Origin of the sequence: Vibrio kagoshimensis (assembly GCF_050337535.1) — a bacterium.
Classification (GTDB): domain Bacteria; phylum Pseudomonadota; class Gammaproteobacteria; order Enterobacterales; family Vibrionaceae; genus Vibrio; species Vibrio gallaecicus.
The window spans coordinates 57,672-115,342 of record NZ_JAKJSZ010000004.1; the positions used below are offsets into that span (position 1 = coordinate 57,672).

48 protein-coding genes (2 of these 48 cut by a window edge) are annotated in these 57,671 nt (G+C 41.4%); 26 read left to right on the forward strand and 22 right to left on the reverse strand.

All coding sequences use genetic code 11. The features are described from left to right. The 4 genes from L4C37_RS03830 to L4C37_RS03845 form a co-directional block, all read left to right on the forward strand. Positions 1–751, forward strand: partial view of a carboxyl transferase domain-containing protein gene (locus tag L4C37_RS03830; RefSeq protein WP_429767919.1) — the final stretch only. 893 nt of this gene lie to the left of the window's left edge; only the last 751 of its 1,644 coding nucleotides appear in the window; the start codon falls outside the window, past its left edge; it ends in the stop codon at positions 749–751. Positions 752–841: 90 nt separating this feature from the next. Further along, positions 842–1,756 (forward strand): enoyl-CoA hydratase-related protein, encoded by a 915-nt coding sequence (locus tag L4C37_RS03835; protein ID WP_429767920.1) that lies wholly within the window; start codon positions 842–844, stop codon positions 1,754–1,756. Beyond that, positions 1,753–2,700 (forward strand): hydroxymethylglutaryl-CoA lyase, encoded by a 948-nt coding sequence (locus L4C37_RS03840; protein WP_429767921.1) that lies wholly within the window; start codon positions 1,753–1,755, stop codon positions 2,698–2,700. The genes L4C37_RS03835 and L4C37_RS03840 overlap by 4 nt, the downstream gene beginning before the upstream one ends. A gap of 231 nt (positions 2,701–2,931) precedes the next feature. Next, positions 2,932–3,390 (forward strand): plastocyanin/azurin family copper-binding protein, encoded by a 459-nt coding sequence (locus L4C37_RS03845; protein ID WP_137373810.1) that lies wholly within the window; start codon positions 2,932–2,934, stop codon positions 3,388–3,390. Between the two features lie 147 nt (positions 3,391–3,537). Here L4C37_RS03845 and L4C37_RS03850 read toward each other — a convergent pair whose 3' ends face one another. From L4C37_RS03850 to L4C37_RS03865, 4 genes are all read right to left on the reverse strand, one after another. After that, complete coding sequence (locus L4C37_RS03850; protein ID WP_429767922.1) at positions 3,538–6,228, reverse strand: arsenate reductase (azurin) large subunit; 2,691 nt, start codon at positions 6,226–6,228, stop codon at positions 3,538–3,540. Between the two features lies 1 nt (position 6,229). Beyond that, a complete protein-coding gene (locus L4C37_RS03855; protein WP_137373874.1) occupies positions 6,230–6,853 on the reverse strand; it encodes an arsenate reductase (azurin) small subunit in 624 nt (207 codons plus the stop codon). Positions 6,854–6,969: 116 nt separating this feature from the next. Continuing rightward, positions 6,970–8,133 carry a cytochrome-c peroxidase gene (locus L4C37_RS03860; RefSeq protein ID WP_429767923.1) on the reverse strand — a complete coding sequence of 388 codons (1,164 nt, stop codon included), beginning with the start codon at positions 8,131–8,133 and terminating at the stop codon, positions 6,970–6,972. After that, positions 8,120–9,205 carry a cytochrome-c peroxidase gene (locus L4C37_RS03865; RefSeq protein ID WP_429767924.1) on the reverse strand — a complete coding sequence of 362 codons (1,086 nt, stop codon included), beginning with the start codon at positions 9,203–9,205 and terminating at the stop codon, positions 8,120–8,122. Before L4C37_RS03865 ends, L4C37_RS03860 begins: the two co-directional genes overlap by 14 nt. A gap of 140 nt (positions 9,206–9,345) precedes the next feature. Between L4C37_RS03865 and L4C37_RS03870 the strand changes: the two genes are divergently transcribed. Then, the gene (locus L4C37_RS03870) at positions 9,346–11,472 is read left to right on the forward strand and encodes a HEAT repeat domain-containing protein (RefSeq protein ID WP_429767925.1); all 2,127 of its coding nucleotides are present in this window, start codon (positions 9,346–9,348) and stop codon (positions 11,470–11,472) included. A 28-nt stretch (positions 11,473–11,500) separates the two neighbouring features. Next, the gene (locus L4C37_RS03875) at positions 11,501–11,887 is read left to right on the forward strand and encodes a thiol-disulfide oxidoreductase DCC family protein (protein WP_429767926.1); all 387 of its coding nucleotides are present in this window, start codon (positions 11,501–11,503) and stop codon (positions 11,885–11,887) included. A gap of 75 nt (positions 11,888–11,962) precedes the next feature. On the opposite strand, the gene L4C37_RS03880 is transcribed toward L4C37_RS03875, so the two are convergent. The 5 genes from L4C37_RS03880 to L4C37_RS03900 all read right to left on the reverse strand — a co-directional run bounded on the left by L4C37_RS03880 (position 11,963) and on the right by L4C37_RS03900 (position 17,185). Beyond that, complete coding sequence (locus tag L4C37_RS03880) at positions 11,963–12,835, reverse strand: EamA family transporter (RefSeq protein WP_429767927.1); 873 nt, start codon at positions 12,833–12,835, stop codon at positions 11,963–11,965. Between the two features lie 55 nt (positions 12,836–12,890). After that, a complete protein-coding gene (locus L4C37_RS03885; protein ID WP_429767928.1) occupies positions 12,891–14,549 on the reverse strand; it encodes a GTPase family protein in 1,659 nt (552 codons plus the stop codon). Further along, positions 14,536–15,633: a YcjF family protein gene (locus L4C37_RS03890; RefSeq protein WP_429767929.1), complete on the reverse strand. Its 1,098-nt coding sequence runs from the start codon at positions 15,631–15,633 to the stop codon at positions 14,536–14,538. The genes L4C37_RS03885 and L4C37_RS03890 overlap by 14 nt, the downstream gene beginning before the upstream one ends. A 312-nt stretch (positions 15,634–15,945) precedes the next feature. Further along, a complete protein-coding gene (locus tag L4C37_RS03895; RefSeq protein ID WP_137373801.1) occupies positions 15,946–16,365 on the reverse strand; it encodes a VOC family protein in 420 nt (139 codons plus the stop codon). Positions 16,366–16,561: 196 nt separating this feature from the next. Next, entirely contained in the window at positions 16,562–17,185 is a 624-nt protein-coding gene (locus L4C37_RS03900) for a cytochrome b/b6 domain-containing protein (protein WP_429767930.1), read from the reverse strand. A gap of 146 nt (positions 17,186–17,331) precedes the next feature. Here L4C37_RS03900 and L4C37_RS03905 point away from each other — a divergent pair, with 146 nt between their 5' ends. The 4 genes from L4C37_RS03905 to L4C37_RS03920 all read left to right on the forward strand — a co-directional run bounded on the left by L4C37_RS03905 (position 17,332) and on the right by L4C37_RS03920 (position 20,637). Continuing rightward, positions 17,332–17,796 carry a c-type cytochrome gene (locus L4C37_RS03905; protein ID WP_429767931.1) on the forward strand — a complete coding sequence of 155 codons (465 nt, stop codon included), beginning with the start codon at positions 17,332–17,334 and terminating at the stop codon, positions 17,794–17,796. Positions 17,797–17,848: 52 nt separating this feature from the next. Beyond that, positions 17,849–18,520 (forward strand): hypothetical protein, encoded by a 672-nt coding sequence (locus tag L4C37_RS03910; RefSeq protein WP_429767932.1) that lies wholly within the window; start codon positions 17,849–17,851, stop codon positions 18,518–18,520. 30 nt (positions 18,521–18,550) lie between these two features. After that, positions 18,551–19,030: an enoyl-CoA hydratase gene (locus tag L4C37_RS03915; protein WP_429767933.1), complete on the forward strand. Its 480-nt coding sequence runs from the start codon at positions 18,551–18,553 to the stop codon at positions 19,028–19,030. A 275-nt stretch (positions 19,031–19,305) separates the two neighbouring features. Continuing rightward, on the forward strand, positions 19,306–20,637 hold the full coding sequence (locus tag L4C37_RS03920; protein WP_429767934.1) for an MFS transporter: 1,332 nt from the start codon (positions 19,306–19,308) through the stop codon (positions 20,635–20,637). 123 nt (positions 20,638–20,760) lie between these two features. Here L4C37_RS03920 and L4C37_RS03925 read toward each other — a convergent pair whose 3' ends face one another. Continuing rightward, positions 20,761–21,579 (reverse strand): enoyl-CoA hydratase/isomerase family protein, encoded by an 819-nt coding sequence (locus L4C37_RS03925; protein ID WP_429767935.1) that lies wholly within the window; start codon positions 21,577–21,579, stop codon positions 20,761–20,763. 178 nt (positions 21,580–21,757) lie between these two features. On the opposite strand from L4C37_RS03925, the gene L4C37_RS03930 reads away from it, so the two are divergent. Then, the gene (locus tag L4C37_RS03930; protein ID WP_429767936.1) at positions 21,758–22,711 is read left to right on the forward strand and encodes a LysR family transcriptional regulator; all 954 of its coding nucleotides are present in this window, start codon (positions 21,758–21,760) and stop codon (positions 22,709–22,711) included. 114 nt (positions 22,712–22,825) lie between these two features. Here the strand turns inward: L4C37_RS03930 and L4C37_RS03935 are convergent, their stop codons facing one another. After that, positions 22,826–24,016, reverse strand: coding sequence for a benzoate/H(+) symporter BenE family transporter (locus L4C37_RS03935; RefSeq protein ID WP_429767937.1), 1,191 nt, complete (start codon positions 24,014–24,016; stop codon positions 22,826–22,828). An 89-nt stretch (positions 24,017–24,105) separates the two neighbouring features. On the opposite strand from L4C37_RS03935, the gene L4C37_RS03940 reads away from it, so the two are divergent. Then, positions 24,106–24,666: a helix-turn-helix domain-containing protein gene (locus L4C37_RS03940; RefSeq protein ID WP_429767938.1), complete on the forward strand. Its 561-nt coding sequence runs from the start codon at positions 24,106–24,108 to the stop codon at positions 24,664–24,666. A gap of 107 nt (positions 24,667–24,773) precedes the next feature. Here the strand turns inward: L4C37_RS03940 and L4C37_RS03945 are convergent, their stop codons facing one another. Both L4C37_RS03945 and L4C37_RS03950 read right to left on the reverse strand, forming a co-directional pair. Beyond that, complete coding sequence (locus L4C37_RS03945; protein ID WP_429767939.1) at positions 24,774–25,967, reverse strand: acetate/propionate family kinase; 1,194 nt, start codon at positions 25,965–25,967, stop codon at positions 24,774–24,776. 448 nt (positions 25,968–26,415) lie between these two features. Then, positions 26,416–28,404, reverse strand: a complete 1,989-nt coding sequence (locus L4C37_RS03950) for a DEAD/DEAH box helicase (protein WP_429767940.1) — start codon at positions 28,402–28,404, stop codon at positions 26,416–26,418. Positions 28,405–28,817: 413 nt separating this feature from the next. Between L4C37_RS03950 and rnb the strand changes: the two genes are divergently transcribed. Continuing rightward, positions 28,818–30,812 (forward strand): exoribonuclease II, encoded by a 1,995-nt coding sequence (gene rnb / locus L4C37_RS03955; RefSeq protein ID WP_429767941.1) that lies wholly within the window; start codon positions 28,818–28,820, stop codon positions 30,810–30,812. Between the two features lie 95 nt (positions 30,813–30,907). Next, positions 30,908–31,720: a helix-turn-helix domain-containing protein gene (locus tag L4C37_RS03960; RefSeq protein WP_137373788.1), complete on the forward strand. Its 813-nt coding sequence runs from the start codon at positions 30,908–30,910 to the stop codon at positions 31,718–31,720. Positions 31,721–31,752: 32 nt separating this feature from the next. Here the strand turns inward: L4C37_RS03960 and L4C37_RS03965 are convergent, their stop codons facing one another. Beyond that, a complete protein-coding gene (locus tag L4C37_RS03965) occupies positions 31,753–32,109 on the reverse strand; it encodes a DUF3024 domain-containing protein (protein ID WP_273295611.1) in 357 nt (118 codons plus the stop codon). Between the two features lie 221 nt (positions 32,110–32,330). On the opposite strand from L4C37_RS03965, the gene L4C37_RS03970 reads away from it, so the two are divergent. Further along, entirely contained in the window at positions 32,331–33,146 is an 816-nt protein-coding gene (locus L4C37_RS03970; protein WP_429767942.1) for a phosphate ABC transporter substrate-binding protein, read from the forward strand. Between the two features lie 106 nt (positions 33,147–33,252). Here the strand turns inward: L4C37_RS03970 and L4C37_RS03975 are convergent, their stop codons facing one another. The 3 genes from L4C37_RS03975 to L4C37_RS03985 all read right to left on the reverse strand — a co-directional run bounded on the left by L4C37_RS03975 (position 33,253) and on the right by L4C37_RS03985 (position 38,529). Then, entirely contained in the window at positions 33,253–33,945 is a 693-nt protein-coding gene (locus L4C37_RS03975; protein WP_429767943.1) for a MaoC family dehydratase, read from the reverse strand. A 285-nt stretch (positions 33,946–34,230) separates the two neighbouring features. After that, complete coding sequence (locus L4C37_RS03980; RefSeq protein ID WP_429767944.1) at positions 34,231–37,383, reverse strand: efflux RND transporter permease subunit; 3,153 nt, start codon at positions 37,381–37,383, stop codon at positions 34,231–34,233. 15 nt (positions 37,384–37,398) lie between these two features. Next, a complete protein-coding gene (locus L4C37_RS03985) occupies positions 37,399–38,529 on the reverse strand; it encodes an efflux RND transporter periplasmic adaptor subunit (RefSeq protein WP_273295606.1) in 1,131 nt (376 codons plus the stop codon). A 231-nt stretch (positions 38,530–38,760) separates the two neighbouring features. On the opposite strand from L4C37_RS03985, the gene L4C37_RS03990 reads away from it, so the two are divergent. Beyond that, complete coding sequence (locus L4C37_RS03990) at positions 38,761–39,204, forward strand: dCMP deaminase family protein (RefSeq protein WP_137373782.1); 444 nt, start codon at positions 38,761–38,763, stop codon at positions 39,202–39,204. A gap of 96 nt (positions 39,205–39,300) precedes the next feature. On the opposite strand, the gene L4C37_RS03995 is transcribed toward L4C37_RS03990, so the two are convergent. From L4C37_RS03995 to pepT, 3 genes are all read right to left on the reverse strand, one after another. Then, on the reverse strand, positions 39,301–40,149 hold the full coding sequence (locus L4C37_RS03995; RefSeq protein WP_429767945.1) for a mechanosensitive ion channel family protein: 849 nt from the start codon (positions 40,147–40,149) through the stop codon (positions 39,301–39,303). Positions 40,150–40,281: 132 nt separating this feature from the next. Then, positions 40,282–40,749: a DM13 domain-containing protein gene (locus tag L4C37_RS04000; protein ID WP_137373780.1), complete on the reverse strand. Its 468-nt coding sequence runs from the start codon at positions 40,747–40,749 to the stop codon at positions 40,282–40,284. A gap of 138 nt (positions 40,750–40,887) precedes the next feature. Then, positions 40,888–42,138: a peptidase T gene (gene pepT, locus L4C37_RS04005; RefSeq protein WP_429767946.1), complete on the reverse strand. Its 1,251-nt coding sequence runs from the start codon at positions 42,136–42,138 to the stop codon at positions 40,888–40,890. Positions 42,139–42,455: 317 nt separating this feature from the next. Between pepT and L4C37_RS04010 the strand changes: the two genes are divergently transcribed. From L4C37_RS04010 to L4C37_RS04045, 8 genes are all read left to right on the forward strand, one after another. Then, a complete protein-coding gene (locus L4C37_RS04010) occupies positions 42,456–42,608 on the forward strand; it encodes a hypothetical protein (protein WP_167494040.1) in 153 nt (50 codons plus the stop codon). Between the two features lie 344 nt (positions 42,609–42,952). After that, entirely contained in the window at positions 42,953–44,005 is a 1,053-nt protein-coding gene (locus L4C37_RS04015; RefSeq protein WP_429767947.1) for an aldo/keto reductase, read from the forward strand. Between the two features lie 173 nt (positions 44,006–44,178). Next, positions 44,179–44,916: an RNA methyltransferase gene (locus L4C37_RS04020; RefSeq protein ID WP_137373777.1), complete on the forward strand. Its 738-nt coding sequence runs from the start codon at positions 44,179–44,181 to the stop codon at positions 44,914–44,916. A gap of 337 nt (positions 44,917–45,253) precedes the next feature. Beyond that, positions 45,254–46,018: a response regulator transcription factor gene (locus L4C37_RS04025; RefSeq protein ID WP_429767948.1), complete on the forward strand. Its 765-nt coding sequence runs from the start codon at positions 45,254–45,256 to the stop codon at positions 46,016–46,018. Next, positions 46,015–47,349, forward strand: coding sequence for a sensor histidine kinase (locus tag L4C37_RS04030; protein WP_429767949.1), 1,335 nt, complete (start codon positions 46,015–46,017; stop codon positions 47,347–47,349). The genes L4C37_RS04025 and L4C37_RS04030 overlap by 4 nt, the downstream gene beginning before the upstream one ends. Before the next feature lie 288 nt (positions 47,350–47,637). Then, on the forward strand, positions 47,638–49,611 hold the full coding sequence (locus L4C37_RS04035; RefSeq protein WP_137373774.1) for a TonB-dependent receptor domain-containing protein: 1,974 nt from the start codon (positions 47,638–47,640) through the stop codon (positions 49,609–49,611). A 246-nt stretch (positions 49,612–49,857) separates the two neighbouring features. After that, complete coding sequence (locus L4C37_RS04040; protein WP_429767950.1) at positions 49,858–52,212, forward strand: fatty acid cis/trans isomerase; 2,355 nt, start codon at positions 49,858–49,860, stop codon at positions 52,210–52,212. A gap of 17 nt (positions 52,213–52,229) precedes the next feature. Further along, complete coding sequence (locus L4C37_RS04045; protein WP_137373772.1) at positions 52,230–52,418, forward strand: hypothetical protein; 189 nt, start codon at positions 52,230–52,232, stop codon at positions 52,416–52,418. A gap of 136 nt (positions 52,419–52,554) precedes the next feature. Here the strand turns inward: L4C37_RS04045 and torS are convergent, their stop codons facing one another. Beyond that, on the reverse strand, positions 52,555–55,629 hold the full coding sequence (torS, locus tag L4C37_RS04050) for a TMAO reductase system sensor histidine kinase/response regulator TorS (protein ID WP_137373771.1): 3,075 nt from the start codon (positions 55,627–55,629) through the stop codon (positions 52,555–52,557). 93 nt (positions 55,630–55,722) lie between these two features. On the opposite strand from torS, the gene torT reads away from it, so the two are divergent. Both torT and L4C37_RS04060 read left to right on the forward strand, forming a co-directional pair. Continuing rightward, positions 55,723–56,760, forward strand: a complete 1,038-nt coding sequence (torT, locus tag L4C37_RS04055; protein WP_429767951.1) for a TMAO reductase system periplasmic protein TorT — start codon at positions 55,723–55,725, stop codon at positions 56,758–56,760. 179 nt (positions 56,761–56,939) lie between these two features. Next, the gene (locus L4C37_RS04060; protein ID WP_137373769.1) at positions 56,940–57,395 is read left to right on the forward strand and encodes a methylglyoxal synthase; all 456 of its coding nucleotides are present in this window, start codon (positions 56,940–56,942) and stop codon (positions 57,393–57,395) included. Positions 57,396–57,551: 156 nt separating this feature from the next. Here the strand turns inward: L4C37_RS04060 and fdxA are convergent, their stop codons facing one another. Beyond that, positions 57,552–57,671, reverse strand: the 3' portion of a protein-coding gene (gene fdxA, locus L4C37_RS04065) for a ferredoxin FdxA (RefSeq protein ID WP_273293702.1). 204 nt of this gene lie beyond the right edge of the window; only the last 120 of its 324 coding nucleotides appear in the window; the start codon falls outside the window, past its right edge; the stop codon is at positions 57,552–57,554.

Sequence of the window (57,671 nt, forward strand, 5' to 3'; positions counted from 1 at the left end):
AGAAGAAATGTATGGCATCGTCAATTCCGATCTGAGGTTGTCTTTCGACATCAGAGAACTTATCGCAAGAATTGTAGATGGCTCTGAATTTGATGAATTCAAAGCTCTCTATGGAAAAACCTTAGTGTGTGGCTTTGCTCACTTACATGGAAACCCAATAGGTATTGTGGCGAACAACGGCATTCTGTTTTCCGAATCTTCTCAAAAAGGCGCACATTTCATTGAGCTTTGCGCCATGAGAAAAATCCCCCTCCTCTTCTTACAGAATGTCACAGGCTTCATGGTTGGGAAAAAGTACGAAGAGGAAGGCATAGCCAAACATGGTGCAAAGTTAGTGATGGCGGTAGCGTGTGCAGATGTACCTAAATTCACTGTTGTGGTAGGAGGATCGTATGGTGCTGGAAATTATGGAATGTGTGGAAGAGCCTATGACCCGACAATGATGTGGATGTGGCCAAATGCGAGAATATCAGTCATGGGCGGACCTCAAGCTGCAGGAGTGATGGCACAAGTACAGCGAGACATAAAAGCCCGCAAAAATGAAGAATGGACCGAGCAGCAAGAAGCAGACTTCAAGCAACCTATTATTGACCAGTATGACACTCAAGGTAGCCCTTATTATGCCAGTGCAAGATTATGGGATGATGGCATTATTGACCCGAAAGAGACCCGTGACATTGTAGGAAAAGCCCTAAATTCAGCGTTAAGAGCACCAATTTCAGACAGTAAGTTTGGTATTTTCCGAATGTAGCTGTCCCGAATGTGGCTTTTTTAATGTAGTTTTTCTAATCCAGCTTTACGAATTCATATTTTGTATATGGCTCAGCTCAGAGGGATGGCTATGGACAGCAAATCAAACACATCTGGACACGTGATTTGTGATATCAACCACCAAGGTGTGGCGCTGCTCTCTATTAATCGCCCTGAGAAGCATAATGCGTTTAATGCTCAAATTATTCAGAGATTACTCAGCCACCTCTCCAACCTCGAAAAGAACCCGAAAGTTCGCTGTTTAATTTTACAAGGTACGGGCAAACATTTTTCTGCTGGGGCTGATTTAAGTTGGATGAAATCCATGGCAAGTAAAAGCCGAAGCGACAACCAAGATGATGCAGCTTCGCTCGCGCAGTTGATGAGCCACTTAGATACCTTTCCCCACCCAACCCTTGTGCGAGTGCAAGGGTTTGCGCTAGGAGGAGCGCTCGGGCTGATTTGTTGCTGCGACTTTGCGATTGCCCTTCACGACGCACAATTTGGACTAAGTGAAGTCAAAATTGGGCTAGTCCCTGCCACTATCGCCCCGTATGTGTGTCGTGCAATTGGGACTCGCCAAGCAAGGCGTTACATGCTCACCGCAGAGCGTTTTAATGCCGACACAGCGCAGCATATTGGATTAATCCATAGTGTCGCGCATGAAAATGAAATAGAGGATTTAACCAATCGCTTCATCGCCAGTGTTCTATTGAATAGTCCAGGCGCACTTTCAAAAACCAAAGCCCTTTGTTTACACTGTGATGCTTCGCCTATTGAAGCAGAACTGATTGATTACACCAGCCAGCTTATCGCAGAAGTTCGAGTTTCTCAGCAAGGTCAAGAAGGGCTTAATGCCTTTTTTGATAAACGGAAGCCTAGTTGGGCGGATGAGTCTTTTTCTTCTGAGCAGCCTTCTGCCGAATCTTCTAATGCAACATTCGAAAATCAAACAGGCAAGGTCGGCTTTAAGCTAGGTGATCTAGGTGAGCAAGGTGAACAATGAAAGCATCTCTACGGCACAGCCCCTTATCCCACTCATCAATGCCGAATAAGGTCACCATTGTTGAAATGGGGGCTCGTGATGGGTTGCAGAATGAAACCTTGGTCAGCACCGATGCAAAAATAGAATTGATCAATCAGCTTTCTGAAACGGGTCTTACGCATATTGAATCAGGATCATTTGTCTCCCCAAAATGGGTACCACAAATGGCAGATTCAGATTTAGTATTTAAAAACATAAAGCAACAGCCAAACATCATCTATTCAGCCCTAACCCCTAATCTGCAAGGTTTCGAAAAAGCACTTCAGTCTGGAGTAAAACAAGTGGCAATTTTCACTTCGGCATCGGAAGGCTTTAGCCATAAAAACATCAACTGCTCCATTGCTGACAGCATTAAGCGGTTTGAACCTGTGTTATCCGCTGCTCGTAAGCAAAACATTCCAGTAAGGGGCTATTTATCTTGTGTGATTGATTGCCCCTATGACGGTAGCACTTCTGCCGATCAAGTCGCTCACCTAGCACAAGTACTGATTGATTTAGGGTGCTATGAAGTCTCTCTGGGCGACACAATTGGGACTGGGACACCAATAAGAGTCGCCCACATGCTTGAGGCAGTGCAAAATAAAGTCAGCACAGAACAAATTGCGGTTCACTTTCATGATACTTGGGGACAAGCGCTCGCCAATATACATCAAGCGTTGGCTATGGGAATAAACGTGGTGGATAGCAGTGTCGCTGGGCTTGGAGGGTGCCCTTACGCTTTAGGTGCCAGCGGTAACGTTGCGACGGAAGATGTACTCTATTTATGCCAAGGGCTTGGGATTGAAACCGGGGTCAGCTTAACGAAAGTCGCGCAATCTGGCTGGGATATCTGCCGGGCTTTAAACAAACAACCAAGTTCAAAAGTATCACTAGCATTAATGAATAAAGCGCTCATAGCTAAATAACGAAAAAGCGAAGTAACGAAAAACCGTCAACAAAGTAAGCGAGTAACCAAACAATCAAACTAACAAGCAAGTAAACAAAGCCCGCACATAAATAAAAATAATACCCTTATTGACTAAATAGGTATTCCACATCAACAAAATAGAAACTAATACAAGTTTGCACTTTTACCACGCTGGTGAATGATTTAGCATTGTTGCGAATAATTCTAATTACTAAGAAGAATACAAACAATGAGACTTTTTTTCCTGATAGTAACCATGATTCTTTCCGCTCCAACGTTTGCTGAAACCAAAGTCATTGAACAAGTAATGGACATGAACGTTGAGAACATCGATAAGATGTATCAGTTCATTCCAGATTACGTAGAAATACAGCCAGGCGATAAAGTACTGTTTAAAGGGACTGTGGGTTCTCACACAGCACATAGCATTCAAGGAATGCTACCAGACGGAGCAAAACCTATTATGATTTCGGGTTCAAATGCTCAGGAAGTCAGCTTTGATAAGCCAGGAGTTTATGGCATAAAATGCAAAGTGCACCATAGACATGGCATGGTCGCCTTGGTGGTTGTGGGAGATCCGAGCGTAAACATAGTTGAAGCTCGTGCTGCGGCAAAGAAACGTGTAAGCCGTCGCTCACAACAGAAAATGCAAGATCTTCTTGATAAAGCAGAAGCGACGATTCAATAAATTGAGACTGAGATAAGTTGAAGCTAATACTCACTTCTTTCATATAAAAAAACAGCGCATTAAGCGCTGTTTTTTATTGGCATTTTGGTGAAGCGTTACCGCATTAAATCTAGAAGCAAAGAAACGTTAAATCTTGAAAAAATAACGTTATACAATATTTCTAGGGGCAAACGAGAAGCCTGTAAATTGGTGTTTATATTTTGACTCACCGATTTTTTTGAGTTGAGCAACACCCATCTTGAAGTTGTAATTGCCACTGATTTGATCAACAACTCTTGTGGTTAAAGCGTTTGCCGGGTTTTTCATGTCCATCATATTACAAAAAAGTACGCCTTTTTTCGTTGAACTACTCACAATAGCAACCGCTTTAATTTCAACACGATCTAATTGGATGTGACCATTTTTCATCAATGAACTAAATTGAAAGTCATCGGCTTCAACACCTAAAATCGTATCTTTAAAATTTGCGACTCGGTCGGAATACACCAATACCTCGTCACCCGCTTCAATACCGCGTTTAGCTGCATCTTCAGGGTGGATTTCAATCCAATTATCCGGCCATCGATTCTTAATGTAGCTTCTGCGTTCCACATCATCGAAGCCTGACTGCCAAATTTCATTCACACGTCCATTGGAGAACCAAAGTTCATCGTCTTTTGGTGTTAACCATGAATAGAAATCACTGAATAAATCCCAAGGATGTTTTTGTAAATTGACTTTGCCTGTTTGGCTATTAAATTGCGTAAGCTGTTTACGCATAATGTTAGCCCCTTGAGGACCGTCTTGAAGCCCTTTTTTAACTAAGTCATCCCAACTCATTTCTGTGTCATGCAGGCGTTTAGTACCAATCAATTCTTTGGTGTCGTAATTGTAGAAAACCGGACCTTGGATGCCTTCTGTACCAAATTCAGCTAATTTTTGATGCAATGTTTTGTTTTCTGCATGAGCCGCTATTTTGATCATATTGTAATCTTTACGGCTACCGCGGCTGAATCGAGAAGACTCTTCAGCCACATCATTAGAGTTCTGCCAATCAAAGCCGTCGTAACCCATTTTTTGTGCAAGATTAGCAATGATCCACCAATCTGGTTTCGACTGCCCAGGCGCATCATTAAATTTTTGATATAAACGTAAGCGGCGCTCACCATTCGCGCGCATAAAGTCTTCTTCACCCCAAGTGGCTGCGGGGAAAATAATATCGGCAAACTGTTTACCAATCGGATCACGCAAATAGATGTCTTGATTCACAACAACCATGCCACCTGAATCAGCTCTACGTTTCAGCGTATCAATAATGTGCTGTTTATCTCGAGAGGTAACTTGATGCGGATTACCGTTTGTTAACTCAACAAATTTATCTTTCAACCCATAGCTGCCACACATCGATTGAATCCAAGTGGTGCCAATAACATGCGCCATTCGGGTGTGACCAGAGTAAAGATAGCGATCGGTATCAATTGAACGGCGTCTGCGACCTGCTACTTTTTCAGGTGATTTATTACGAGGCAATTTACCACCAGCAACACCGCCTCTTTGGTGACCACCAAAACGTCCGATCACTCGACCTTCTCGACCGCCCGTACCAATCACCGTTGCTAATGCTGAAATCGCATTAGTATTCCCCGTATTATTTGACCAATAGAAGCCTTTTTCGATACCTATCGATGCTTTGACTCGTTGACCATTGACAGGTTTAGAGAGCATTTCTGCTGCTTGATAAATCTTATTTACATCAATTCCAGCTATGCCTGCTGCGTATTCAGGTTCAAATTCTTTCTGTTCAAAGTTCCATGATTTGTAGCTTTCAATCCCATCAGTTTGAAACTTGCCCCACGTTGTTCTCCATTGCCATGGTGTATTACGTGTTCCTTGACCAAAGCCAGAGTCAGATTCCCACTTATTGTTTACCCAATTCTTTAACCATTCACTGTCTTCCCACTTGTTTTGTAAAATCACGCGAATGATGGCGCCAATCACTAAGTTGTCTGATCCGGGGTTGATATCAAGATGCAGCCCACCTTGATTTTTCATCCAAGCAATACCCGCGGTTTCCCGTGGGTTCAATATAACGGTTTTCATACCTCGTTGAACCGCAGGCATGATGAACTGAGTAAAAATGATAGTCTTCGTTTCGTAAGGATCAGTTCCGCAGATCATTAACGTATCTGCAGCTCCCCAGTCTTCATAACTTGGGGCAAAGTTATCAAAGCCAGCGTCCCGGAAACCAGGCGTCGCAGTCACATCTGATGGCGTATCATGAAATGAAAAATTAGCGGTATTCACGTGCCTTAATGCGTACTTAGTGATCGCGTAGGTATTCTCAATATATTGGTATGAGTATGTTTTTACGCAATAGCTATTTGAGCCGTGCGTATCAATCACATGTCGGCCCACCTGCGCGGCAATATCTAATGCAAAATCCCACTCTACCGGCTGTAGCTGACCATTGATTCGTACCAGAGGTTGCTTCAATCGATCTTTAGTCGGTGTTTTAGGGTTATATACCTTTTGAGCTAAAAGCCCACCACGGATAGAAGAGTCGCCTCCTTTATTCACTACTTTTGCATCTCTATCTGCAATGATAACCACATGATGCGGCTTACCATTATGCGAGACTATATTGTGCTGCTGAGGCGATACCCATGCTTGCAAAGTGCTTGTTGGAAAATCCACACCAAAGGCGTTTTGGTGAGCGAAAGCCCCACCAGATTGAACACTTACCGGCCATCGATAGACTTTATAACCACAAGCTACAACGCAGTAATCACAAGCTGTTGTGATTACTTCTGCATTCGCGGGAGGAAGAAGTGTATGACTTAATTGATTATACTCACTCATTCTATGACTCCCAGCTCTTAAAGTTTGCTAGTTCGTTAAAGCCAGCTTTTTCTTTTGCCTGATCCGCATCTTTAGCCAGCTCTGTATCTTGAACTTCATCCAGTCCTTCAATATTTTCAATTCGCCCGAAGATTAGCCCCATAACACCAACGGCATAAATGTCGTCACCTTCGAGTTCCAGTAGAACTTGTGGCAAGCTTTCGAAGGCTTGGCCAGAAACGATGATCCCATGCCTTCGTATGTCGAAGGTCGACAAATGATAAGGGCATTGCCCCACAACACGGTGTTCATCTATTGCCTTATAGTTACCGGTTAACGGCCCGCCTTGATGAGTACACATCATTGAAAACGCGACCACATCCCTTTGTTCACCAATACCACCACCGCAGGCAATATCCGTTTTTGTCAGCATAGCGATAGAGTTAGGACCATTATCAGGATATTGAAAATACACCGCTTCATGGTTAATTAACTGACTCATTTTTGCAATTTTTTTACGAGGATAGCCCGCCACTCTTCCGTGAGCCTCTTGCTGTTGCTCAGTACCCGCAAACAAAGTGATAGGTACCAAAGAAATGGCTGTCGCAGCGCCTGAATAAAGTAGAAAGTCACGACGAGAAAGCATGCACTTAGCATGACCTTTATCTGATTTTTCACCTGTAACCGATAAAGGCTCTGGTGATGTTTGAAATATTTGTGAGTTATGAATAGCCAAACTAGAGGCATTGGATTTTATCGACATTATTTTCTTGCCTCTAGGATCTGTTCTTTTGTATACATCGCTTCGTAAGGCGGAAGTTCAGGCTCTTCAATTGATATCTGTTCCCCAGAGAAGGCTTCGACAAAGCTAAGCAAATCTTGTTTCTCTTGGTCATTCAAGCCTAATGGTACGATTAAAGGTGACTTGGTTTGCGGAAAACCAGTTGAACGACCATCACTTGCGATGCCGCCACGGTTGTAAAAATCAATCACATCACTGAGCGTAGGGATCGCACCATTGTGCATGTAGGGCGCGGTATATTTTGTATATCGGATGCTTGGCGTTCTGAATTTCCCAAGCATTTCTTTGCGCTTCGCTCTGAAATACGCGCCTGGGTCAGCCTTAGTTTCTCGGTACATTTTTTCCGTTACGCCTTTTGAATAAAGCTCGAAGCGGAAGGTAATTTGCGCCAACTCATCGTCTTCCCACCATAAACTTGGTGGTACGCCAATGTTGTAAAACTTTTGGTCAGACGCGAGAGGTCCATTATGGCAAGCCAAACAATTAGCTTTGCCTTCGAACAATCGCTTACCTCGAATTTGTTGCTTGGTTAGTGCTGAACGGTCGCCTCGTAAGTATTGATCAACCGGTGTATCTGTTTGCACTAATGTGCGTTCAAAGGCTGAAATTGCACGCCAAGCATTATGGATTTTCGGTGTGTCATCACCAAAAACCTGTTTAAATCGCTTAACGTATTCGGGTACTAGCGCTAAACGGGCTTCCATGATGTCATCTTCACCATTACCAGCTACAGCACCTTTCGCAGCGTCTTTCGCTTGAGCTTCTAATGACATCGCGCTGCCCGCCCAAAAAAATTTATCGTAATACGCGGCATTAATAATGGTTTGGCTATTTCGCCAGTGAACGGTACCGGGATACCCCATAGACAAATCGTCAGGAAACCCCCAACCTTGAGTTTGAATATGACAGCCAGAACATGGGCTGCTAGTGTCACCGCTCAATCTCCCGTCATAAAACAGAATTTTTCCTAATTCGATTTTCTCTGGTGTTTGTTTGTTATCTAACGGAATTGGCACTTCCCCTAGTGGGGCTAGACTGTGTCCTGCATTCGCGAAAAATGGGAAAAACGCGGCCAAAAATAAAATTAGAGTCAACGATAAACAGGTAGAGTTAATTCTTAGCATTTGACCAGTCCTCTGTGTATTCATAGCCAAAGTCATATTCTAACCATTCGTATTCATCACCTATTAACGGATCGCCTGATAAGGACTCCAAAAAAGCCACTAATGCAGCTTGCTCTTGCTTGCTCAACGACAATGGTTTCATCCGCTGATCTTTGTTTGAGTCTTGCCCTCCACCACGATTATAAAAATCGACAACCTCATCCAATGTACTCAACATTCCGTTGTGCATATATGGCGCGGTATAAGTCAGCTCTCTGAGGGAAGGAGTAATGAAAGAGCCTCGGTCCGAACCGTCTGCTTTATGAGTTTGAACATGAGCCCCGACATCACGCTTTAATGCCAAATAATCTTGTATACCCATAAACATGTTGAATGCTAAGAAGCTTTGGTGACGCATAGGGTCGGTAAAAATATCAGGGTTCTCAGGCACACCAGTATTATGCGCTAACCCATCACTGAATAACTCCCCTGTATGGCATTGGCTGCATCCAGCCTTTCCAGTAAACAAAGCATGACCTTGAGAAGCCAGAGCGGAAAGGTTATTCAAATCATAAGGGGAGTTTTTAGACGTTAGAGTTTTTAAATATTCGGGTAAGGCTTTACGCACACCACCATTGGATGGCTCACCTAGACCTGCTTTTTGAAACATTTCAACGTAGATAGGATCTTGTTTTATGCGCTCTTGCATGAGGCGCATATCCATATTCATTAGCCAATCTTCTGTTATATTTTCTCTTACTACATCATTTAAGTTGGTGCCAATGCGCCCGTCATGAAACCAAACTTCTTTATATGCCGTATTAATCAAAGATGGGGAATTACGAAAGCCATCACTGCCCGTGTAAGCTGGGCTTAGTGCTTCTGGATGTGAAAATCCATTTTGAGGAATATGGCAGCTTGAGCATGATATTGAGTCGTCACCCGAAAGACGAGTATCGAAAAATAGCCTTTTCCCTAGCTCTGCTTTTGCAGAATCCACCGCTAAAGGAGGTAATTTGGCTTCCACACTGGCGCTCAACAATATACAAACACCCAGAATAGCCTGAGTAATTGCTTGTTTTGTGGTCTTCATTCCCTTCCCCATAATCATGCTACTATTGATGTTCTATATTATTCGGCTACGGTTCATCATTGATATGATGGTGATCATACAAATCTAAATGATATCCGTTAGTATTCTAAATTAATATTCAAGACCATGTTGTTATTACTATGATTTATGCCAGCCTCATCGACCTAACACTCAATAAATTACAACACGGTAATGAACTTGAACAAATATCCGCCGCTAGTGCTCTCCACCAATGCGACAAAGCCACAAACGCATTAATATCTCAGTTGCATAATGATTCTGAAGAAATAACTATTGGCTGTTTAAATGCTTTATCGTCTTTATCCAATAGTCCAATAGAGCCACTCATCAAATGCTTATCTTCGGCTCATGACCCAGACGTCAAATTAGCGGCAATTCATGCCATTTCTACAAACCACCGCATTGATGATGCAAAGTCAGCGTTACTTGAATTAGCAAATGGGGACAACGAATGTTGGGACGGTGATTGGGATGATGGCATTGATATCGCTCTTGCCTCCGTCAATGCTTTACTCAAGACGACACAGGGCTTTGTAGAAGAAGAGCTAGCTCAATTAATTACGCTCATTCATAGCGACCCTGAACCCGAATTAGAGCAAGCCTTGTATTACTTACTGGCTAAGGTTGCCCCAAATAAACTTGATGACTTAGTTGAACAAGAATGGAATCGATCTTTATCATCTCCTTTAAAAACCAGTTTGGGATTATCACGAACCAGAAAGTTACTGAAAGCCTCCTCGAATAAGGTTCATTTGTTCAAGTATCTTGAAAACGATGACTTACTGATTCAAAGAATTGCATTAACGAGACTGTCCGATTTAGATGCACGAGAGTACCTGCAAAGCTTTTTAAGCATGCTATCCAGCGCCCAACAACCGATGCAAGATATCGCTATTTCGACACTATTACGCTGGCAATATCCAGTCGCTCCCCAATACTTAGAGTCGATCATCCGCAATAATCATCCAATCTCAAAAGTACTGCCATTTATAACCAAGGAAAGCTTCTTATTACTTTTAGAACAATGGCAATCTGGAGAGATGAATAAGAGTAATGTTGCCTCTTTTCTTAGCCTAACAAGCCGGTTTGATTGTGATTTATCCGAGATAGTGAAGCATTTCTTTGCCGAGTTTGGACGTTTAGAGCCACAGCATCAAATAGACTCATTGACTGAGTTATGTCAAAGCCGTGAGATGCACATTCCGGTTTCATTTTTACGCATGCATCTTCAATCACAGACTTTGGATAACAGCGTGCGGCTTTTACTGATAAAAAACTTAGCTTCACAAAACGCTCCCGCTTCTAAAAGCTTAATCAATGAACTTATATTTGATAATGCATACATTGATTTTAAGTCGACTGAAAGATCAGATTCAGAGGTCAACAGTCGATTAGAAGAAATTGAGACGAAGAAAGCAGAAGTAAACACGAAAGATAATAGCTCTAAAAACAGTAACCTTAGTTCGATAAAACCCATGTCTACACTTGCTGCTTTATCAATGCCATTAGATGAGAAAACCACCTCACCGGCTAAGCAGCCATTCAAAAAGTCACAAAGAAAAATTGCGATTATTGAGAGCCTCACCAACCGTTCAAAGGTGATTGAGTATTGCGCCTCTCAAGAGCAGCTAATTGAATTATGTACCGCCATTTCAATTGAGCAATTAGACGAAGAAGATTTTTTTGCCATTGTAAAAGCTTCACTGCGGTGTAACTTGGCATACGCCTCTATTCGTTCAGATGAGCTAGACGACTATGCACATAAACTGTTAGTTAATTCAGATTACCGTACAGAATTGAAAACGCTTGTAGAGTGGCTAGGACCAGTTCATTTACAAACTGAGATACCGGCATTAGTTGAACTCAGCTCTCCGTTGCTCGTCTCTCAATTAATACCCTTCATCGAGGATCTTGATGTACTCAACATTTTATTAGAACATCCCTATTTAGGCGTTAAACAACAAGCGATCATCAAGTTAGAATCTCTTATGAGAAGCGATAAAACTCGCTATATTGAACTCATTCATTTTGCTTTAAGTTCACCAGACCTTCATTCGACGGTGAATCAATTTGATCACACAGTACTTGAAGAAGAGTTGGTTTTATTGTTAAACACTCACCCTTTAAAGGCTCTGCAATTTATGGGGGATTTTGGGGAGATGAAAGAAAGATTTGATCTTGAAATGCATCTCCACCGTATAAACGATTGTGATGATACCAAAACCGCTATTCATAAAATTCAGTGAAAAAAAGTTAATATAGAACGGAGAATGAATGACTCAGTTAACTATCTTCTATGATGGAACATGCCCACTCTGCGCCAAAGAAATGAATGCACTAAAAAAGCATGATAAACAGAATTTACTGAAGACAGTGGATATCTACAGTGAGGACTTTTCAGCATACCCAGAGATTGATGCAGAAGCTGCTAACAACATTTTGCACGCCATCAATCACAAAGGACAATTACTGCTTGGTTTAGATGTGACCTATAAAGCATGGCAATTAATGGGACGCGGTTGGATTTATGCCCCACTTCGTTGGAAATTAGTTAAACCACTAGCAGATTCACTCTACCTAAAATTTGCCCGCAATCGGTATAAGGTCTCATTTTGGCTGACAGGCACTTCACGTTGTGGCAGCAACAGCTGTTCGCGGTAGTGTTTCTTATCACTGACTTAAGACCGATATCAATCTAAGTCTAGGTAAGCCTTATCATAAACCTATGATTAACCGTTACCACATCACCAAGATTGCAGCGATTGCGATAAAAAATAAAGCCAGCATATCCTTTCTTTTTACGCCTTCTTTCAGCCAGAAAAATGAAATTAAAATCGTAAAGAATACTTCTATTTGCCCCAAGGTTTTAACCAACGGCACAGTTTGCAGTGACATAGCACTGAACCAACCGAGAGATCCTATAAAACTGGCGATACTGGTCATCAACACCAACTTAGGTGTAATAAACATCGCTTTTAATGTTTGGCGATCGCGAAACAGCATAAACAAAACGAGCATTACCGTTTGCAAAAAGATAACCGAGAATAGCACCCACGCAGCGCGATGAGGGAAAGGAACGTCTAACGTTAAGCTCGCTTCTCGTACCCACAAAGACGTTAACGCAAACGAAGTACTGCACGCTAAACCTATTAATGCCGTTTTTAAGGAAATACTGCGAATACCATTTGGACAGCTCAGCATGAATACCGCTATTGCCCCGATAAGTACGCCAATCCACCCCAATAGTGATAACGAAGTACCAAAAAATAAGACACCTAAGAAAGCAGAAACTGGCGCTTCACTTTTTGCAAGCCCTGCCCCAATGGCAAAATTTTTCTGTTTAAATAGAACAACCATTAACCCCGTAGCCACAATTTGCATGACCGAAGCACCAATAATAAAGAAGTAAGATTGATTGGAAAAAATAGGTAAAGGTGTGGGTTGATACCAATGTAAAAGCACTAAATATGCCGCCGCTAACGGACCTGCCCATAAAAAACGAGCCAAGGTAACACCAACAACATTCAGCTCTTTACTTAATCGACTTTGAAAAGCGTTCCGCCAAGATTGACTAAACGCAGCCAAAACCGTGAAAAATACCCAACTCATACTATTCCTTTATTTTTGATTCCCTAAGCCCTTCATCGAACCTAACCAATTAAATCTATTTAATCACTTTCTTAATCACAATCTCGGCAATTTTAGGGCTTGCTACTTTTAAGGCCTCTGGCGCCTTTTTTAACGCTTCCGGAGCTACTTTTTTACTGACTTTAGCCATTCGATTAAATTGCTTTTTAATCGACGTTCCTCTTTTCATCGCCTCTGTTCTCTGGCGGTTTCGTTGCACGTTATTCGCTTCTGATATTTCATTAACGATGGTTTCCTTCAGCGTATCTACACCAAAATGAGCACGTTCTGGAGAAATAGACAAAGGCAAAGCCCCATCAGTAAGTAATAACTCCTGATTGTACTGTAACGCTTGCGCAATCACTTTTTCTTTAGCTGAAATGGGGTTAACCAAGTTAAATGGAGGCTCCCATTCAGTAAGTGGCTTCAAATTATCAACCTGATTGACCACGGCTAATACTTTTGGTTTTTTACGTGATACGTTTTTTGGGTCCGCGTAAAAGCCATCAAATTTGTCTTTTAGTTTTTTATCTAAATCACGAGCAGGTTGATTCGCCTTGAGTACCCAAAGCACTAAATCCGCTTGTGTCATTTCTTGCAGCATTGCCTTTTCTGTTTTTTCAGTGCCATCCAAACCTTTAAGATCGATAACTCTGACTTCGTTATCATCCACTTCCGCACTGTAAACGGTAGACGCGTCCGTAGAGGGTAATACATCGACCTCCGCAACCATTTCATCTTTTAGAAGATTCACTATTGAGGATTTACCCGAGCTTGTTTGACCGACCAACACGACTCGGACCGGCTCTAGTTCAACAGCAAAACGCTTCTCATCTAACTTTGAAGCATCTGTGATTTGCAGGTCATCTTCTTCTAAACTGAATCGTCCGCTGTATAGATCAATTGCAACAGCAGCTATCTCATCTAATAAGGCTTCTTTCGCGACCTGCTGCATGTCTTCAACCACGCCTTTCGTCATCGACGATGTGGCTTGCTCTCGGCTTAGGTCAGACAACACCTTTAGTGGGTTGTAATATAAATTTTTAGCGTGATTAGCCCACATAGCCGCTTTAACAATTTTTTGACCTAATTCCCCATACTTATCATAAGCTTCATAGCCAGCTTTAATGTATGAGAGCTTAAGGTATTCAATGCCCGGAATGTTCTCTTTGACAACTCGCTTATATCTAAGACCCACTTCTTCAAATAACTTTAAGCCTTCTGGAATAGAGAAATCTAACGTCTTCTTACCAAACTCCTTTGCGACAAATTCAAGGATCTCAATACCAACTTTATCGAGATTGACCCAATCAATATCCGTTTTTAAATGTTCCCGATTATGCAGCTTCGCTTGATTCCAAATAACCAATTCAGCTTGAGACCATTCAGAGGATGCTTTAACAAGACCATCACCGACTTCTTCTCCTACTAAGCCATTTTCATTAAGAGCAGACTCTACCGCATCTTGGGATTCGCGATCACTCACGCGGCTTAACAAAAACAATGGAATAGTCGTCACTAGAGTGCTCACCGCAATAGCGATAGACAGCTCCAATACATACCCATATTTAAAGGCAAGAAAAAGCCCGAATAAAGCCATAAGCAATACAGGCAAAATCGAGGATATGAGAATAATGCCCCAGCGCCCACCTGATAAATTGGAAAGTAAGTGATAAAAGCTTCTAATTTTCTTCATAGCCAGACGCTGCCTTACCTTTTTTCAATGAATCTTTATATACCGTTTGCATCTCTTCTTGAGAGATCTCAGTGCCTTTGCTTTTGTGGTAAAAGTAAAAACAGGCTGCTCGTCCCAAGCCATAAGTGGTTCCAAAGCTCATGGCTGCTGCTGCAACAGCGCCAACGGTTTGCCCATAGCCAGGAATTAACTTAACTAACTGTCTCGCGCCTAACTTAACGCCATATTGCAAAGCAAAGCTGCTCCCAAGCGTGCTGACCAATTCTGTGAAAGCTCGCTTGTTCCATTCAACGCCATATTGATTGGCTAAGCTATGCAGCATTTTCGCTTGTATCGCTGGCACAGAAACAAGTCCAACGGCAGGAATGAGATCACTCGCGGAAGCACTACCTGCATACCAAAGCACTTCATTTTCTACTTTGTCAAAATTGGCTTCTTCAACACTTGAATGTTCTTTATCTTCAATCATCATTCCGATAACAGGAAGGATATGAGTTAGTTTTTCAATCAGCTCATCGTAGTGATAAACCTGCCCTTCAGGCGCTTCAAAATCAACCGTCACAGAATCAAACGCGTTACCCCACACCTTTTTCACTTGGCTTTCGTTGAAAGAAACCTGACGTTGGCACTCTGACTCTTCAGACAACAATGCGCCACTATGAACAAGTAGTAACTGCTTAATTTTCTTTTGCTTCTTAATCAACGTTAATGCGCTGAGTACCGATGATTGTTCAGGTTCATCGACTTTCATCACCACCACTAAAGCATGCCCAGCTTTACCTGTCTCATCGAGATCTGGCGTAGGGTCATATTCAGCCTCACCCAGCCCTCTAGTATCTAAGAAACGCATAACCGGCTTACCTTGGGGAAACTCGTAGCTTTGAGCCGTCATTGTACATGGAGCAAAACCATTGCCGACTTCTACTGAAGAAAGCCCCGTTACGGATTGAATAAACGAGGATTTCCCTGCCCCTGTTTTCCCTAAGAGCCATAGCGTAGGTAGGTGCTGGCGCTGAAATTCATGAGCTTGAGTCAAGTCTGGATTTTTACTTGGATTAACAAATTCTTTAATTTGGTCAAACATAGGCAATGAGTATTAACCAGCAACGGTAAGAGAAAGTTAATAGCAGAATAGCGATTGATTACGAGGAAAGAAACAGGCACGTTCACTTTGTACAGAAAGCACATATTGATTAACAGCCGAGAAGCGTATTTCATTTTTCAGCAAAACGGAAAATGCTAAATAATTGGTTTTAAGTAATTAACCTTCTAAAACATTTACCACAGACTTAGACGGTGGTTTAGCAACTAATAAAAATTGCGAGCTGTAGTAGCTCGCCTCTTTGCATATTTTTAGTCGGTATGGACAATGACTCAGGTTGAGCCCTTCGCTTATCTAACCATCGCTATTACGTAATTTAGGATCATCAGTTAAATATTCAACAAACTCTACTTCAAACCCCGCGGGGTCGAGGAAATAGATATTTTTCCGATATGAACTATCAGTTCCATTTTGATAAATTTCGAATCCAGCTTCCGTTAGCCTTGCTATCACACCATCAAGATCATGCGTCACGTAAGCAAAATGAGCCAAACCGACTTGGTGACCAGATAAGTCTCGGTTTTCCCCTTCACCATGATCACTTATCGCTAAGTATTGGTATTCATCCCCGAAATGTAGCCAATTTCTCGGCTTACCTGACCATTCACCATGCCCCTCATCTCGTACATACCAATGTGGAAAAACAGCCTGGTAAAATTTCAGCATTTCTGGAATATCTTTTACGACTAAATTTACGTGTTCTAATTGGATCATGCTTCTCTCCTTAAAGTCTTTTTTGGCAACGTTTCTCAGCAACGAAACCAATCTTAATACTTAAAGTTAACTTGAGGTAAAGCGTTAATTCCCATTAATCTTAAATAAGTTTTAAAAACACTTTTAGCGTTACTGCCTTTAGGTTAAAAGCATCGTCCCAGATATGTTTTTTGCCTGCTATCAGTTTTGTCTGCTATTAACTCTGCACAACGATTATTACAGTAATCGATGCAGCAAAAACAAACGCTAATAATGCGCGCCATTGAGAAACAAAATTAACCGTTCCTTCAAATTTTATTCGTCCCTGAACCCCAGATATCATCGCCCAAGTTAATGGCTTTGAGCGAAGTTTATAAAACAATACTGCTAAAACATGTACTCCAACCAGTGCTGGAAGCACTTTTATCATGGTTAAGTGAATGCTCTCTAGAATTGAAAATACGAGATCTGTTAACCATATATCCGCAAATGGGAGATTATCGAGTAATCCAGCAAGGGCTAAACCGGAAACGCATTGAATGGTTAATGCAGACAAAAGTGTCACCACCATCCAGCCACCAGCAGGGTTATGCCCAGCTTTAGCTTCCTCCTTTCCTTGTAAATACCTAACTACCGATTTTGGCGGGCGTATAAAATGTTGAAATCGGCTGGTTTCGCTACCAACCCAACCCCATATAAATCGCCAAATAAGCAACGTCATCAGCGCTAATCCCAACTGTACATGTGGTCCATTACCGGAGAGACCGGATGCCATTAATGCAATAAACAACGCAGCTTGCATCCAGTGATATAAACGAGTTGATAGATCCCAAACTTTCATAATTTAACTCTCTCTAGCCATTTCTTTCTAGCCGAATGTCGACCTCAATTTACGATAATTTACACAGCAATAGTTGCAATTGCAACTATTGCTGTGTAAATTACAAAAACTTTAAGATTGATGACTAATTAGGCAGTGAGGGTGATATGAAAAAAATGACAGTCAGGCTTCTATGTGTAACGACCGCTTTACTGGGCGCTCAAGCGTTCAGTTCACAAGATATGAACCAAACAGATACAGGCTCAATTCAAGTTGAGCAACGTCAGCACGCTTTTAAACAAATTGAGACTTTTGTCGACAAGGCAGATGACACTTTAAGTGGTTCAGACACAGATTGGGCTGCATTGAACTCAATCAGCCTCAATTTAGCGAATCATAGCCAAGAATTAGTGACACTTTTCCCTGCAGGGAGCCAAGAAGGAAGTAAAGCAAAAGACACAGTTTGGACAAAGCCAGAGAAGTTTAATCAGCTCATGAAGCAAATGAATGAGGGTTTTGCAAAGCTCCATCAAGCCAGCAAACAAAGCGACGTTTCACTGGCAGAGTTAGGGCTAGAGACCGCACAAGATACCTGTAAAAGTTGCCATCGTTCTTATCGTTCACGTTGGTAATCACAATAAACACAATAAACACAATCTAAGTCAGACCATTTAAGGAATTAAAATGAAAACTATAAAACTCATAACCTGCATCACCACCATCCTTTTCTCTACCTTCGCGAGCGCTCAAGATTATGCCGTTGAACTAAAGTGGAATACCGAAGATTTTCAGCAAGTACTCAATACAATGCCAGAGCAAAAAGCTGAGTTTAGAAAGCTAATAAACCAAGGTGAAATAAAAGATATGTATGTTTCACGCAGCGAAGTAGACGGTAACCCTGTTCAGCTGTTGCGCTTTGTTATTGCAGCCGATAGCGAACAGCAAGTACAAACTAAACTTGCTCATTTACCCTTGTATGAAAAAGACTTAGTCAACATCAGTAAAATTACACTTCTAGGAGCTAAGTGGTTGGATAACACACCTAATTACAATAACTACGGTGTGACAATTACTTGGAAAAACGGCATTGAAGCGCTCGAAATAGACCGCGTACTGAACATTGATTTACAGCGAGTAGTCAGTCTTAACCAAGCTGGTTTAGTGACTTCCTCGTACATTGATACTCAAGATCTAGGTAATCATGTCACAAGACCTATCTACTCTGTTTCATTTATAGCGAAAGATGCACAACACGCAAAAGAGCTGAGCCATCAATTTGAAGCCGTTACATTAGGCTATGCAAATATCGATGTTCAGTACCTTGGTAAAAAGCTTTCTCTTACAAACATCCACTAACCGATTCTGAAGTAATAGAGAAGCATAAATATGAATAGAAAAGTGATCAGATTCCTTAATGAAATCGGCACCATTATGTATGTGGGTGGCATCTTGTCTCATATCGTAATAGGTGCGACTTTGGGGCATGAAACAGCATTAATGGCTTATCATGTTGGAATGTATAAGGAGTTAAGCGCTTATATTTTAATTTTACCAGGCTTAGGGCTAAAGCTATTCGCAGATTTATATGACTATTATTCAGCTCAGCAAAAACCTATGTGGCTCAAATTAAAACTCCTTATGCTAACTACTCTAAGCATTAATGCGTTTGCTTTTCTTGTTCCCATGATGCCTGAACTAGTTGCTCTGGCAAAAGCATCCATCCCACAAGGTGAAGTTAGCCAAGCCTATTTAGAAAAGGCAAAAATTGAACAATGGATAGGCATGTCCAATGCACTCCCACTTCTAGCAGAGTTACTGCTTGGTTCATTTAAAAGCAGCTTGATTAAGAACAGGGCAACGTCATAAAGACAAGTAAAGAATAAGAGAGCAGTAGAAAGGATTAAACATAGCTTTAGGTCACATATAAAAACAACCTAAAGCTATGTTCAAAAAGAACTATTGAATCTTAATTCGAGAGTAAAGCCTCACTTCATTTACACTGCTAATAGGATATTGTTTAAGCGTGACCTTTTTAATAGCTCGCTAAGTCATGAATAGTTCTATTTTCACATCAATAGCATGATTTAATTGACTAAAAGGTATATACATAATGATGTGTAATCTAACGTATGAAATAGTCTATGACGCTCAAAGAGATCCTTCAAATTCGTAATGTTCGCTACTTCTTGATGTTCCGAAGTAGCTACTTTGCGCGATTCTATTACCCTATATTTACCTTGCTCTATTTAGACTATGGCTTAACTCTTTCGCAATTTGCCATGCTTAATGTCGTTTGGGCGGCAACCATAGTGCTAGCTGAAGTACCATCTGGTGCCTTCGCTGATACCTTAGGGCGTAAAAAGCTCGTTGTTTTATCTTCGATTGTCATGTTTATTGAAATCGCAATGATCGCAGTCGTCCCCACTGAAGATCCCAACCTGGTATTCATAGTGTTTTTGATCAACCGAATATTAAGTGGCTTAGCAATGGCATTAGCAAGTGGCGCAGATGAAGCTCTTGCTTACGACACGTTAAAAGAACAAGGCAAAGAGGAATTGTGGCCCAGAGTTTTACAAATCCAACTTCGAGTTGCTTCAACTGTTGGGATATTTGTCACTCTAATAGGCGCGGCAATGTACGATGTTAACTTTATGGCTAACCTCTACCATATACTTGGATTAGCGAAACCAGAAAATACCCAAGATCTAATGCGCATTCCTGTCTATGCCACTCTATTTGTTGCATTGATTGCCATTTACTCTGCGATAAGCATGAGGGAACAAAAGAAAGTATTGCCAAGCAATCAAACCAAACTCGCAACCACTCTAACAAGCCTAAAGTTAACAGCAACCACCGCTAAGTGGGTCATCGCAACCCCTTACGTGCTCTTCATATTGCTTTACTACAGCCTATTCGAACATACCTCGCGGATGTTTTTAACAATGAACAGCCAATACTACCTCGCCATTGATATACCGATTATCTACTTCGGCTTTATTGGCGCAGGGATAAGTTTACTTAAAATTATATTGGCAGGCCAAAGCCGAATATTAGCGGAAAGTATGGCGCCCAAAACATTCATAGCTTTAATGGGCATAGCGACAATGGCTACTTATTACTGGATTAGTTTAGGTTGGTCTATTTACGGCGTAATACCGGCTTTGATATTAATATTCATCATCATGACCATGAATATTTTCATTAGTTATCACTTAAATAAAAAGACCGAATCACACAATAGAGCGACTGTATTAAGTTTCAAAGGCCTGATGTTTAATCTTGGATACGGCATGATAGGAATTTTGTATGCTTACTACTACAAGCTGGTATCACAGAACTACACTTCAGAAGAAATAGAACAAAACATTGATTTCTTAGCGTCGCTTTCTTCATTTTTCTATTACTTCACGTTTTTGTTCCTATCAATCAGTGCCGTTTTTTATTTTAGGAATAAAAGGAAAGCTATTTTTTAAGTCATAAGCCAGCTAAGCGTTAACAAAATCTCACCACAGTGAGAATAAGGGGTCATCTTCATACCTTAACCGCTTTCACTGCATGATAAATAGCCGTCAGGCGACGGCTATTTAGGGAAGCATCTAACCCTGTTCAGACAGTTCAGCCGCGGTATCAACAAAAATCCCTTGGATATCTTTTGCTTCACGCTCTGTTTGTCCACCATGTTTTAAAAATGCAGAGATAATAGCGGCTGTTTTTTGCTCTTTAGCACGTTCTAAAAAGTAACGTAACTCTAACTCTGCACCCGCGTCTTCATCTTTAATTGATGCTGCAATGATCTCTTTGTACATCACAATATCACGCACTTCTAATGTGCTTATCACACCTAAAGTCATCGCTAAAAAGTTATCCATTTCCGCTTTAGGTACAAATTGAGTAATGATGTTTAGGTTCTCAGCTTGTTGTGCTGTGAAATCGTTACCCACCAGTAGAGCTTGTAATGCTTTGTTTTTGCCCATTCTTCTTGCGAACTGAACCGCACCTTGTCCGCCAGTCGGAATATTTACGTGAATTTCTGGTTGAGCAAACGCTGCATTCTCGGTGCCGTAAGCAAGGTCACACGCCATAACAAATTCATTGCCGCCCCCACGAGCTACGCCATCAACCAAAGCAACAGACACTTGTTTCATCGCCTTGATGTTCATGATCATGTGGTTGAACTCAATAGACGCTGCTTGACCACCTTGCGTGCCGTTAATCACGTTCAGATCAAGATGTGCTAAAAAGAAGGTTTCATGCAGTGATTTAAACACCACCACTTTAGTATCTCGGTCATCTTTTAAAGAAAGTACATATTCATTAATTTCGTTGATTAGATTAATGGTTAATACATTCACTGGTGGGTTGTTGATAGCAACCGTTGCGATACCATTTTGATTAGTGATTGATAATGTTTTCATAATGTACTTCCTCTAAATCGCCTATTGGCTAGTTAAATATGGTTACGTTGAAAGGTCATCCTCTCCGTCAGTGAGATAACTATAAGCAATCCATTAGGTGAGAAAAATACCGTTAATGGCATAAGATTGATGCTAATATTGCACCAATACTATTTTCATTTATTCTCATGAGGTTCAAATGGATTTTTCTAATCGCTTACTTTTATTGCTAGAAGTTACTGAACTTGGCTCTTTTACTAATGTTGCCGAGCAAAAGAACCTAGATCGCTCTGTTGTTTCAAAGCAGATAAGTCGTTTAGAAGAAGAGCTAGGTGTCCGCTTACTTAACCGCACCACGCGCTCGTTATCGTTAACAGCAGCAGGTAATGAAATGGTGAGCCAAGCAAAACTGTTACGTGATTTACTTAATAACACCCACCGTTTAGCGCAGAACTACCATTCAGAGCCAAGAGGGATATTACGAATTACGAGTTCAATGATGTTTGGTCGTCAGTACGTTCAAGATGCGATCTCTGTTTTTCAGAAGCAATATCCAGATGTGAAATGCGAGCTGAGATTAGAAGATAGAGTGGTGGATATTGTGCAAGAGGGTTTTGATATTGGCTTTCGTATTGGCAAACCAAAGAACTCCAGTTTGATCTCTCGTAAGATTGCCAGAAGCCGCTTACTTATTGTAGCTTCACCTGATTTCATTCAACAGCATGGGAAAATAGAGACGATTGAAAAGCTAGAATCTCTGCCAGCTACGATTTACTCGGCTCCCGGTTTATTCATAGACAAATTTAGTTATCTTGATGAGAACAATATGGAACAGCAATTTCAACTTAATGCCGCTTATAAAGTGAATGATGTTGAGATGGTAGTAAAAAGCGCGGTGGCGGGTAATACGCTTGCTGTGATCACTGCCCAAATGATTGAGAATGAAGTCATCGACGGAAAGCTTAAACCGATAATGACGCATTTGAATCTTGAAGATTTTGGCACTTTTTACGCCGTATACCCGCACCGAGATGCACCCATTAAAACTAAGCTATTTATTGATGTTTTAAAGTCAATTATCGGAGAGGATTCCCCTGTTTGGGAGAAAAATATACCAAATCTTGAACAACTTTATTCCGCGAGAAGTGATTAACAACTGAAATATCTGAAATATACAGTACTGCCCCGAAGAAGAGGTTCACTTGCAATTAAATAGTTATCCAACGCTTATTTCGTATTAGCTGTTCATAGTTTTAGGCGGTACCTGTTATTGAGTCGACGAAGTGTCTTTTACTTTTATCTCGCTAACCTTGTGATGGTATAGCCAATAGCAAACCATCCCTACACATAGTCCCCAAAAAGCACTGCCTATCCCCAGTAAATTGACACCAGAGGCTGTGACTAGAAATGTAAACAGTGCTGGCTCGCGGCATTGGCTATCTGCCATAGATACCGCTAAACAGTTCATTAAGGTCGGCATCACCGCAAGACCAGCAATAGCAATAACAACCGCCTCAGGAACCGAACTAAATAAAGAAACAAATGACATCCCCATCACCCCTGCTAAAAGGTAAAACACACCCATAAAAATTCCTGCTATGTAGCGTGTCTTAGGATTTTCATCCGCATTTGGTCCCATGCAAATTGCGCCAGTTATCGCCGCAAGGTTAAAAGCAAAGCCACCAAATGGCGCTAACAATAGACCTGTAACGCCTGTTGTTGTGATAATTTTGGACGAACCAACTTGGTAGCCATTCGCTTTCAATACAGTAAATCCCGGTAAATTCTGAGAAGCCATAGTAACGATAAACAGCGGTATCCCAACACTCACCAATGAGAAAAACTCGAAATCTGGAGCGATGAATACGGGAACGGTTAAGCCCATCGTCACTGCACTTACATCTAGCTTTCCCATCCCGATACACATTATTAAAGCGACGATGAAAATACTGGGGATCAATAAGTTTCCAAGCCGAACCCTTGCAACCATATAAATGGCCAGCATAACAAAGATAATTAGTCCCTCTTCCATGACCGATGTGAACAAGCCCAATCCGAATTGCAGTAAAATACCCGCTAACATTGCCGATGCTATCGACGTTGGTATTTGTTTTAGCGCTCTTTCAAATATCCCAGCTAAACCTACTAACGTAATTAACAAAGAACTAAACAAGAACACGGCAACTGCCTGATTCATTGTCAGCCCCTCAAGCGATGTAATTAACAATGCCGCGCCAGGAGTGGACCACGCTGTAACGATAGGCTTCTTGTAGTGTAACGAGAGCAATATAGTGGTTATTCCCATACCAACCCCTAACGCCCAAAACCATGAAGCGACCTGCTCGTTGGTTGAGCCAGCACTCATCGCAGCTTGAAAAATTATCGCAGCAGCACTCGCATAGCCTATAAACACCGCAATAAAGCCGGTACTGATATGGGAAAATTTTATCTTCATCATATTAATTCATTCCTATGTGCGTTATAACGTCCATACAAACAACTTAGCATTTGTGCGTTATAGCGCACAAGTTATTTATTGAGAATAATATGCACAGAGAAATAAAAGTTGGCGATAATTTAAAGACCCTTCGTAAAGAAAAAGGGTGGAGTTTAGATAAAACAGCGAAAGCCACCGGGGTTAGTAAAGCCATGCTTGGGCAGATCGAGCGGGGAGAATCGAGCCCGACGGTAGCAAAACTATGGCAAATAGCGTCGGGGTTCGAGGTGTCATTTTCTAGCTTTATCACTGGCACTTCTAACAATGAGCTCACCAGTATGTTCCGAGATGCAAATGAGCTAAGGCGTGAAGAGTACAATACTGGTTTCTTCGTAAGCTTGTTATTTCCCTTTGAACAGGCGCTCGGATTTGAGATATTCGAGCTAACCCTCGCGCCCAATTATCAGCACGAGTCTGACCCGCATAACATGGGCGTAACTGAACACATCCTCTGTATTTCTGGTGAAATATCGGTACTGTTTGATGATGAATGGCATACATTACTTGCAGGGCAAGCCGTACGCTTCAATGCTAACCAAATACATGGTTACAAGAACATTGGTAAGGAAAATGCCGTGTTTCATAATGTTATTCACTACCCAGAAAAGTAAGCAAAGACTCAGATTTTGCTTCTTACAATATAAAGCGCCTTCCTTACCCCGAAAACAAAAAAGCGAGCACTAGGCTCGCTTTCTAATAATGTTAATTACCACTTAGGCTACAGTAGCTCTACCGACTGTTGGGCAATTACAAATTCTTCGTTGGTTGGGATAACCATAGCCACAGCACCTAGAAGCTCTGATTTAGCTACAATGCCAGATGCGCCAAATCGTGCGTCTGCATTGCCTTTTTCATCTTCAACAAAGCCAAGTAACTTAAGGTTACGCAGTATTTCACTACGGATCGGTAATGAGTTTTCACCGATACCACCAGTAAAGATAACTGCATCAAGGTGGTCTAATGGGATCATGTAAGAACCAATGTATTTAGCCACACGGTAAGTGAAGACTTCAAATGCAAGCTTAGCACCTTCATGCCCTTCTTCCATCGCTTCTAGCACGCCACGAGCGTCAGAAGTGATACCAGATACACCAAGGAAGCCAGATTTCTTATTCAAAGCATCAAATACTTTTTCTTGGCTCCAACCTTTCTTCATTAAGAATTCGATGATGCCTGGATCTAAGTCACCACAGCGAGTGCCCATCATCAAACCAGATAGAGGAGTGAAACCCATAGAGGTATCGACACTTTGACCATTGCTTATAGCACATACTGAAGCACCGTTACCAAGGTGAACTGAAATGAAGCTCGATTCTTCAACTGGCTTGTTAAGCATTTTTGCAGCTTCACGGCTTACAAAGTAATGGCTTGTACCATGGAAACCGTAACGACGAATTCCATACTCAGTGTAAAGCTCATTCGAGATAGCACCTGTAAATGCTTTTTCTGGCATTGTTTGGTGGAAAGCAGTATCAAATACAGCAAACTGAGGTAAAGACGGGAAAGCCGCCATAGCAGCACGAATGCCAATAGCTCCTGCTGGGTTATGCAGTGGTGCAAGATCGGCTAACTTTTCAATTTCAGCCGTTACTGTTTCAGTGATACGAACAGTTGAAGTAAATTTCTCGCCACCGTGAACAATTCGGTGACCAATAGCCACTAGGTCGGCAGTAAAGCCTAGTGAATCCATTAACGCTACAATTCGATTAATTGCATGCTGGTGGTGGTTGTCAGGTTGGTCAATCGACTCCTCAACTTTCTCACCGTTATGCTTCCAGCTAATTACCGCTTCTGGTAAGCCAAAACACTCCCCAAGACCACTGACAATTGCATCACCGCTAACAGAGTCGATAACTGCGAATTTAAGAGAAGAACTACCAGAGTTGATAACCAGAACGAACGAATTAGACATTGGATATGGATCCTGTTTCAGTACGAATTTAATGAAGTTTTCACTTCAATTTTAGTTATGTTCATTATTCAATAATTTTTGAATCTTTCAACTTTTGTTTTACTTAAAATCCATTTATCCAGCATTTAACTTGATCTAAGTCATAAATTGTATTTATTCGACTAGGAAATTAAAAAATAGTTGAATGATTTATTCGAGTTTAATCAAAAGTGGGGGTGACTTTTAAAATTTATTTTAGAAGATAATTTATTGGCTCAAGTAAGAAAAAATAAGCGTGGCACTAGGAAAGCATTCGCTTTCATCGGTGTTTTTACCAAACAATTAACTACAGATACAAAAAAGCCGAGCAATCGCTCGGCTTTCAAATTCACTGTTTAGGCTATTCGCTTGTAAGCATTTAGTTTATAAATACTCAACTTGGAAGCTTCAACCTAAAGCTATAGGTTGATTAACCTTCGCTACGCTCTGGACGACGACCACGGTTGCCGCCATTGCCTGCTGCATTACCATGACCACGTTCGCCACGGTGGTTTCCACGGTGATCACCGCCACGGTTGCGGTCAAAACGACGCTCACCATCACGACCACCAGCTGAATTACCATCACGTGCACCATCACGGTTGCCACGGTATCCACCACGGCCGCCTTCACGGTTGCCACCTTCGCGGTTACCGCCTTCACGGTTACCACGGTAGCCGCCACTATCACGACCGCCACGACCGCCACCACGGTTGCCATCACGACCGCCGCCGCCACGACGAGGCTCACGGAAGTCGTTGAAATCAACAACTACAGCGCCAGCTTCTTTTTGACGAATGCGAAGTTTGCTTAGCTTACCAGCAGTCTCAGAGTTCATTGCTTTAGGCAGTTGAACGTAAGTAGAACCTTGGTCTAGCTTGATAGCACCGATAGAACCTTTAGTTAGGCCAAGTTCGTTTGCTAATGCACCAACGATATCTTTAACCTGAACACCTTGCTCACGACCAACTTGTAGTTGGTAAGTATCCCAATCTTGAGTATTGAAGTTGCGACCACCACCGTCACGGCCGTTGTCACGATCTTCACGACGCTCTTTGCGACGGTTCTTATCACGCTCAATAGCAGCGATCATTGGGTCTTCGCCAACGTAGAATAGTGGGCTCTTACCTTGCTGACGCTTAAGAAGCATTGCAGCTAGAGTAGCCGCATCAACTTCTAGAGACTCTTGAAGAGTAGAGATAAGACCTGCGAAGTTTTCTAGTGCTTTGCTTTCTTTCTCAGTTTCAAGTTCAGCGCCAAGCTTAGCAACACGTGCAGCAGCAACTTGGTCACGTAGAGGAAGTTGAATTTCTTCCATAGATGACTTAGTTACGCGCTCGATAGTGCGAAGCATGCGAATTTGGTTTGTGCGAACTAGTAGAATCGCTTTACCTTTACGTCCAGCACGGCCAGTACGACCAATACGGTGGATGTAAGATTCAACATCGAATGGGATGTCGTAGTTGAAAACGTGAGTGATACGTGGAACATCAAGACCACGAGCAACAACGTCAGTTGCAACTAGAATGTCGATAACACCTTGTTTGATGTGATCAACAGTGCGCTCACGTAGAGACTGAGGAATATCACCGTGCAGAGCAGCAGCTTTGAAGCCACGTGCAGATAGCCAATCAGCTAGACGCTCAGTATCTTGACGAGTACGTACGAATACGATTGATGCGTCAGTTTCTTCAGTTTCTAGAAGACGAGACATTGCTTCGTCTTTTTCTACGCCTTTAACAACCCAGAAGTTTTGCGCTACTTTATCAACAGTGTGGTTAGTACCAGCAACGTCAACTCGTGCAGGGTTACGTAGGTAACGGTCAACAATAGTCTTAACCATTGGTGGCATAGTTGCAGAGAAAAGTACGCGTTGTGCAGTTTCTGGAGCTTGCTCAAGAATCCAAGTAACGTCATCCACAAAACCCATTTTTAGCATTTCATCTGCTTCATCAAGAACAAATGTGTGTGCTTCATCTAGGTGTAGGCGGTCACGAGTTAGTAAGTCTTTAACACGACCTGGAGTACCAACAACAATGTGAGCACCACGGCTTAAAGCACGCATTTGGTCAACAATTGAAGCACCACCATAGATTTCAAGAACTTTAAGGCCTTTAACATCACGGCCTAGGTTTTTGATTTCCGCAGCAACTTGAATCGCTAGCTCACGAGTAGGAGCCATGATAATTGCTTGTGGTTTATGTTGGTTTAGGTTGATTTTGTTCAGTAGCGGTAGAGAGAACGCTGCTGTTTTACCAGTACCTGTTTGTGCTTTACCTAAAGCATCACGGCCTTCTAGAAGAAGAGGAATAGCTGCCGCTTGGATTGGAGTTGGAGAGACGAAACCCATGCTATCAAGTGCTGAAAGGATGTTTTCGTTAAGGGCTAATTCATTAAATTGAATTACAGATTCGGACATTGGGATCCCACTATCATATAAGTAAACAAAAGGTCCCAGGTGCTCTACCAATTCCAATACTGATCCAATCAGATACTGATTCCGTTCAGTTGCGAAACAGTAATAAAACGCATCAAGCCGTTAGGGACGTCTAAGGGAGGCGGATTATTCCTTAAATGCATAAAAAAATCCAGAAAAAATTGAAATACATCACATATTTTTCTGTTTCCTCGATAAACTGTCTATCATATCGTCAAATTTTGATGAATATCGCGTCACCTCCTTTATTTATGGATTTGAAACATCAATTCTACAAATACTCGACCATATGATTCAGCATGTACTTTATTCAAAGGCCTTTATTGGCTTTAAGTAGTAATCGGCTCTCGCAATGATTATAGTGTGCAGAATTATTCTCGTAAGATAAAAGTCAAATGTTTCAAGATAATCCTCTACTCGCTCAACTTAAACAGCAAATCCAAGAAACACTTCCTAAAAAGGAAGGCACGATTAAAGCTACTGAAAAAGGCTTTGGTTTTCTAGAAGTCGACAGTAAGGCTAGCTACTTTATCCCGCCGCCATATATGAAGAAATGTGTGCACGGCGATAAGGTCGTTGCAATTATACGTACTGAAAAGGAACGTGAAATCGCTGAGCCAGAAGAGTTGATTGAGCAAGGTTTGACCCGATTCATCGCTCGTATAAAGCTATTTAAAGGTCGATTGAACGTTGTTCCAGATCACCCACAGCTTAAAAAGCTTCAGTTAAAGGCTAAAGCTAAAAAAGGCTTAAACCCTGAACTTCTTAAAGAGGGCGATTGGGTTGTAGCTCATATAGTAAACCACCCTCTTAAAGGTGATGATGGTTTCTTAGCGCAGATTTCTGAGAAAATTACCGACGCCGACGACAAGATTGCTCCATGGTGGGTAACACTTGCGCAAAACGATCTGCCTAACAGTGAACCTGAAGGCATTGATAACTGGCAAGTCAACGATGATGTCGACCTTCAACGCGTAGACATGACTCATATTCCGTTTGTGACCATTGATGGTGAAAGCACCAAAGATATGGATGACGCCTTATATGCGAAGAAGAAAGATAACGGCGATTTTGAATTAACCATCGCGATTGCCGACCCTACGGCTTACATCTCTCCTGATGATGAAATGGATAAGGTCGCCCGCAAGCGTGGTTTTACTATTTATCTTCCAGGCCGAAACATTCCGATGCTGCCTCGTGATCTTGCCGATAACTTGTGTTCACTTATTGAAAACGAAGAGCGCCCTGCTCTTTGCTGTACTGTTACCGTTTCAAAAGACGGCGTGATTGGCGATGACATTAATTTCTTTGCTGCAAATATTAAATCTCATGCCCGCCTCGCATACAGTCATGTATCAGATTGGTTAGAGAATGGGACTTCTGAAAAATGGCAGCCAAGTGAAGAGATTGCAGTAATCGTTAAGGATTTGCATGAGTTCGCTAAAGCTCGTTCAGCATGGCGACAAGCCAATGCCGTTGTTTTCCCAGACCGCCCTGATTACCGCTTTGAATTAAGCGAAGACAACGACGTTATCGCTATTCACGCAGATATGCGTCGTAGTGCGAATAAGTTAGTAGAAGAAGCAATGATCAGCGCTAACATTTGTGCTGGCCGTGTATTAAAAGAAAGCTTCGGACAAGGCGTGTTTAACTGCCACTCTGGTTTCAAGTCGGAAAAAGTAGCTGATGTACTAGAGCTAGTAAACCCTGAAGCTGAAACCCCATTTACGGCTGAAGAGATCATTTCTCTAGAAGGTTTTGCTTCACTTCGCCGCTGGTTAGGTACTCTGGACACTAACTACTACGATAATCGTATTCGCAAATTCCAAGCGTACAGTGAAATCAGCAACGAGCCTTTACCACACTTTGCTATGGGCTTAGATATCTACGCAACTTGGACATCACCAATTCGTAAATATGGCGATATGATCAACCACCGTATGCTTAAAGCACACATATTAGGTAAAGAGCCAATTCAAACACCAGACGAAACGATTGGTGATGAGCTTGCACTTCATCGCCGCTACCATGGAATGGCAGAGCGTAACGTCGGTGATTGGTTATACGCGCGAACTCTAGTTAATGCGCCTAAGGAAGAAACTCGTTTCCAAGCTGAAATATTTGATATTAATCGTGCGGGCATGCGCGTTCGCTTGCTAGAAAATGGTGCCGCTGCATTTATCCCAGGCTCTCTCATTATTGATAATAAAGAAAGAATTGAATGTAATAGTGACATGGGTACTGTATCTATTGATAAAGAGATGGTATACAGACTGGGAGACGTATTAGAAATTGTTCTCTCAGATGTGAACCTAGAGAATCGCAACTTGGTAGCAAAACCAACGCAAGTTTTTGCTGAACAGCCGAGTAAAGAACCAAGCGAGAGTTAACTGAGAAACACTTTAAAAGGCGCTTTATAGCGCCTTTTTTATTATTAAAAATAAATCGTCATATTGTCGCTTTCAACTGTAAAAGAAGTATCCGTATGCCATCTATCACAATCAGTCGATTTACCAATTTCATTCACAGAAGAAAAGAACGCTATCCAGCATCTAAGAATGGTTTATTCCTTGTCACTAAAGGCAGCATATCTTTTTCTCTTGCGCATGGAGTAAACGGAAGCCTTAACTCGGGAGATTTTGCCCTCTACACCTCAGGGGAAATTCAAGATATCGTTATCAATACAGAACGAGGTGAATTCTCAGGAATGTGCTTAGATTTCGATCTATCGATTTTCCAAAGTTTCCTAAGCCAATATTCTGAAATTGAAATACCAAGACCCTCTAAAGAATACATCAAGTTCAATAAAAGCAACGTCAATATTCACCAGCTGAAAGAGCTGATGTTAACGTTAGCAGAATTAGAACAACCCAATGATTTTGCCTTAGCGAAACTCGCAACAGCCTTACTTTCATTAATCGTTGAAGAACAACCAGCTTCACTTGCCATCATAGCAAACGCTGCTCAATTAACTGTTACCCAAAAAGTCATTCGCTATATCGAACAAAACATAGATAACGATATTACTCTCGACTCATTAGCCGACTATATGGGCATGTCACCTGCAACCCTTAAACGACGTTTATCTGCAGAGAATTTGTCATTTTCGAGTTTATTAAAGGTAAAAAGAATTAGCCATGCCGCAACTCACTTGAGAACGACAAATAAATCCATCACGCAAATTGCTTATGAATCTGGCTTTAAAAGTGCAGCTCACTTTAGTACAGCATTTAAAAATTTCCATGGGCAAACCCCAAAGGATTTCAGGGTTAAAGTAGAAAATAAATTTAATACCTAACTAAGAACTATGTAGCTAGCGGGTAAGAGATGTTACCCCCAAAAGTAGGCATGAGGATCTTTTTCTATTTCTTGAAGAATAATATCAATGTCATGGCATTGAGGTAAGAATGGATAAGGTCCCCACTTTAAGTCCACTTGCCCCTTATCCATCGGCATAAATAATAACCAAATCTGGTTGGCTTCTTCAAAAACAACTTTGGCAACTTCGTTGGTATAATCGCAGTGCGAAGAATCCAGTAAATAATGCGCTTTTGAAAAAACAGCACCATTCAGACAAGGTTCAAAAAGAGACTTCCCGAGCGCAACAGGTAAACTAGTATTCCTCGAATGGCAAACTCGCTCAGCACCAGCGAGTAACCGACCTATTTCCATTTTAACTACAGACATAAAGACCTCGCACCGATAAATTTACTATAGCGAACCTATAGAGATGGCTTATTCCCGTAACGAAAACGAGCAAGGCAACTTTGTTTAGTTTAGAACCATCCTTACATTAATACTACGACTTCCCTCGCAGCAATCCATTAACAAGAGAGGTTTTATTGCTTCACAAAAATGTCATATAAGCCCCCTATGATAGTCGAAAATAATATTACTAGGAGTTGTTTATGTTACGAGTTGCACTTGCTTCTCTCTTAACCCTTGCCCTGTCTTCTCAGGTCATTCTTGCTCAAGAAACCAATATCTCAGGTTCAACTTCTGTTGCTAGAGTTATGGACGTACTAGCGGAAGAGTATAATAAAACTCACCCAAATAATTTCATCGCGGTACAAGGTATAGGTTCAACTGCCGGTATTACTATGGTGACAAAAGGTGTATCAGATTTAGGGATGAGCTCTCGTTATTTAACTGAGCGAGAACAAGGTGAGAAACTGGATGTTTTTCCAATTGCCTTCGATGGACTAGCGGTGGTTGTTAACCGTTCAAACAGCGTAAACAACATCTCTAGAAAGCAACTTTTCGACATATACAAAGGCAATATAACAAATTGGAAGCAAGTCGGTGGTGCAGACCAGGCTATTGCAGTGGTCACTCGTGAAGCATCTTCTGGCTCTCGTTACAGTTTTGAAAGCTTAATGGGGCTCACTAGAATTATTAACGATCGATTAGTATCCGATATCAACCCAAATAACCTTGTCGTTAACGGTAACAGTATGGTGAAAACCATTGTTAACCATAACCCTCACGCCATTGGCTTCGTTTCTGTTGGGTCAATCGACCGCTCAATTAAAGCCATCACTTTCGAAGGTATCACTCCAAGTTCTAAAAACATAGCGAACCACACTTACGAACTCGCTCGCCCATTCTTAATATTGCATCGTAAAGAAGCATTATCAAAAGAGAGTCTAAGTTTTATTAACTATGTGAAGTCACCTGAAGGTCAAAGTTTAATTGAAGAGTATGGCTATACGAAAGTTAAATAAGGCTGAACGAAAAGTCATTTAGCTTTAAGACATAAACGGTAGCGAATAAAAAAGGGAGAGCAATGTGCTCTCCCTTTTCGTTTTAATAATGTGTTATGACACAAGTTTAAAAGTGCAATTGAATCACTGAAACGACAACACAACCAGGGCGTCGAATACCTTCAATTTCTACCTTAATCTCACGTTCAATCTCTAAACCTTTCTTAATTGGTGTCACTTTCAATAGCGTACTCTTTGCTCGTACGTTATTACCTGATTTCACAGGGTAAGGAAAGCGAACTTGGTTCAAACCAAGGTTTACCACCATTTTAGCTGTCGGGAATTGAGAGTTTTCAGGGTCAACGCTATCTGTCAATTTTGGAAGCAAAGATAACGTTAGAAAACCATGAGCGATAGTCGTCTTAAAAGGAGAGTCAGTTTCAGCTTTGCTTGGATCAGTGTGGATCCACTGCATGTCTTCCGTTACTTGCCCAAACTGATCGATGCGTTCTTGGCTAACGTTCATCCAACCACCAGTATGGATAACCTTACCAATTTGCTCGCTTAACTTGTTAAACACAGCCTGCGCTTCTGGTTTGAGTTCGATCGGTTTTTCTACAGGTACTTCAATCTGAATATCAGGTTCATTGACTGCAGGCTTATGATGATCACGAACCCAAGCAAAGAAGTGACTATTTTGCGTGCGGTTCATGAAGTCACCCCAATACTCTTTTAGAGTAGGAGACATCCATTGCATAAACTCTGAGTGCTGTGCAGAAAAACTGTCGCCTCTATGTTTAAGTAAATCAATGACCTTCATAAGAACCTCAGTAGAAAAATATACTCTAATATAACGTTGTAATTTTGAAGCACTTCACACTAATCTGCAAACACTTTCGAGCCTACACCTGTTAGCTCAAACCTTATTAATAATTAAAAATCAACAAGATAACAATAAAACACCATTTTATTACAATGCTGTCATTAAAGTTTTAGCTCTATTTTTTAAGAACGAATAATTCTTTATTTATGACTTATTATTCTTTAAACGAATAATAAAGGCTTAACATTACGTCAAGCCTTTTAGTTATGACCTTACAAGTTATTACTCATCGTCTAGAGCAACTAACTTAGTATTGCCACCATGTGCTTTTTCTCGCTTACGTTGCACAAAAGCGTAGAAACCTGGAATTAAACATGTACCGGCGAGTAACACACAAAGTAAACCACCGATAAGTGAAATACCCAGGGAGTTTTGACTCACATGCCCCGCACCAGATGCAAAAATCAGCGGGAAAATACCTAGAATAAACGACCACGATGTCATGTTCACAGCTCGGAAACGTAAGGTACCTCCTTTGACTGCAGCGTCATCAATTGGAATGTCTTTTTCTTCACGTTCAACTTTTGCAAATTCAACGATAAGAATCGCGTTTTTCGCCGCCAAGGCTATCAACAAGACGAGACCAATTTGAGCATAAAGGTTCAGCGGTGTTCCCGTTATATTCAGCGCAAGGAATGAACCGAGAGTTGCAACAGGTACCACGAGTATAATCGCAAGTGGAATTGTCCAACTTTCATATTGAGCAACCATAAACAAGTAGATAAATATTAGCGCCAAAGCAAAAGCAAAAATCGCTTGGTTACCTGCTAGCACTTCCTGATAAGCCATACCAGTCCACTCATACTGGTAACCCTGAGGAAGCACTTCTGCAGCTACTCGTTCCATTGCAGCAATAGCATCGCCACTGGAGTAACCTGCTGCTGGTTGCCCTTGAATAACAGTACTGCGATACATGTTATATCGCCACGCTACATCTGGTTCAAAAATTTGATCGTAAGTCACTAATGTACTCAGTGGAATCATCTCACCACTTGAAGAGCGTACGTGGAAACGTTGTAAATCATCCATGCTGCTTCGATGTTCACTGTCAGCTTGCATCGTCACACGGAAATTTTTACCGAACATGGTAAAGTCATTCACATATAATGAACCTAAGTTACCTTGAAGCGTTTGGAAGATAGACGACAACGGGATACCTAACTGTTGCGCTTTCTCTCGATCAATATCGACATAGTAATGAGGTACATTGGCACGGAAAGTACTAAATGTTTGTGCAATTTCAGGCTGCTTATTTGCTTCTTGAATCACATCACCCATCACCATAGCTAAATCACTACGGCTTCTACCAAGCGTATCTTCTAGAACAAACTCAAACCCAGAAGCGGCACCCATACCTGGCACGGCTGGAGGTCCCATGGCAAAAACAATCGCTTCAGGGAGTTCTGTTGCAGCTCGTCTATTAATTCTTGAAGAAATAGCTTGAGCGGCATGCTCACCGTCTAAACCGTTCCTCGTCTCCCAATCATGTAGCTTAATGAACAACGATGCACCGTTCGATGCTGAAGCTCCTGTCATGAATGCATAGCCATTTACAAGCGTCGCACCATCAACACCAGGCTCTTCTTCCACCATTTTAAGCAATTGCTCCGTCACTTCCTCTGTACGAGACAGAGAAGCAGCATCAGGCAACTGAACATTAACCAGTAAAATACCTTTATCTTCTTGTGGTACAAATGCTGTTGAAGTGGTCTTCGCAAAATAAGTGACCGCAAGCAATGCAACGAAGAAGAAAGTCACGAGTAGGATACTTTTCTTAACCAAAAAGCCAGCAACCTGACCATACTTGGTCGTTACTTTATCTAACCCACGGTTAAATGTGGCATACCATTTTGATGTATTTCCACCGCCTTGCTTCAACACGAGTGAACATAGAGCTGGAGATAACGTCAATGCGTTAATAGAAGAGATCACAACCGCGATACAAATCGTTAATGCGAATTGTCGATACATGATACCCGTAATACCAGGCAACATCGCAACCGGGATAAACACAGCCAGCAATACTAGAGTTGATGTAACAATCGGACCCGTCACTTCTTTCATCGCAATTAGAGTAGCTTTACGCGGTGAAATGGTCGGATCTTTCGCCATTGTGGTGTCAACGTTTTCAATAACCAAAATGGCATCATCAACAACTATACCGATCGCCAAAATTAAGCCGAATAAAGTGACGGTATTTATGGTGAAACCTGTCATTTGCATAATGGCAAACGTACCAATCAAGGATACAGGTATAGCAACAACTGGAATTAGAGTGGCGCGAGCACTACCTAAGAAAAGGTAAGTCACCGCAATAACAAGTAGAATCGCTTCTATAAGCGTCTTAACAACCCCTTTAATCGACTCCGCAACAAACAAAGTTGTATCGTAGCTGGATTCATAAGCCACACCTTCAGGAAAGTTCTCACCCAACCTTTCAAGTGTTTCCATCACCGCTTTACCACTTTCCAGTGCATTTGCATCCGACTGAAGTGATAAGGTTACGATAGACGCATCTTGTCCACGGTATTTACCATTGCCATCATAGAATTTTTTACCCAATTCCACTCTCGCAACATCTTTCAAATAAACCGTTGAACCATCATGATCAGCTCGCAGTACTACATTTTCAAACTCGCTAGCGCTCTCTAAGCGTCCTTTTGTTACTAGGTTAAATTGCACTTCTTGTGGGTTGCTATAGGGAGCAGCACCAATTCGGCCGGCAGCAACTTGGACATTTTGTTCAGCAAGAGCTGAATAGACGTCAGAAGTCGTTAGCTTAAGGTTCGCCATTTTCTCGGGATCTAGCCAAACACGCATCGCGTATTCACCACCACCCAAAACATTCACTTCACTGATCCCGGTTACACGAGCCAGTTGGTCTTTAATGTTCAAGTTAACGTAGTTGATTAAGAACTTATCGTCATACTCACCATTTGGTGAATAGAAGTTGAGAACCATCAATAAGTCGGGTGAGCGCTTTTTCACTGTCACGCCGACCATGCGCACTTCTTGCGGTAGCTTAGATTCGATCTGAGCAACACGGTTTTGAACGTTGACTTGTGCCATATCTGGGTCAGTGCCCACATCAAACGTCACGTTCAAGTTATAAGAACCATCATTAGCACTTTTTGAAGACATATAGATCATATCTTCAACGCCATTTACTGAGGTTTCTATGGGGTCCGCTATGGCTTGCTCAACAACTTCCGCACTTGCACCTGTATAAAATGCAGAAACACTAACCGAAGGAGGGCTAATCTTGGGGTACTCAGCAACAGGTAAAATTGCTAACGAAATAGCACCGGCTAAAGTCAATATGATTGAAATAACCAGTGCGAATTTAGGTCTTTGAATAAAGAAACGACTTAACATAATTCAGCCTACTTTTTATTTGTCTGAAACTGGCTGTTGCTCTCGCACAGGCATACCATTACGCACTCGTTGCAGCCCTTGTGTAATCACTACATCGTCTGGAGTTAAACCAGAAGCAATAACTCCACCTTCGACTTGATGACCCATTTCAATATTGCGGCGTTCAGCTATTAACCCAGACTCGCCTTCAATAACCACCATCACAAAGTTACCCTCTAAGTCCGTTTGAACGGCTCTGCGCGGTACAGTCATCGCTTCAATTGGCTGCTTATCACGTAAGTTCACACGAACGTGTTGCCCAGGTAGAAGCTGTTGATTAGGGTTTTCTGTAATTGCACGCATTGCTAATGTGCCAGTATTCAGGTCAATTCGGTTTCCTAAAAAATCTAGTTGTCCTAAGTGTTCGTAGGCTGACCCATTTTCTAAGATGATCTCAACTTCAACGCCACTCGACTCGGAAGAGCCATCACCTTCGATCTGGTCTAGCCCTAGATTCAGGCGTTCACGCTCGCTGATACTAAATGAAGCATGGATGGGGTCTAAGCTTACCAACGTGGTTAATGCGCCAGAAGAAGGAGAAAGTAAATCACCTTGGCTTACTTTAGTGTCGCTAATTCGACCTGAGAACGGTGCCGTAATTTTGGTATGAGAAAGGTTAACATTTGCCAAATTTAGCTGTGCTTGACTAGATTCAAGTTGAGCCTGAGCTCCAAGCAATCCGGCAGTTAATGAATCAAATTCAGACTGAGAAATACTTCCTTTCGGTAGCAAGTTCTCACCTCGTTTGTAATCCAACTCAGCTTTCTTTAGTGAAGCTTTAGCTTGAGCTACAGATGCTTTCGCACTCGCGACTTGAGCTTCAAATGATGAAGGTTCAATCGTATAAAGTAACTGCCCTTTTTCTACCATTTGACCTTCGTTGAAATGGCGACCTTGTAGATACCCTGAGACTTGGGCTGTAATTGCTGTATCTTCAACCGCTTCAATACGCCCAACATAAGATTTGCTTTGTTGGTGAGAAATAACATTAACATCTTGCGTAACCACTAGGGGTAAAGGCGCTTGCTTATTTTGTGTGGAGTTGTCTCCACAACCAGCAAGAATCAACGAGCTTGCAATGACGGTGAATAGAATCTTTTTACGCATATGAATACCGATAAAAATAAGGAACAGGAATAATTACTTAATTTAATTAACGTGTTGCGTATAAATGTCCGAGTAATATCAGAAATCACATTTTAAAGTGTTTCTAACTATTAACAAAGATGAATAATAACAAGGCAGTTACCGCCAATTAACTAACGTAATCATTTTCCTTAAGGTATGATTGAATATGTAGCTAACAAATAATTTAAATTCAGTATTGAGGAAACACCGATGATTTCTAAATGGGCTAAGCGATTTTACCAGATGGCCGAGCTTGTAGGCTCATGGAGTAAAGACCCATCTACTCAGGTTGGTGCCGTAATCACTAAGCACAACCGTATTGTGTCAGTCGGCTTCAACGGCTACCCACACGGTGTATCAGACAGTGCGGATACTGATGATCGTGAAATGAAATATTTAAAAACACTTCACGCTGAAGAAAATGCGATCCTTTTTGCTAAACGAGATTTAGACAGCTGTGAAATCTGGGTTACTCATTTCCCTTGCCCAAATTGCGCCGCAAAGATCATCCAAACGGGCATATCTGCCGTACATTGCCCAGAGCAGAGTGAAGATTTCTTATCTCGCTGGGGGGATAAGATTAAAGTCAGCCAAGATATGTTTGAACAAGCAGGTGTGACTGTTGATTGGCTACCTTTAAACGAACTAGATTAATTCGATTGGAGTAATAGCTTCTCTACTTCGACATTACGAATAACGAAAGAAAAAGCCGAGCATTGAAATTCCAATGCTCGGCTTTTTTATAATCCTTTATCCGTTTTCTTTCTCTGGGAATGCCAAAGAATAGGCTTCCATAAAGTCTTTACGGATATCTTGCTCTAAGTGAGAGGCCTGCTCCGTGGGACAGAAAATCATGAAATGCATAACCTGCTCGCCCGTGGCACCACTGGTAATATGAATATGCGGCTCTGAACCAGGTAGATCAACGCCAGCATGTCTTTCAATAACACTGTTATAACGCCGTGCAACCTCGATGAACTCTTCACTGTGAGCTTCAATTTTTTCAATCAAATCTGGAATCATCGGATAAAGGTTTACAAAATTATTCACCACAATAGAAAAGTCATGGTAAACATAGCGCTTCATGAAGTTAAGATTCTTTACTGGGTAAGTAAAAAACATACTATTAGGTAAGGTCGCTGTTTTACCTGTGAAATGATATTGCCCGTGGTAAAGGTCTATTTCCTGAATAACCGTGGCCATTAGGTTGTGTTCAATCACTTCACCGCTGATTTTCCCTACTTCAATCCAATCACCAATACGAAATGAGCGAGAACTTGCACGTTGAATTGAGCCAGTAAAACACAAGATAATCTCTTTAGAAGCGACAACAATGGCAACAGCAATCGCAGTAACAGATAGAGCAAACTCGCTAATTTCTGACTTCCATAACACGAATAAGGTCACAACAATAATGGCAAACGTACCGTTTTTAGTTCGTGACATCCAATTGCGCTGCTCTTCAGATAAGAACGCTACGTCTCCTCGGATTTTAGACAAGGTGACTCTTCGCACTATCAAAATTAAGACAATAATAAGCGCACTAAAAATAAACTTATGAGCGAGTAAGAAATCAAACACTTGCCACAACTTTTCCATTATTAACTCCATTTGGCTCTACGACGCAGTGACGCATTAAAAAAGCGCTCAAGAAAGAAGCGCCTATTTTGTAATGACACAGGTTTTTAATGACACCGTTTTTTAATGACAAAAATAGCTATGCCAAGGCTATCATTTTATCTTTGCAGACGTAATAAATTGCCCAAAAGTTTCACACCAAATCACAACCGTATTGTACGCATTAAGATCTAGATCTTCAGGTAAACCAACCATAAAGCGATCAAACGTTTTCACCTCTCCAACTTGAAGCATTTCTTGCTTGCTGTCATTAAAAGCCTGTTCTGTTTCTATGAAGACTGGAGATAGATAGAGCCTATAGTCAGGTCCTGGAGCCAGTTCACCTTCAAAGGCAATAGCATTGTCACTAATAGAGACGACCCCCTCACCCCAATGTAGAAAATCACTGTCTTGCCTATCTTTACTGAACTCTCCAGTGTAGATAGCATGCTGACTAATACTTTGAACTGAATCCGAAGACGGAGAGTCTGGTTCGATTAGTATTGGCAAAGCATAAACACCTAACCCAAAACCAAAAGCACCCACAGCTAAGTGGGTGCAAAGTAAAAATAACTTTTTCATCGCTTACTCCCTTATTGCTTTTATTCAGTATTATTGATTCCTGAAAAAAATTCAAAAGGGAAAGCGTTTCATATCAATTAATTATCGATACGTAATTACTTACCATATCTAAATATTATGATTTATGGCTGTCAGTTTTTATGAATACTCACTCGAATGTGGTTGATAGCTCAAAGCCGTTTTTTGCGATAAAGCGACGATAACTTTTACAGCTTGTTCCATACCTTGAATAGTGATGAACTCATGGATGCCATGGAAGTTGTAACCGCCAGTAAATATATTCGGGCAAGGTAACCCCATAAAAGATAAGCGCGCTCCGTCTGTACCACCACGAATTGGTTTAATCATCGGTTCTACATCGCACTCAACCATCGCCTGTTTGGCAAGGTCAATAATATGTTGATGCGGTTCAACCATTTCTTTCATGTTGTAGTAGCTGTCTGATAACACCAACTCAACTCGACCTTTTTCTAACCGAGCATTCAGTTCATCAACTTTGTTTTGCATGAATGCTTTGCGCGCCTCTACACCTTCTCGTTCAAAATCACGAATAATATAACCAAGTTCAGATCGTGCTACGCCCATTTCTGCTGATTTGAGGTGATAAAAGCCTTCATAGCCTTCAGTACACTCAGGCGTTTCTTCAGCTGGCATCATTAATTGAAATTGAGCCGCAATGTTCATGGCGTTAACCATTTTATCTTTTGCAGTCCCTGGGTGAACATTCACTCCATGGCAAATCACATCAGCACTGGTCGCATTAAAGTTTTCAAATTCCAACTCGCCTACTGGTCCACCATCAATGGTGTAAGCCCACTCTGCACCAAACTTCTCAACATCGAATAAGTTAGCACCGCGCCCTATTTCTTCATCCGGAGTAAAACCAATGCAGATATCACCATGTTTGAGTTCAGGATGAGCGATCAGGTATGCAACAGCAGTAAGGATTTCAGCGATACCAGCTTTATTATCAGCGCCTAGCAAGGTTGTACCATCTGTAGTGATCAAGTCATGACCATGCAATGTGTTAAGATCTGGGTATTGTTCAGGAGTGAGTTTTTCACCGCTCGAACCAAGAAGGATATCTCCTCCTTGATAGTCTTTAATGACTTGTGGTGACACATTTTTACCAGATGCATCCGGCGCGGTATCCATATGAGCAACAAAGCCGATTGCAGGTACTGGGTAATCAACATTAGAAGGCAAGAAAGCCATCAGATATCCGTTAGCATCTAGAGATACATTCGATAAACCTAGAGTTTCTAACTCTAATTTAAGCGCATCTGCAAAGACCAATTGTCCAGAAGAACTCGGGCAATGTGGATTAGATGGGTCCGATTTAGTATCAAAAGTAACGTAGCGAAGGAAACGTTCAACAAGATTGTCCATGATTAATCTCACTTTGGAATATAGAAGGAACATTCACTGGTTATTAATTTTAGTTATGTGCCACCAGCAAAAAGAAAATTTATCTTACGCCCCTAAAACCTTAAGTTTTTGCTCTAAATCAGTTTTTTACTGATTCCCTCGAGATACCTATACTCAATGAAGAGGTGAACGTCAGCAATACAGCAACAGACGAATAAATCAGGATGATCATGACAATATCTACGCCCTCTATCTCAGCCTAAAAAAAACACAAAGTGGATGATGATCACATTTTTCAACTCCTGCATGATTCGTATACCGTTACATGAGGGTTCGTTATGACTATCAATAAATACTATGTTTTAGTTCCTCAACATTCTGAGGATTCGGTTCAACTAACCGATACTGATACAGATAAAGAGATCCAACGCCAAGAAGCTTTGAAGCAGGCACAAATCCAAGGTGGGTTTGACTCTTCAAACGATGCTTAATATTTCAAGCACGTCAGCGTAAATAAGTCTTAAATCCTCTCATAGCATGATGCGATGAGAGGGTTACTTCCCTCTCCTTAGTCACTAACGTCCAACCTCCTCTTAATCACTACTATCCAACTTATCCTTAAAATTCTTGAACTTTCTTAGCCATTCTACCGATTGGCTTTAGGCGATTTTTATTTACTTAATACCTAATAAATACTTAAACCCATTTAATATTTCGTACCCTGCCTTTGTTTTTTGTGTTAATTATTTGTATATGCATTTTTAATACTCCAGTTCACTTATCTGTAAGATTTGAACCAATGCTGGGGGTATATCGTTTATGGGAACCAAATAGAATGGATTATTCACCACTAGGAAGCAGCCAACTCTCTGTATCACGCATTTGTCTAGGCAGCATGACGTGGGGTCTTCAAAATACCCAGAAAGAAGCGGATCAGCAGATAGAGTTTGCTTTAAGCCAAGGCATCAACTTTATTGATACCGCCGAAATGTATGCAGTTCCACCATCGCCCGACACTTATGGTAAAACCGAAGCCATTATTGGCGATTGGCTTTCAAGAAACCCTCAGCGAAGAAGTGAAGTCATTATTGCATCTAAGATTGCTGGTCCTGGTCTTCCTTGGGTAAGAAATGGTGGACCAATTACAGGCGAAGCGGTAATCGCGGCTGTGGATGCTTCTTTAAAGCGATTACAAACCGATTACATCGATTTATATCAACTTCACTGGCCAAACCGAACGACCCCACATTTTGGTAAGCATACTCCAAATCACATCTCATTTTCTGACATAGACCGACACGCACATGAAGCTCAAATGCTAGAGATCCTTCAAGCACTTTCGGCTTGTATGAAAGCAGGAAAAATCCGTCACTGTGGCTTATCAGATGATTCTACTTGGGGCATTAATACGTATCTGAAACTCAGCAATAAACATGACTTGCCACGTATGGTGTCTATACAAAATGAATTCAGTCTATTACATACTAAAGATTGGCCGTACCTAATTGAGAACTGTGTCCATGAAGACATAGCCTATCTTCCTTGGTCTCCTTTAGCTGCGGGCATGCTAAGTGGTAAATATATTGATGGGGCACGACCAGAAGGAAGCCGATGGACATATATGCAGCGTAAAGGGATTTTCAGAGATACCGAAGCGGCAAATGAAGCAGTGAAAGGCTATGTTGAAGTCGCGAAAGCCCATGGCTATACCCCAAGCCAATTAGCGCTTGCATGGTGTAACCAAGTCGACGGTGTGACTTCTACAATCATAGGTGCAACAACGATGGATCAACTACGTGAGAATATTGCGGCATTCAGTAAGCCTTTATCGGAAGAGATACTCACAGATATCAACACAGTGTTTAAGCGCTACCCTGTGCCATATTAAACACTCGGTAGAGCTTAACCTTCTCGGTTCGGCATCACCTTAGATAAGTAAAGTTAGGTAAGAGCGTGCTATTTTGTACGCTTTTCTTTTTTAGTGGACCGCTTTGAATTATCACGCTTTTGGTTCTCTAACCTTTGCTCTATAATGCGCGGGCTTATATCTAGGATAAAAACATGATTTCAAAAAACCAGTTAAAACTCCTTCGCGCTTTGGGTCAAAAGAAACAGCGTAAAGCCCACGGCTTATTTTTAGTTCAAGGTGAAAAAAACGTTCTTGAGCTGTTCAATAGTGACTTAGTCGTGAAGAACGTCTTTGCTACCGCTGATTTCTTATCTGAAAATCATGCTTCACTGATTGAGTTTGATTGTGTTGAAGCCTCACTAGATGACCTGACTAAAGCAAGCACATTAGTCAGTAACAATGCAGCCATCGCAGTGGTTGAAATACCATCATTTGATCTTCCTAAAGCGCAAGGCTTAATGATCGCTTTAGATGGCGTTTCTGACCCGGGTAATCTAGGTACGATCATCCGTGTAGCCGATTGGTATGGCATTAAACACATTGTCGCTAGTAGTGACTGTGCTGATCCTTATAACCCTAAAACGATCAGCGCAACAATGGGCAGTTTTGGCCGTGTTCACGTCAGTCAAACCGATTTACCTAGCTACTTAAACCAAGCTAATCTACCGATTTACGGTGCTTTCCTTGAAGGTACTAGCACCCACAAAACTGAATTCTCCGCTGACGGAATTTTATTAATGGGAAGTGAATCTCATGGTATTCGAGAAGAAGCCGCTAAATTCGTCACCGACAAAATTACTATACCTGCATTTGGCGGAGCTGAGTCTTTAAATGTGGCAATGGCAACTGGCATCATTTTAGATAACATTCGTCGCCAGCATAGCGAGTAGCCAACTTCTAACGTTGAGTAGGAAAACCAGCCGACTCATTGCTTGTATGGCTGATGTTTGTGCTTCATAGCTTATTATTGTGTTTAATAAGCTATAAGCCTCCACCTCTATAAATACACTTTTGGTATTTCTACCCTTTGCACTTCACCTTCTTCAGATTTACCTTCTAAGACTCATGCCTATAATCATAGGGTATCGATTTGCCAGCCTTCTCTTCTTGTATGCCAAACAAGAAGTGACACTGCAACTTATATAATTATTTGAGGATTATCCCGGATTGCATTTCACATCAACTTTATTGATAATAAAAACCATTATCAATAAAAGTAAAGAATGTATGTTTCTCACTAATGGTTTTGCCTCACCCGAAAGTTCTTCTCAAATATCTTCCAATGCAGATCCTATATCATTACTTGTGGTTGAAGATGACATAGCACTAAATGAGCAACTCACCGATTTACTTCGGGCAAAGCAATACAAAGTGACAAACGTTACCTGTGGTTCACAAGCTCTAGATCACCTGCAACAATCACAGTACGACTTAGTTTTACTTGATGTTGATGTACCTAATATTGATGGCTTCAGCCTATTAAACTTTATCAATGCAAATGCTAAGACCCCTGTCATTATTCTTACTGCACATGGCGCTGAAGAACATCGAATACGGGGCTTTCAATCCGGTGCCGATGACTACATCTCTAAGCCTTGTAGCTTTACTGAAATTAGCTTGAGAATTGAAGCGGTATTAAGAAGAACAAAACCAACAGCATCTACAACTTCTCATAACATTTTGCGCTACCAAGAATTGGAGCTAAACAGGCTCGAACAGACTGTTGAAATCAATAACACTCAATCACACTCATCTAATAAACCGATTCAATTCACGCCTACACAATTCAAATTGCTATGGGTACTTATGCAAAATGCAGGATCGGTGCAAACCAAACCTTATTTATATCAAGCCGTTCTCGAAAGAAACTTCAGCCAATATGACCGCAGTTTAGATATGCATTTAAGCCGGGTTCGAAAGCGTTTAATTGCAGATGGAATGGCAGCAGATCGAATTCAAACTGTTCACGGGAAAGGGTATATTCTGAAATGAAGAAGCTACTCTTTTGGCGTTTATTCATCGTGTTATCTTTAGGCGTTGTGATCTTTTTTTCTTTACTACAAAGTGTTGCCATACTCTCGAATGAGAAAATGAGTTACCTCAAAAAGTCCCATCAGCAAGAGTTACTTAATTGGGGGAATACAGCACAGCAATATGTTAAAAACAAAAAATTCAAAGAGTTAGATACTTGGATTAATAAACTCTCTGAAACAGAGAACACTTGGGTTACTGTTGTTCAGTCCGATATTCAAGTACTCGCCGGCAACACTCTTAGCGAGCGATTTTGGGAAGGCTATGGAATTGGGCGTAATGTAGAATGGAAAATACACTTAGATTTTCCAAATAATCCCATCATGGAAATTGCTCTTACACCACGAGATCATCATTTCCTCATCCTACTCCCTGATCGAATGCGCCCAGGCACTTATATGTCGCATGCCTTCTGGCTATTTCGCGTGATTATTCCTTTTACCGCCCTTCTTGCATTAACCATTTATTTATACCGCTACGTTATGCGCCCTTTGCAGCATTTCCATCGTGCAACACAAGAGTTCAGTAAAGGTAACTTTAATGCACGAATTGGTGATCACCTCGTTTTAGGATCGGATGAGATAAGCCTAGTTGCAAAGACATTTGATCATATGGCAGAACGAACTTCTAATATCATTGAACATAATCGAAATTTATTATCGGATATGTCCCATGAAATTCGAACTCCGATCGCAAGAGTTGAAATGGCTCTAGATTGCATTGATCAGAATATCAAACCTGATCTTATGCTTGAACGTATAAAAAACGAAACTCAAAACATGCGAATGCTTGCAGAGGATACACTCACTTTAGCGTGGATTGAAAATGAACGCCCCGACTTACGACAAGAGTCATTTGACCTAACAGAGCTTATCGACGCTATCATCGATGATGCTTCATTTGAGTACCCGAATAGAATTATCGATGTTCAATCGGTTGATCACCTCCACCTTTCTTACTCCAACCAAAGGGCACTAGGGCAAGCGCTTGAAAACATTCTACGCAATGGCTTACGTTATACTCCGGAGCAGGAAACATTAACTGTCAATATTCAAAAGGTGGGAAAAAAAGCTCAAGTGACTTTCACTGACAGTGGTCCAGGTATTGAACCTATTTTCTATGACAAAATTTTTACTCCATTCTTTAAAACCCCGACCCAAGTAGGCACGAGAAAAGGGTTTGGTGTGGGTTTAGCGCTTGCTAAGCGACATATAGAAGCTGTTCATGGCACAGTCACAGCAAGAAATGCCCCAGATAAAGGGCTATGTATTAGCGTTTTACTTCCAAGTTAATGGAAATGCCTACATGCTTTGAAAATATCTACATATAGTGAAAGCATATGGATATGGATATGGATATGGATATGGATATGGATATGGAAAGTATCTAAGTATGGTGAGATAAGCCTTAAGTATTTTAAAAGACCATCCTCCTAAAATTAGGGCTCAGCGAGTACTCGCTGAGCCTTTTTTCCCCATACCTTCTATCGATATGTAACATTTGTAAAATTGATTTACTCAATACTTATTAATCACCAAAATCCAACTCGATAATAATTCTCATTAACATCGGAGGTTTCGGTGAATTTTCAAACCGTATTTAAATTAAGCCCTATCGCAAGTGCTTTACTACTTGCCCCTCAGTTCAGTGTTGCAGCCCAATCGACTGTCAATGAACAGCCATCTAGCTATGAACAAGAAGCTAACTCGCAAGACGTTGAAGTAGTTGAAGTCATAGGGATGCTTTCCCCATCTTCAGACATCAATATTTCAATTGATGACTTAGATAAGCGACAAGCTCAAGATCTCAATGACATTTTCCGCCAAGAGTCTGAGATCAGCGTGGGTGGTTCTTCTGGTATTTCTCAAAAAATCTATGTACGTGGTCTTGAAGACACAATGCTGAATATTTCCATTGATGGAGCAGAACAATCAGGCAGCCTATTCCATCACCAAGGTCGATTATCTATTGAGCCAGAACTTCTTAAGCAAGTAGAAGTTGCTGCTGGTGCAGGGCGAGCAACCAATGGTCCAGGAGCATTAGGCGGTGCTATACGCTTTGAAACAAAAGATGCACATGACCTACTTCACCCTGGTGACAAATTCGGATCACAGATTAAAGCAGGTTACTACACAAACAACAACGGCTATAAAGGCACTGCCAGCCTATTTGGCGAAGTAGCAGAAGACATAGGTTTGCTTGCTTCATTCAGTTACGTTGACGGTGATGACATTGAAGATGGTAAAGGAGATGAACAACCCTACACCGCTCTTGAGCAAAAGATTGCCTTGCTAAAACTGTCTGGTCAGCTAACTGACACCCAACACGCTTCAATCAGCTATGACTACCGCGAAGATAACGGTCGCCGCCTTAACAGACCTCACTTCCAGCCAAGTTTCAAAAATGAGTCACTAAATCAAGAAGCTGAACGTCAAACAATCACGCTCAACCATAGTTACCGTGGTGGCGAAAAAATCAATATTGATTCAACGCTATACAATACTGATAACCGACTGGTCCATAAAGATCACCCTCGTTGGGGAACCACAGATGGCTCCATTAAAACGAATGGTGCGAAAGTCAGTAATACGGCTAATTTCTTAAACAACACGCTTATCTTCGGTGCTGACTACAAACAAGATGTAGCAGAGCTTATAACTGGATCTGGCGCAGCTAAGGCAGAAGATAAAGGCACAGTGTTCGGACTGTTCATTCAAGATGATTGGCATTTAACGCAAGCTCTAACACTTACCGCAGGTGCTCGTTACGATTGGTATGAACTGAAAGACAGCCAAGCTTTAGAGCTAGATGCAAGTGGCTTCAGTCCAAACGTTGGACTTGATTTCAAAGCAACGAATGACCTCAACCTTTTTGCTAGTTACGCACAAGCAATTCGTGGTCCGCAGATCAAAGAGCTTTACGTAGTAGACTACAAAGTCAATGATCCAAACCGTAAAGAAGAAACAGCCCACAACACCGAGCTAGGCGCAAAATATCAATATCAAAACTTCGTAGCTGGCGTGACATTCTTCTACAGCAAAATTGAAGATGTAGTCGGTAATGAAGGTCGTGCCATCACCAATATCGGTGATTTAGAAAACAAAGGTGCGACCGCTTATCTTGGTTATTCAATCGAAGATATTTCCGCTCGCTTAAGCTACAGCCAATCTCGACCAGAATTGAATGACGTACCACTTTCAGATAACGATATGAATATTGGTACATCTGTTGGTGACACTTGGGTAGCAGATATAGCTTACACACCAATGCATGACCTAGAGTTCGGCTGGAACGCAAAGTTTGTCGAACGATTAACTGATGTTGCCGACCCTGCGGTTAACCCGGAAAAACCAGGTTATGGTGTACATGATCTTTACGCACAATGGCTACCAATCAGTGATGAAGAACTTGTACTCACTATGACAGTGAAAAATGTCTTCGATAAGTACTACTATGACCATGCATCATACAGCCAATTTATCGGCAGTGTCGTGGCTCAGGGATACGCTAATGCAGGCCGAGATTTTCGATTCAACGTTAGCTACGCATTCTAAATTGTCTGTTTTCTCTTAGCTTCTTAGCTTCTTAGCTTCTTAGCTTCTTAGCTTCTTAGCCAAGATTAAAATACAAACCCGCACAGTCAATAATTATTGGTCGTGCGGGTTTTGAATTAAAGCAAGCGGACTCCCACCCTAAAACTTATAATTACGTCACTTTTTCATTAACTCAAAACTTACGATTCGAGAATTATCAGTGATTTGAGATATACTTAGATAAAATTAAATCTATAAATATCTCGTATGAATCTACAAAGAATCCTCTTACTTGCGGTAGTCAGCCTTTTCTCTGGTTGTGCAGTTTACGCTGGGCTTAATTTTAATGAGCTATTCGGAGAGCCAGAAGTCCGCGAGAGAACCGCTCCTTTCGTTTCGGTGCAAGCGCAACATTTTATCAATGAAGTAAAACCTATCATTGATAAACGATGCGTTGTTTGTCACGCCTGCTATGACGCTCCATGCCAGTTAAAAATGTCTTCTGTTGAAGGGATTGACCGTGGAGCAAGCAAAACGCTTGTGTATCAAGGGACACGTTTAAGCGCATCGACACCATCGCGGTTGTTTGAGGATGCAACCTCCACACAAGAATGGCGTGATGCCGATTTCCACCCGATCCTGAATGAACGTGAGCAAATTGCTTCTGCCAATTTAGATGCTGGTTTAGTTGCCCGTATGTTAGTTCAAAAAGAAAATCACCCACTGCCCGATGAAACACAGCTAAAAGGGTTTGATTTCGCGACAGACAGGCAGCAACAATGCCCAACCATTGAAGAGTTTGCTCAATACGAGAAAGATTACCCAACCTGGGGCATGCCTTATGGTATGCCTAACTTAGAATATTCTGAATACGATACCTTAATGGCTTGGTTGGAAAATGGTGCCACAATGAACGCACCAATGCCGTTAAATAAAGATGAGCAGCGACTGATTACTGAATATGAACAATGGCTTAACTACGGCGCAAATAAAAATCAACTTGCCGCCCGTTATATTTATGAACACCTATTTCTATCGCACCTTTACTTCTCTGAACTCAACGCACCAGCTCGTTTCTTTACCCTAGTCAGATCAGCAACTCCACCGGGTGAACCAGTGAAGCGAATCTCAACAAGACGTCCGTATGATGACCCTAAAGTTGAGCGTGTTTATTACCGTATCATCCCGGAACAAGGCACAATCGTTGATAAAACGCATATGCCTTTCGCACTTAATACATTACGTATAAGCAACTGGAAAAAGTGGTTTATTGATGCTTCCTACAGCGTTGATCAATTACCTAGCTACAACATTGATGTATCCGCAAACCCGATGACATCTTTTGAAGCGATCCCTGTTAAATCTCGTTTCAACTTTATGTTAGATAATGCACAAAATACGATAATGGCATTCATTAAGGGACCAGTCTGTCGCGGGCAACTCGCATTAAACGTAATTAATGACCGATTCTGGGTAGTATTTGTTGATCCTGAAAAAGCTGATTTACCTGAAATCAATGAATTTTATGCCAATCAAATAGAGAACCTAAAGCTACCAAGCGAGCTAGAAAGTAATACAGTTCCTGCTACCAATTGGGTGAAATACGCTGCTCAACAAGCGCGCTATTTAGATGCTAAATCAGAATTTTCGAACCAATGGTTTAAAGATGGTGACGGGCTAAATACAGATATCATTTGGACAGGTAACGGCACAAATGCCAATGCTGCCTTAACGGTATTCCGACACTTCGATAGTGCATCAGTAGTCCAAGGATTAGTCGGTACGCAACCCAAAACCGCTTGGGTACTAGACTATGCGCTTCTGGAGCGGATTCATTACTTATTGGTGGCAGGCTTTGACGTTTATGGAAACTTCGGTCACCAACTGATCACTAGAATGTTTATGGACTTCCTTAGATTAGAAGGTGAAAGTAACTTCTTAACTCTATTACCTAAAGAAGTTCGGCATATTGAACATTCAAGTTGGTACAAAGATCAGAGCCCTCAACTGAGTGATTTCTTACAACGAAATATCGCTCCTTTCGATCAACCGACCAGTGTTCAATACTCGACTGATGATCACAAATCAGAGCTTTACGGCATGATCAGGGAAAAACTAGATCCAGTACTATCTGATCGTTATAACATAGTGAATACTGGGTTTAGCGCTGAAATGGAAAAGCAATTACAGTCAATCAACGAGATCAAAGGGGAAGGTCTTCGCCAAGTCCCTCAACTCATGATGATAATGATCGAAGGTAAACAAGGCGGTGATCAGCTATTCACCCTAATACACAATAACGCGCACAGTAATATCTCAAGTTTATTTGATGAAGAAGGAAACCGAGATTACGCGAACGATGACTTAACCCTAGTTCGAGGTGTTGTAGGCAGTTACCCAGCGGCTTACTTATCACTTGTAGAAGCCGATATACCAGTATTGGTGAATTCATTAAAAAATATTTCTACTGAAGAAGATTACGTTAAGTTATTGGATAAATTTGCAATTCGCCGCAGCTCAAATGCATTCTGGCCATTCAGTGACCGTGTTCATCGTTGGTATCAAGACGATCAGCCGATCGAGTTCGGATTATTGGACTACAATCGTTTTGAGAATCGATAGACTCACGGGAGGATCCTATGAGAAGTAGAGAACACATCGAAGCTCTAGAACAGCAAATTTATATCGCTTTTTCTGAAGGCGATTACGAAACCGTTAACTTACTAGAAAATCAGATAGAGTTGTTAAGAGGAAAAGCTGAACATCCTTTTGATGACGACCCGAATGGGCCAGACTCTCCGATGTTCACTTCAGATAAGTGGTACTAGGATAATAACTGGTACTAGAGAGTACGATGATTTTCGATAGTGCTGCATCACTATAAAATCACCGTCGTAATATACAAAAAGCCCCAGAGCAATACGCGCTGGGGCTTTTTTATAGGTTCATTGCGGTTCAGCAAAACTAAATGTAATTTTTCAATTCACGAGATGAAGCATTCACTACAGCCTCAAGTTCCTTATTCTGCCTCTCATATTGATCCAAAGGCGAGTTACTTACCTCTATATCTCGACAAATAGAAAATAGCCTTAGCAAGCCTAAACTCCCTGCTGAACCTTTAAGCTTGTGTGCCAGAGATTTAACTTCTGCAGAATCTTCACACTGAGCAGCAGTACGTAAGCTTTCTAAAATTTCGTCACTACTCTGATCAAACAGCTCAATAATATGAGTAATCTGGTCTTGCCCTAATACAGCCAGGTCACTTTTAATGATTTCTGGGTTAATAATGTCCGTTGGATCTTCTGAATGCATCACTTTATCTCCTACCGTCCCATTAGCACCTGCATCGGCGTTATCATCAACACTCTCAGTTACATTTAAAAGATTGCTTGGTGGAAGATTCTCTTCTGCAGATTCCTCACCTTGAATTATTTGTGGAAGCAATAAAGCTTTGCCTGCTAACTGAGCAATAATAAGGTTTTCCAACGCTTCTTTTTCTAGTGGCTTAGGCAAAAAGCCATCAAAACCACTTGCTAAATACTCTTCAACTTCTTCATTAAAAACATGCGCGGATACAGCAATCATCGGAGTCGTCATAGTCTCTATTGACGTTAACTCTGGCTCTAACGGACTCGACTTTGTTCGATCGGATCTTAACTCTGAAGATGGCGTCTTTTTCTCACCTGCCAATAAACGCCCTTGTATGGCTTTCAGTTTCTTAATTAATTGTGTGCCATCACAATCAGGTAGGTTAATGTCAACTAAAGCTATATCAAACAGCTGTTCTTCAAAGATTGACTCGGCTTCATTACCCGTTGTTGCGACCACAACTTCATGACCTAAGTTTGTCAAAAAACCTTCTGCAACAATGCAGTTTACGGGGTTATCTTCAACCAAAAGAACTTTAGCTCTAACTGAATCCTTAACGACGGGCTTGGGTGTTGTTATTACTTCACCGTGCTCCATTGGCAATACAAACCAAAACTGGCTGCCTTCCCCTTCTTCTGAATGCACACCAATTTCACCTTTCATAGCGTTCATTATTCGTTGGCTGATGGCTAAGCCTAAACCAGTACCGCCTGTAGTGTTACGACCACTTTCTGTCTGAGAGAATGCATCAAATAAGCACTTTTGCTCGCTTGGTTTAATGCCAACGCCTGTATCAGACACTTCAAAGGCCACTTTTTGAGCATTATCTAAATCTAAGCTGATGAAGATATCGACCGAGCCTGACTCAGTAAACTTAATGGCGTTACCCACTAAATTGTTAAGTATCTGGCTGATCCGAGTAACATCACCTCGCCAGTATTTTTGAACATCACTTTCTATAAAGTAACTAAAATCGAGCCCTTTCTCTGCCGCTCTACCTTCCATCAGCTGGTAAGTATCTTGAACCATTTGGTGTAAATCAAATGATGACACTCGTATTTCAAGATGACCCGCTTCAATCTTCGAGTAATCCAATACATCATTCAAAATCGCTAATAAGTTTTTACCACTGCGGTTAATAATGTCTGCATATCCAGACTGCAACTTATCCAAACCAGTATCTTTTAGTAACCTTGCCGTACCCAGCACCCCATTCATAGGCGTCCGAATTTCATGGCTCATTGTCGCAAGAAATGCTGATTTGGCACGGCTGGCTTGCTCTGCTGAAGAGCGGGCTTTGGCGTGGTTAATCACCTCGACATTGAGCTTCTTATTCGTTTCCTGAAGTTGTACTGTTCGTTCAGTAATTAACTCTTCTAAGTGCTCTTTATGATCTTCTAACTCTCGCTTTGCTTTAGCTTCCCCAACCGCAACGACTTGTAGCGCTTGTGCGGTATTTCTAGCAGTAATTATGGCTTCGCCCATATGCGCCAACTCATCATTACCTTTTACCGTAATATCAATGTTCAAACGCCCCTGAGCAATAGAGAGCAACGCGGAAGAATATTCAGTTAAACGTTTGACCACTGAGATATACACCACTCGCCAAACAATCAAGGCAACAATAATAAGACCCACTACAGAAATCAGTGATAAAGACCATTGAGCATAGTTCAAGGTTGTCGTGAGCTCTTCAACCGCTTTAGTTGTACTTAAGTTTGAGTCATCCACCAGCTTGTTCACCGTCGTATTCAACTGTGAAAAAAGCTCTAGGGTATTGCGCATGAGAAACTCAGATTTTTGAGTATTTTCATACTGTTCTAACAGGATATTAAAAACGACTTGACGCTTCTCAAGCTTAATGAGTAACTCCGACATTTGAGCAGAACGAGTCGGGTCTTCTACTGCCCTCACTCGCCTCATCATAATTTTGAGATTAGATTCAAATTCAGCTTGGATTTGATGAATTCGTTCCACATTGGTTACGGTTTGAGTTTCTTCAATTTGGTTCAGCATTTTAAATGCCAACAAATGCAATTCATGTAGACGTTCAGAAAGATCTAAATCCACTTCCACCAATGCATCTAACGCTTGGTAGGCTTTATCGATTTTCTGAGATTCTAAAAGCGCATAAATATGAGTGACATTTGCGACCGCTATCGTACTGGTGTTCAATACTTGTGTACGGGTAAGTTGTTCTAACTCCTCTCCAAGCAATCGCATTTCCGAAACTCGCTCAGACAAGTCTTTTACAAGCCAAAGTTTCCGTTCTACTGACAGCCCAAGCTGAGCAAGGGTGTCTATTACATTTTGAACGTTGGTTTCCAAAGTGCTCAGCAATTCGGAATCAAATGAGTCAGAGCCTAACGCCTTAATATGAGTTAAAAGCAGCTCTAATTGTCCAAATAACTCGATACCTGCGGCTTTACGCTGCTGCTCATTTTTCGCATTTGAAAGCGTTTGTACCGAGGCAATAATACGGGTACTCAGCTCTGAAACCTGACGAGCTTCTATCATGGCGGGTAAAGCAGAATCCACAACGTTACGCTCAGTTTTTGCTACAAAACTGAACCCTGAAACTCCAATCAATGCAGAAAGGAGAACCAACATTGCCATGACTAAAAATGAAGCGAGCAATTTTCGCCCGATACTCGCGGAGGCTAACAACATATCACTTAAACCTTAAATCGTTCTTCTTTACCCATGCAGAATACGCTATATTTTGCAGTGTTTACTTATTCAATGCCAATAAACGGCCTTTTCATGCTAATCAAACGTTTTGCTTTACCGATTCTACTTTCCGTACTCTACTCATCGGCAGTTTTGGCTGTTAGCTTGAATACATCTACTGAACATGCCCCTCCTTTGCTTAATGCTACAGAAACAAATAAAGAAAAAATCTGTGCGATTTATCCACACCTAAAAGATTCTTATTGGCTATCCGTTAACTATGGCATGGTTTCGGAGGCTGAAAAGTTAGGTATTGAATTAAGAGTATTAGAAGCAGGCGGCTACCCAAATAAAGCAAAACAAGCCAAACAACTTGAATTATGTACGCGGTGGGGAGCGGATGCCATCATCCTTGGCACAGTATCTCCAGACGTATTTTATGACAACTTAAATACTTGGGTTGGCACAACACCTATTTTTGCCACAGTGAACGAGCTTTCTCTGAATGAAGAACAAAGCAAGTTGTTAAAAGGAGTCGTTGGGGTTGATTGGTATGTCATGGGCTACAAAGCCGGTGAGTATCTTGCTCAAAAACACCCTAAAGGCTCTGGGCAAACGAATATAGCGCTTCTTCTTGGTCCAAAATCCAGTGGCGGAACAAAACCAGTAGCGGCCGGTTTTTATGATGCAATCGAATTTAGTGACGTTAATATTGCTGTAAGCTACTGGGCTGATAATGATAAAGAGCTACAGCGAAATTTAGTGCAACAAGTCATTGATACTCCAGATATTAAATACATCGTTGGCAGCGCAGTGGCTATTGAAGCCGCGATAAGTGAAGTGAGAGCTGCCGACAAAATGCAAGATATCGGATTAATCTCTAGCTACTTGAGCCATGGAATTTATCGAGGGTTATTACGTAATAAGGTGTTATTTGCCCCAACAGACAAAATGGTAAAACAAGGTCGCCTATCCGTGATTCAAGCCGTTAAGTATTTGCGCTCAGAGCCATATCAGTTAAAAGAGACACCTAAAATTGAGTCTTTAACGCCTGATACGTTAAACAAAGAAACCATTGCAGATTCTTTATCGCCTTCGGCTTTTAGACCAGAATTTAGTGTAAACCAGTAGAGCATCACTATAGGTTCTCAACCTAATGAAGCCATTAATTTTTATATTTTATTTTGGCTTTTGGCTTTTGGCTTTTGGCTTTTGGCTTTTGGCTTTTGGCAATTATCGATAAAACGAAATAATCAAAAACAATACAATTTTAAATAATAAGAAACACACCAATAATTTAGGGAACATTCATGCAAAAAACGACTCGCACCTTGCCGGCGCACAAACATATAGCCTTAGTCGCACATGATAACTGCAAGCCGGAATTGCTAAGATGGGTAAAAGAAAATAAAGAAAAGCTTCAACGCCATTTCTTGTACGCAACAGGCACAACAGGCTCAATGCTGAGTAAAGATACCGGGCTTGCGATCAAAAGCATGATCAGCGGACCTATGGGTGGCGACCAACAACTTGGTGCACTTATTTCTGAAGGTAAGATCGATATGATGATCTTCTTCTGGGATCCACTGAATGCCGTTCCTCATGATCCAGATGTGAAAGCACTACTTAGAATCGCTAGTGTTTGGAACATCCCGGTGGCAACGAACCGTGCTACTGCCAACTTTTTATTCAGCTCTTCTTTACTTGAAGAAGAAAGCTCAATTGAAATTCCAGACTACGAAGCATATTTGGCAGAGAGAACTTAACCGTTTCACGCCTTATCTCTGATTTCTGGCTTCTAGCTTCTAGCTTCTAGCTTCTAGCTTCTCAACGTACTCGCTTAGTAAGCTCCAGAAACTAAAAAAGCGTACTGACGGTTAGTCACTACGCTTTTTATCGATGATAAATCAGTTTACTAAGGGTTACTTCTCTAGCATTGCCAATTTGTCCGCAACACCATTCCATTTATCCGCATCGTCCATCGCTGGCTTCACTTCAGTTTGTACTGGCCAAAGTTCAGCAAGCTCGGCATTTACCTCGAT

Coding starts and splice junctions, on each gene's coding strand:
- L4C37_RS04025 (WP_429767948.1), top strand. CDS start 45,254: ATGTTTCTCACTAATGGTTTTGCCTCACCCGAAAGTTCTTCTCAAATA.
- L4C37_RS03985 (WP_273295606.1), bottom strand. CDS start 38,529: ATGCGTAAAAAGATTCTATTCACCGTCATTGCAAGCTCGTTGATTCTT.
- L4C37_RS03940 (WP_429767938.1), top strand. CDS start 24,106: ATGCACAGAGAAATAAAAGTTGGCGATAATTTAAAGACCCTTCGTAAA.
- L4C37_RS03870 (WP_429767925.1), top strand. CDS start 9,346: ATGATTTATGCCAGCCTCATCGACCTAACACTCAATAAATTACAACAC.
- L4C37_RS03915 (WP_429767933.1), top strand. CDS start 18,551: ATGAATAGAAAAGTGATCAGATTCCTTAATGAAATCGGCACCATTATG.
- L4C37_RS03910 (WP_429767932.1), top strand. CDS start 17,849: ATGAAAACTATAAAACTCATAACCTGCATCACCACCATCCTTTTCTCT.
- L4C37_RS03835 (WP_429767920.1), top strand. CDS start 842: ATGGACAGCAAATCAAACACATCTGGACACGTGATTTGTGATATCAAC.
- L4C37_RS04015 (WP_429767947.1), top strand. CDS start 42,953: ATGGATTATTCACCACTAGGAAGCAGCCAACTCTCTGTATCACGCATT.
- L4C37_RS03990 (WP_137373782.1), top strand. CDS start 38,761: ATGATTTCTAAATGGGCTAAGCGATTTTACCAGATGGCCGAGCTTGTA.
- L4C37_RS03875 (WP_429767926.1), top strand. CDS start 11,501: ATGACTCAGTTAACTATCTTCTATGATGGAACATGCCCACTCTGCGCC.
- L4C37_RS03925 (WP_429767935.1), bottom strand. CDS start 21,579: ATGAAAACATTATCAATCACTAATCAAAATGGTATCGCAACGGTTGCT.
- L4C37_RS04060 (WP_137373769.1), top strand. CDS start 56,940: ATGCAAAAAACGACTCGCACCTTGCCGGCGCACAAACATATAGCCTTA.
- L4C37_RS03975 (WP_429767943.1), bottom strand. CDS start 33,945: ATGAAGGTCATTGATTTACTTAAACATAGAGGCGACAGTTTTTCTGCA.
- L4C37_RS03840 (WP_429767921.1), top strand. CDS start 1,753: ATGAAAGCATCTCTACGGCACAGCCCCTTATCCCACTCATCAATGCCG.
- L4C37_RS03920 (WP_429767934.1), top strand. CDS start 19,306: ATGACGCTCAAAGAGATCCTTCAAATTCGTAATGTTCGCTACTTCTTG.
- L4C37_RS03850 (WP_429767922.1), bottom strand. CDS start 6,228: ATGAGTGAGTATAATCAATTAAGTCATACACTTCTTCCTCCCGCGAAT.
- torT (WP_429767951.1), top strand. CDS start 55,723: ATGCTAATCAAACGTTTTGCTTTACCGATTCTACTTTCCGTACTCTAC.
- L4C37_RS04010 (WP_167494040.1), top strand. CDS start 42,456: ATGACTATCAATAAATACTATGTTTTAGTTCCTCAACATTCTGAGGAT.
- L4C37_RS03960 (WP_137373788.1), top strand. CDS start 30,908: ATGCCATCTATCACAATCAGTCGATTTACCAATTTCATTCACAGAAGA.
- L4C37_RS03890 (WP_429767929.1), bottom strand. CDS start 15,633: ATGTTTGACCAAATTAAAGAATTTGTTAATCCAAGTAAAAATCCAGAC.
- L4C37_RS03995 (WP_429767945.1), bottom strand. CDS start 40,149: ATGGAAAAGTTGTGGCAAGTGTTTGATTTCTTACTCGCTCATAAGTTT.
- L4C37_RS03855 (WP_137373874.1), bottom strand. CDS start 6,853: ATGCTTTCTCGTCGTGACTTTCTACTTTATTCAGGCGCTGCGACAGCC.
- L4C37_RS03970 (WP_429767942.1), top strand. CDS start 32,331: ATGTTACGAGTTGCACTTGCTTCTCTCTTAACCCTTGCCCTGTCTTCT.
- L4C37_RS03865 (WP_429767924.1), bottom strand. CDS start 9,205: ATGAAGACCACAAAACAAGCAATTACTCAGGCTATTCTGGGTGTTTGT.
- L4C37_RS03935 (WP_429767937.1), bottom strand. CDS start 24,016: ATGATGAAGATAAAATTTTCCCATATCAGTACCGGCTTTATTGCGGTG.
- L4C37_RS04020 (WP_137373777.1), top strand. CDS start 44,179: ATGATTTCAAAAAACCAGTTAAAACTCCTTCGCGCTTTGGGTCAAAAG.
- L4C37_RS03930 (WP_429767936.1), top strand. CDS start 21,758: ATGGATTTTTCTAATCGCTTACTTTTATTGCTAGAAGTTACTGAACTT.
- L4C37_RS03965 (WP_273295611.1), bottom strand. CDS start 32,109: ATGTCTGTAGTTAAAATGGAAATAGGTCGGTTACTCGCTGGTGCTGAG.
- L4C37_RS03880 (WP_429767927.1), bottom strand. CDS start 12,835: ATGAGTTGGGTATTTTTCACGGTTTTGGCTGCGTTTAGTCAATCTTGG.
- L4C37_RS04000 (WP_137373780.1), bottom strand. CDS start 40,749: ATGAAAAAGTTATTTTTACTTTGCACCCACTTAGCTGTGGGTGCTTTT.
- L4C37_RS03900 (WP_429767930.1), bottom strand. CDS start 17,185: ATGAAAGTTTGGGATCTATCAACTCGTTTATATCACTGGATGCAAGCT.
- L4C37_RS04045 (WP_137373772.1), top strand. CDS start 52,230: ATGAGAAGTAGAGAACACATCGAAGCTCTAGAACAGCAAATTTATATC.
- L4C37_RS03845 (WP_137373810.1), top strand. CDS start 2,932: ATGAGACTTTTTTTCCTGATAGTAACCATGATTCTTTCCGCTCCAACG.
- L4C37_RS04030 (WP_429767949.1), top strand. CDS start 46,015: ATGAAGAAGCTACTCTTTTGGCGTTTATTCATCGTGTTATCTTTAGGC.
- torS (WP_137373771.1), bottom strand. CDS start 55,629: ATGTTGTTAGCCTCCGCGAGTATCGGGCGAAAATTGCTCGCTTCATTT.
- L4C37_RS03980 (WP_429767944.1), bottom strand. CDS start 37,383: ATGTTAAGTCGTTTCTTTATTCAAAGACCTAAATTCGCACTGGTTATT.
- L4C37_RS03895 (WP_137373801.1), bottom strand. CDS start 16,365: ATGATCCAATTAGAACACGTAAATTTAGTCGTAAAAGATATTCCAGAA.
- L4C37_RS04040 (WP_429767950.1), top strand. CDS start 49,858: ATGAATCTACAAAGAATCCTCTTACTTGCGGTAGTCAGCCTTTTCTCT.
- L4C37_RS03860 (WP_429767923.1), bottom strand. CDS start 8,133: ATGCTAAGAATTAACTCTACCTGTTTATCGTTGACTCTAATTTTATTT.
- pepT (WP_429767946.1), bottom strand. CDS start 42,138: ATGGACAATCTTGTTGAACGTTTCCTTCGCTACGTTACTTTTGATACT.
- L4C37_RS03905 (WP_429767931.1), top strand. CDS start 17,332: ATGAAAAAAATGACAGTCAGGCTTCTATGTGTAACGACCGCTTTACTG.
- rnb (WP_429767941.1), top strand. CDS start 28,818: ATGTTTCAAGATAATCCTCTACTCGCTCAACTTAAACAGCAAATCCAA.
- L4C37_RS03945 (WP_429767939.1), bottom strand. CDS start 25,967: ATGTCTAATTCGTTCGTTCTGGTTATCAACTCTGGTAGTTCTTCTCTT.
- L4C37_RS03885 (WP_429767928.1), bottom strand. CDS start 14,549: ATGAAGAAAATTAGAAGCTTTTATCACTTACTTTCCAATTTATCAGGT.
- L4C37_RS03950 (WP_429767940.1), bottom strand. CDS start 28,404: ATGTCCGAATCTGTAATTCAATTTAATGAATTAGCCCTTAACGAAAAC.